We start from the raw sequence: 48,734 nt of genomic DNA, 5'->3' as shown, positions 1-48,734 counted from the left end.
CCCTTGCAGTTATGAATGCAGGTGGAGTGGAGATGACGGAGGCAGTTAAAAATGCCTCTAAAGTAGTTGAAAATAAAAAAACTTTAGCTAAGATTGACAAATGTATAAGCCTGCTTGAAGCTGATGAAAAGCCGGAGAATGCATTTAAGGAAACGGGTCTGCTTAATTCTCTTCATTCTAAAATGTTTGGAGTGGCCAGGATGAGTGGTTCGGGAGATACTATACTTTTTAAGTTGGTTAACAGATTTGATGAGGATATAAATTCAAGGCTCAGTTCTCTGTCTTCAGTAATAGAGACTATCCTTGTAGTAGTTTTGTCGATTATAGTAGGGGCTGTGCTTATATCTGTAATGATGCCTTTGATGAGTGTAATTGCGTCAATAGGCTAAGGAGCAAAATATGAAAAAATTTGTAGATGTAAAGGCGAGAAGAGCTGAGAGGCAGGGAATATTAAAGTCACTTCTTTTCGTAGGAATAATATCAGCAGTTTTGATTGTAGGTGTGTTTTACATAAGCAACATGGGAAGTGAGCAGGGTATTAAACTTACCAGAGAGGCGGCGGTCAGAACAGCGGTTGAATGTTATGCGATAGAGGGAATTTATCCGCCTAATGTACAGTATATGGAAGATAATTACAACCTCAGCTATGATAAGACTAAATATTATATTCATTACGATATATTTGCATCTAATATTATGCCTACAATAGAGGTATATGAGAAGAGGTAACATGGAAAATACAAATAGAGAAAAGGGGCTTGTACATACTGTCTGCGTGTTGGCTGTTATTTGTATGTTCGGTATTTCGGCGATGATGCTTGGCAGTGTGGGGGCTTCTGTTTACAAAAATATAGCAGAAAGAAACTTAGACAGTTTCGAACTTAGGACTTCTCTTTCTTATGTGAAGACTAAGATTAATCAGTATGATGAAGTGGGAAAGATTGCCATTGAAGAAAAAAATGGCATAAAGACACTTATTCTTAGTGAGGATATTGAGGGAGAAATTTTTGACACTGCAGTTTATTTTTATAAGGGTAAGCTTTACGAGATTACAGGTGCAAAGGGCATGGAGTTTAAGCCGGAAGACGGGTTTGCCATATTGAGTGTAGATTCGTTTGAAATTACAGAAAGTAATGGTCTTGTTAAGCTGGCAACAACTGATGATGATGGAAGCAGTGAAACTCTGTATGTGAAGCTTAGGAGCAATTAGATAAAGAGCTGTTAGGAGGGAAAATGAACACATTTAAGACGGACAATACAAGGGAAACGGGAATGAGTTCAGGAGTCATGCTTCCTGTTGTGGAACTTGTTATTGCTATTGGCTTATTTACTATCATCAGTATATTTATAATTCGATTTTTTACCTCAGCCAATACAATGAGCAGACAGGCAGATGATTTGAGCAAAGGACTTATAAAGGCTGAATCAGCAATAGAACTGTCAAAGACTCTTTCTCCAAGAGAAGTTGCTGCGGAACTTGGCGGAAGCTATGATGAAAAGAAAGATGCAGTAGAGGTATATTATGATAAGGAATGGAAGGCAGACAGCTTAAACAGCAACAGTAAGTATGCGGTTTATGTGAAATTTACGGATGAACCCGAAGTAAATGGAGTGCTGAGGCAGATAGGAGCGACGGTTCTTGCAGCTGATGTAAAGGGTGAATATATTCCTATTGCTAAGCTAAATGGTACAAAATATATTAAAGGTGGCAAATGATGAGAAACGGTATAAAGAATAGGATGAATACAGGCGGCGCATTAGTAATACTGGTAATACTTGTAGTTGCTATGTCATTATTTGCGGTTCTTGCCATTCAGTCATCTCTTAATGAAAAGAAACTTTCGCTTAAGACAAAAGAAGGTATAGAAAATTATTATATGTTGGATGCTGAAGCTGAGAGAGTTTATGCGAAAATAGATGGTATCGTAGTTAAGAGTGAGGATATTGCAGAGAAGCTTAATGAGTATAAAGAATTTAAGGATGCAACAGCAGACGGTGATGTTAAAGTAGAGATAAGCGACATAGAGTATGAAGGTGAGTTTCCTACGCTTGTTAAATACAGTGTGGTAAAAGGTGAGAAAAGCCTGAATGTAGAAGTAGGAATTATCGGAAGAAAAACAGCTATCAATAGATGGAGCACGAAAACCAAATCTGATAATTTAGAATATGAGCTTGAAATTACTGATTAAATTTTAATATGGGAGGACTCAAAATGGAGTTAATGAATATCCTTGAGCAGGCAGTGAGAGAGGATGCATCAGATATTTTTCTTGTTGTAGGACAGCCAGTTTCTTTTAAATCGGATGGTACGATAAAGAGAATGGATGAAAATAAGCTGATGCCTGTTGATACAGAGCAGATAATTACCAGTATTTATGACAAGGCAGGAAGAAGCTTGAGCCATTTTATGACAACGGGAGATGATGACTTTTCTCTTTCAATTGCAAATTTAGGACGATTCAGATGCAATGTTTTCAGGCAGAGAGGAACTTTTGGTGCAGTAATTCGAGTTGTTCATTTTGATCTTCCGGGTTATAAGGAGATGAGAATTCCTGAAAGCATAATGAAACTTTCAGAGCTTAATAAAGGTCTTGTGTTAGTAACAGGAGCGGCAGGTTCAGGAAAGAGTACAACGATTTCTTATATCATAGACAGGATTAATGAAACGAGAAACTGCCATATACTGACACTTGAAGATCCTATTGAATTTCTCCACAGGCATAAAAAGAGCATAGTAAGCCAGCGTGAAGTTAAGATAGACAGTGAAAGTTATTCTTCAGCTTTAAGGGCTGCAATGCGTCAGTCTCCGGATGTAATTCTTGTTGGTGAAATGAGAGATTATGAAACTATAGATATAGCTATGACAGCAGCTGAAACAGGACATCTTGTGCTTTCAACACTTCATACTATAGGTGCTGCTAATACAATAGACAGGGTAATTGATGTATTCCCTGCATCTCAGCAGCAGCAGATAAGAGTACAGCTTTCAATGGTGTTGCAGGCGGTAGTATCCCAACAGCTCATCCCGGGAGTAAATAATGAATTACTTCCTGCTTTTGAAATAATGAAGGTAAACAGTGCGATAAAGACTATGATAAGGGATAATAAAATACATCAGGTTGATTCGGTTATTTATGCTTCAGGTAAGGAAGATATGAGAACCATGGATTCCAGTATTCTTGAACTGTACACTCAGGGTCTTATTGACAGTCAGACTGCACTGAATTTTGCGACTAATCAAGAACTTATGAGCAGACAGGTAAACAGGTAATTATGGAAATAAACCTTGATGCTATAGTCACCTTAAAAAAAAATCACCCCTGCGGCTCTTATGAATGGAAGGTGATGAGAACCGGGATGGACATAAGGCTCAGTTGTCTTGGATGTGGAAGACAGGTGATGCTTCCTAGAAAACAGGTCGAAAAAAATATTAAGAAAATACGATAGGTTGAAAAAATGATTTTGGTACTTGCAAAATCATTTTTTTTATATTATAATATTTATTTGTGATGTAAAATAAATATCCTTGCCCTTTATATGCTACTCGTCCTAGCAAAAGAGAGGGCCGGAAAAGACCAGAAGGAGGAGCAGAGCAACTATGAACAAATATGAATTAGCGTTAGTTGTTAATGCAAAAATCGAAGACGAGGCTAGAAACAAAGTAGTAGAAGATGTTAAAGGCCTTGTGACACGTTTTGGCGGCAATATCACCGATGTAGAAGAGTGGGGAAAGAAGAAGCTTGCTTACGAGATTCAGAAAATGAATGAAGCTTACTACTATTTCATCCATTTTGAGTCTGAGTCATCAGCACCAGGTGAGATAGAAAGCCGTATCCGTATTATGGAGAACGTTCTTAGATTTTTATGCGTTAGACAGTAAGCATAATCTTAAGAAGGAGGTTTTCCTTTATGAACAAAGTAATTTTGATGGGTCGCCTTACCAGAGACCCTGAAATGAGATACTCTCAGGACATGGCCATTGCAAGATTTTCGCTGGCAGTAGACAGAAGGTTTAAGAAGCAGGGAGATACAGTTACAGCTGATTTCTTTAATTGCACAGCCTTTGGGAAACAGGGAGAATTCGTAGAAAAATATCTGAAGCAAGGTACAAAAGTATTAGTTACAGGCCGTATTCAGAATGATAATTATACAAATAAAGATGGTCAGAAAGTATATAGTGTGCAAGTGATTGTTGAAGAGATAGAGTTTGCTGAAAGCAAGAATACTTCAACAGGAGGTACAGGCTATGCACAGGATATGCCTGGCGGTGAAAGAATAGAGCCGACAGCTCCGGGAGATGATTTTATGAATATTAATCCTAAATTTGATAAGGATCTGCCGTTTGGAGATTAATAGTTTTATTTGATGAATTATAGGAGGTAATAAGCATGCCATTCAATAAGGATAATAAGGGTGCTAGAGAAGATAGAAGTGATTTTCCACGCAGAAGGCCAATGCACAGAAGAAAGAAAGTATGTGCTTTGACTCCGGAAGAGTTGGATAATCTTGATTACAAGGATGCAGCAAAGCTTAAGAAGTTTATTTCTGAAAGAGGAAAGATTCTTCCTAGAAGAATTACAGGAACAAGTGCTAAGCATCAGAGAATTTTGACAACAGCTATCAAGCGTGCCCGTCATTTAGCACTCATACCATATGTTTGTGAATAAAAATTATTAAAAAGAGGCCCTGCCAAATGAGTAGTCAGTTGGCAGGGTTTTATTTTTTTGAAGTATGTATATTTAAAATAAAAAATCCAAGGCTTGACACCTTGAAAAAAAAATGATATTATTAAAGATGCACTATTAGGATTATTATGGGTACTAATAATATTATATCATAAAAAAACTAAAAGTGCAAGTATTTGTAAAATGATTAAAAAATATCAAGGGGTGAAAACGTCAATGAAAAAAAACAGAATTCGTCCGATTAAAGCAGGAAACGGGATAAGAATGAGTTATGCCAGACAGGAAGAAGTTCTTGAAATGCCTAATCTCATTGAGGTTCAGAAAAATTCATATAAATGGCTTCTTACTGACGGGTTAAGAGAAGTATTTGACGATATCTCTACGATTGTTGATTACAGCGGGCGCTATGGGTTAAGATTCGGGAAATTTACCCTTGAGCCGAAGGAGAATCGCACAATCGAGGTGTGCAAAGAAAGAGATGGTACCTATTCAGATTCTCTTAAGGTAGAGGTAGAATTGGTTGATCTTAAGGAAAATAAGCTTATTGACAGAAAAGATAATGTTTTTTTGGGTGAGCTTCCAAGGATGACGGAAACCGGAAGTTTTGTCATAAACGGTGCAGAACGAGTAATTGTAAGTCAGTTAGTCCGTTCGCCGGGCATTTATTATGGAATTTCTCATGATAAAACAGGCAAAGAGCTTTGTACTGCACAGGTGATACCTAACCGTGGTGCATGGCTTGAATATGAAACTGATTCAAATAATATTTTTTATGTTAAGGTAGATAGAAACAGAAAGGTTCCTATAACAGTGCTTATAAGGGCATTGGGAGTGAGCCTTAATAAAGATATTGAAGATATGTTTGGAGATGAGCCAAAGCTTCAGGCAAGTCTCGCCAAAGATGTATCTACAAATTCTGATGAGGGAGTTCTTGAACTGTATAAGAAACTTCGTCCGGGTGAGCCTTTAGTAATCGAAAATGCGTATAGTTACATTAATAATATGCTTTTTGATTCTAAAAGATATGACCTTGCAAAAGTAGGACGCTATAAGTTCAATAAAAAGCTTGCTTTCCGTAACCGTATAGTTAAGAAGGTATTGGCTGAAGATGTGATTGACAGGCTGACAGGTGAAGTTGTTGGAGAAAAGGGTACTGTTATAACAGTGGAACTTGCAGATAAGCTTCAGAATATAGCCGCTCCTTATGTATGGATTCAGGGAGAAGACAGAAATGTAAAAGTAATGTCTAATCTTATGGTTGATATGAGTACATATCTTCCTGAATTAAATAAAGAAGAACTGGGAATTACAGAACTTGTATATTACCCAACACTTATGGGGCTTATGGAGCTTGCTAACGGTGATTATGCGAGTGATGAATTTAAGCTTGAGATAAAAAAACATATTAATGATCTTATTCCAAAACATGTAACCAGAGAAGATATATTTGCTTCTATAAACTATGTGTTTAATTTAGATCACGGTATAGGACATGAGGATGATATTGACCATCTTGGAAACAGGCGTATACGAGCAGTAGGTGAGTTGCTTCAGAATCAGTATCGTATAGGGCTTTCAAGAATGGAAAGGACTGTAAAAGATAAGTTAAGTTCTCTAATTAATAGTGATACTATAGATACAGTGACTCCTGGGGAATTTATTAATTGTAAGCCTGTAACAGCTGCAATTAAGGAATTTTTTGGAAGTTCACAGCTTTCACAGTTTATGGATCAGCACAATCCTTTGGGTGAACTTACTCACAAGAGAAGGCTTTCAGCCCTCGGTCCGGGAGGACTTTCAAGAGACAGAGCAGGATTTGAGGTTCGAGATGTACATTATTCTCACTATGGAAGAATGTGTCCTGTTGAGACTCCTGAAGGACCGAACATCGGTCTTATCAACTCTCTTGCGAGTTACGCAAGGATAAATGAATATGGTTTTATCGAAGCACCTTATAGAAAACTTGATAAGACTGATCCGGCAAATCCACGAGTAACTGATGAGGTGGTTTATCTTACTGCTGATGAGGAAGATCCGTTTATAGTTGCACAGGCAAATGAACCGCTTGATGAAAACGGATATTTTATAAATAATTCAGTATCAGGTCGTTTTAGGGATGAAACATCTACCTATGATAAGAAGAATGTAGAGCTTATGGATGTATCTCCTAAAATGGTATTTTCAGCAGCTACAGCTATGATTCCTTTCCTTCAGAACGATGATGCGAACCGTGCACTCATGGGTTCTAACATGCAGCGTCAGGCAGTTCCTCTTCTTTTTACGGATTCAGCAGTGGTTGGAACCGGAATGGAAGGCAAGGTTGCAGTTGACTCAGGTGTATGTGTACTTGCAGAGAAGGCAGGTGTAGTTGAAAGTGCCGGCGGTGACAGGATTACTATAAGAAATGATGAAGATAACAGATTAGTGGAGTATCCTTTGCTTAAGTTTGCAAGAAGCAATCAGGGTACCTGTATAAATCAGCGTCCTATAGTTAATAAAGGTGACCATGTAGAGGCTAAGCAGGTAATTGCTGACGGTCCTTCTACTAAGGGCGGTGAGATAGGTCTTGGAAAGAGTCCTCTTATTGGGTTTATGACTTGGGAAGGTTATAACTATGAGGATGCAGTTCTTCTTTCAGAGCGTCTTGTAAGAGATGATGTGTATACATCTATTCATATTGAAGAATATGAATGTGAAGCTAGAGATACAAAGCTCGGTGATGAAGAAATTACAAGAGATGTGCCGGGAGTAGGCGAGGAAGTTCTTAAAGATCTTGATGATGCTGGAATAATAAGAATAGGTGCAGAAGTTCGTGCAGGAGATATTCTTGTAGGTAAGGTTACTCCAAAGGGAGAAACGGAACTTACAGCAGAAGATCAGTTACTCCGTGCAATTTTTGGAGAAAAGGCGAGAGAAGTCAGGGATACTTCCCTTCGTGTACCTCATGGAGAGTATGGAATAATTGTTGATGCTAAGAAATTTTCCAGAGCGAACCATGATGAACTGGCTCATGGAGTTAAGGAGAGTGTAAGGGTATATATTGCTCAGAAGAGAAAGATTCAGGTTGGAGATAAGATGGCCGGACGCCATGGTAATAAGGGTGTAGTTTCCAGAGTCCTGCCTGTTGAAGATATGCCTTTCCTTCCAAATGGAAGGCCTCTTGATATAGTTCTTAATCCTCTTGGCGTGCCTTCCCGTATGAACATCGGTCAGGTGCTTGAAATTCATTTAAGTCTTGCAGCTACAGTGCTTGGTGTTAAGGTTTCAACTCCTATATTTGACGGTGCAAATGAGGAAGATATTGCAGATACTCTTGAACTTGCAAATGACTATGTGAATATGCCGCTGGATGAGTTTGATAAGAAATATAGAGAAGACTTAGGTGATGAGGTTATGGACTATCTGCTTACACATCTTGACTCTAGAAATGACTGGCAGGGAGTGAAGATAGGTAGGGATGGTAAGGTTTGGCTGAAAGATGGTAGAACAGGACAGTATTTTGACTCTCCTGTTACAGTGGGATTTATGAATTATCTGAAACTTCACCATCTTGTAGATGATAAAATTCATGCCCGTTCAACAGGACCTTACTCACTTGTAACACAGCAGCCACTTGGTGGTAAGGCACAGTTTGGTGGACAGCGTTTTGGTGAGATGGAAGTTTGGGCTTTGGAGGCTTATGGCGCTGCTTATACTCTTCAGGAGATTCTTACTATTAAATCTGACGATGTTGTAGGGCGTGTTAAGACCTATGAGGCTATTATTAAGGGTGAGAACATAAGTGAACCGGGAATACCTGAGTCATTCAAGGTACTTCTTAAGGAACTTCAGTCACTTGCACTTGATGTTACGGTACTTGATGAAGATGGCAATGAGATTAAAATGATGGAAAATCCTGACTATAATAATGATGACTTTGCTGTATTGAATGATGTAAATGAAAGCTTTACTTTTACTGACAGTGAAGTAAAAGATGGATTTATAGAAGATATGCCGGATGGAATTGAAAAAAATGATGAAGATGATGAGTCTGATTATTATGACAGTGAAGATTTAGAGTTAGACTATGATGACAATAGTGATAACGAAGATTTTTAATTTCTTATGAAGGGAGCGGCGAAAATGTCAGATATGAGCATAGAAAATGTTCAGCCAATTACTTATGATGCGATAAAGATAGGGCTGGCTTCACCTGAAAAAATTAAAGAGTGGTCGCATGGAGAGGTAAAAAAACCTGAGACAATTAATTATAGATCGCTCAAGCCTGAAAAGGATGGTCTTTACTGTGAAAAGATTTTCGGACCAAGCAAGGACTGGGAGTGTAATTGCGGAAAGTATAAGAAGATAAGGTATAAAGGTGTAATCTGCGACAAATGTGGAGTTGAAGTTACAAAGGCAACTGTAAGGCGTGAAAGAATGGGGCATATTGAACTTGCGGCACCGGTTTCTCATATTTGGTATTTTAAAGGAATACCAAGTCGCATGGGTACTATTTTATCAATACCTCCAAGAAGCCTTGAGAAAGTACTTTACTTTGCTTCATATATAGTAACAGAGAAGGGAAGCAGTGATCTTGATAAAAAGACAATTCTTTCTGAAAAGGAATATTTAGAGGCTAAAGAAAAGTATGGAAATACTTTTAAGGCTGAAATGGGAGCTGAAGCAATTTATAAGCTTCTTGCAGATATTGACCTTGATGAAGAATCAAAACGCCTTAAAGAAGAATTGAAAAAAGCAGGCAATTCAAAGAGCCAAAAAATGATAAAGGCTGCTAAAGAATTAGCAGTAATAGAAGCTTTTAGGGAGTCAGGAAACCGCCCTGAGTGGATGATACTTAAGGCAATTCCGGTACTTCCTCCGGATCTTCGTCCTATGGTTCAGCTGGACGGAGGAAGATTTGCAACTTCTGATATGAACGATCTTTACAGAAGAATAATAAATAGAAATAGCCGTCTTAAAAAATTGCTTGAAATTAATGCACCTATTACTATTGTTAGAAATGAAAAGCGTATGCTTCAGGAGGCGGTTGATGCTCTTATAGATAACGGACGCCGTGGTAAGCCTGTTACAGGTCCCGGAAATAGGGCTCTTAAATCGCTTTCGGATATGCTTAAGGGTAAGCAGGGGCGTTTTCGTCAGAACTTACTTGGTAAGCGTGTAGACTATTCAGGCCGTTCAGTTATCGTAGTAGGGCCGGATCTTAAGATATATCAATGTGGTGTGCCAAAAGAAATGGCTATAGAGCTTTTCAAGCCATTTGTTATGAAAGAGCTTGAGGCAAGAGGCATAGCACATAATATTAAAGCTGCAAAGAAAATGGTTGAGAGGGTAGAAACACAGGTTTGGGATGTACTTGAAGATGTAATTAAGGATCATCCTGTTATGCTTAACCGTGCTCCTACACTCCACAGGCTTGGTATTCAGGCTTTTGAACCTGTACTTGTAGAGGGTAAGGCAATTAAGCTTCATCCGCTTGTGTGTACAGCTTTCAATGCTGACTTTGATGGAGACCAGATGGCTATACATCTTCCTCTTTCTGTTGAAGCTCAGGCAGAGTGCCGTTTCCTTCTACTTTCACCTAATAACCTTTTAAAGCCGTCTGATGGAGGTGTGGTTGCTGTTCCATCACAGGATATGGTTTTAGGTATTTACTATCTTACTCTTGAAAAACCGGGAGATAAGGGTGAAGGGATGTTCTTTAAGAACATGAATGAAGCCCTGCTTGCTTATGAGAATGGATATATTACATTACAGGCTAAGATAAAGGTAAGATGCGAAGGAGTTAATTCCAAGGGAGAAAAAGAGCAGAGAACGATTGAATCTACACTTGGAAGATTTATATTTAACGAGGTAATAGATCAGAACTTAGGTTTTGTAGATAGAAGCCTTGATGAGAATTTCTTAAAACTCGAGGTTGACTTCCTTGTAAAGAAGAAGGAGCTTAAGCAGATACTTGAGAAGTGCATGGCTAATATTGGAGCAACAAAAACAGCTGAAGTTATGGATGCTGTAAAGAGCCTTGGATATAAGTATTCAACCATAGCTGCGATGACAGTTTCAGTCTCAGATATGACAGTACCTCCTGAAAAGCCTCTTATACTCAAGGATGCACAGAGTAAGGTTGAAGAAATCACAAAGAGGTTTAGAAGAGGTCAGATTACTGAGTATGGAAGATATAAGGAAGTTATTGATGTTTGGAAAAAAGCAGATGATGAGATAGCTGCAAAGCTGATGAATGGTCTTGATAAATATAATAACATTTATATGATGGCACATTCCGGAGCCCGTGGTTCTGATAAGCAGATTAAACAGCTTGCAGGTATGCGTGGTCTTATGGCGGATACAAAGGGACATACTATCGAACTTCCGATTAAGTCAAACTTCCGTGAGGGTCTTGATGTTCTTGAGTATTTCGTTTCTGCACATGGAGCGAGAAAGGGATTGTCAGATACTGCTCTTCGTACAGCCGATTCAGGATACCTTACAAGAAGGCTGGTAGATGTTTCTCAGGATCTTATTATAAGAGAGACAGATTGTCAGGCAGGAAAGAATGAAATTCCGGGAATTTGGGTTTCGGCCTTTATGGATGGAAAAGAAGAGATAGAAAGTCTTGAAGAGAGAATTAGTGGCAGATATTCTTGTGAAACTATATATGATGACAACGGTGAAATTATAGTTAAGGCAAATCATATTATTACACCAAAAAGAGCTGCAAGAATAATGAAGACAAAGGCTGTAATGGAAGCCGGTTTAAGTGCTAAGATTAAAATCCGTACAGTACTTACCTGCCGCAGTCATGTGGGTATCTGCTCTAAGTGCTATGGTGCTAATATGGCTACCGGAGAACCTGTACAGGTTGGTGAAGCAGTAGGAATCATAGCAGCACAGTCCATCGGTGAGCCGGGTACACAGCTTACAATGAGAACCTTCCATACCGGTGGTGTTGCGGGTGGAGATATTACACAGGGTCTTCCTCGTGTAGAGGAACTTTTTGAGGCTCGTAAGCCAAAGGGTCTTGCTATTATTTCCGAAATTGCCGGTAAAGTCAGCATTCAGGATGCTAAGAGCAGGCGTGAGGTAGTGGTTACTGCTTCTGATGGTGAAGAGAAGAAATATCCTATCAACTATGGTTCCAGAATCAAAGTGGCTGAAGGTGATGAGATTGAAGCCGGTGATGAAATTACAGAAGGTAGTATCAATCCGCATGATCTTCTTAGCATCAAGGGAGTAAGGGCAGTACAGGATTATATGATCCGAGAAGTACAGCGAGTATATCGTTTACAGGGTGTTCAGATTAATGATAAGCATATTGAGATGATAGTTCGTCAGATGCTTAAAAAGATTAAGATAACAGAGAGTGGAGATTCAGACTACTTAACAGGCGAATATGCTGATATAATTGAGTTTGAGGAACTTAATGAACAGCTTGAGCATGAAGGCTTTGAGAAAGTGGAAGGCGAGCGGATTATGCTTGGTATCACCAAGGCATCACTTGCTACCAATTCTTTCCTTTCAGCAGCATCTTTCCAGGAAACAACTAAGGTTCTGACTGATGCAGCTATTAGGGGCAAGGTGGATAAGCTGATTGGACTTAAGGAAAATGTTATCTTAGGTAAGCTTATTCCTGCAGGTACAGGTATGAAGTTCTATCGTTCTGTTAAGTTAGATAGTGATCATGAAGAGGATGATGAAATAGTAGTAGAAGATAGCATTAATCCTGATACGGCAGAACAGAATTATGCCGATAGTTATAATGATGGAGAACTTGAGACAGTAGACGATGGACAGGAAGAATAAATAAAGTTAAAATAATGACGGGAGCAGTAGAGTCTGCTCCTGTTTTTATATTAAAAAGGAAAGTATTTTAAATTCCCGTTTAACAGAAATTTATACAGAAATTTCTTATATAGATATCTCTTGCATTTTTAATAAATAAAGTATATAATATAAATGAGATTGAAAATCATTTACAATAATAGAATAAATTTTATAAAATGAGGCGGAGGTGTCGGTATGAGTGAAGCATTGATAAAAAGAAGAGTGATTCGTGGGTTAGTTCTTACAGCTTTAGCCATAGTTTTTAATATGCTGGCAGGCTCAATTTTTATATGACAGGCTGTAATATGTATTTGTTAGAAAAATCAAGATGTTATTAGTATTCAACAAAAGAGTGCTAATAACATCTTGACAATTGAACATAAAGCTCTCATAAGAAGCAGATAGTTGTACACATTTTTTATAAAAAAATTAATTCACTTTGATTTTAAGGTTTGCAATCTTTTTAGTACTTAAAATTTTACCATCTATAGATATCTTAATCTTAAACTTACCATTTTTTTGTTTATTAACTTTTATAGTAAATTTTTTATGAGTAAGCTTGTTAAGTGTTTGAATATTTTTAGCATTTAATCTTACATTAAAATGTTTGCCTTTGATGATAAATGAAACAGATTTTCTAGCAACAAGTTTAGATAAAGCTTCCGATGTAATGGAAACATTTATATTTGTTTTATTTTGTTTAAGTTCTATTTTTCTTGTAGCAATTTTATCTAAAACACTCACAGATTTAAGGGTTATCAAATTATTTTTAGAAGGTAAAGTAAATATTTTTTTAGCTGTATTGTCTTTTTTGTTTTTAGAAATTTCGGTATCTGTTGGTGTCTTATCAGTAAGCTTAGAGTTTTCATCATTTTCTTTCAACTTTTTTGATGTAGATGGTTCGGTGATATTTTCCTCTTTTTTATCTGCAGCTTTATCGGTTTTATTTTCAGAAGATGGAACAGGTGCTATGGGATTATAGTGATTGCTATAATCATAGTGACTGCTATAACCATAGTAGTAGCCAGAACTGTTATTTGAATTTTTGTTATCTTCCGATTTGTTTTTAAACACCAATTTACTTATAGCATCATTCACTTTGGATATAAGCTCTTTCATGCTATATTCATCCACATCAGAATTGTCATCAATAACAGTTTTTAAAGAAGTAGTTGCGTCAGATAGGATTTTCAAGCTTTCAGTAGTATACTTATCTTTTTTTTCTATCTCTTTAGTAGCTTTTTCAAAAATAGTTTTGGCCTCATCTGTTTTAGCTCTCTCTTTAAGGCCATTTATAGCGGTGGATATTTCAGCTGCATACTTGTCAAGTTCTGCTCTTTCTTCATTGTCAGCTTTCCCCTTTTTAGCCTTAGTTACAGCATCTTTTAGTCTTTGATGAGAACTTGTTGTATAAGTATCTTCTTTTGCAACTAAAGGTTCAGCTTTTTTTAGCTGTTCATCAAGGGCAGAACTTCCAATATGATTATTTTTCACAATATCGGCTATGCTATAAGTAGTGTATTTGATTGTAAAATATGTATTATTATTAGCTCCCCAGCCATTCTGTTTATCTTCATAAAGCAGGGCTATATCTCCGGCCTTTTTGTTATTACCTTCTTTTTTTAGTTCAGTTAAACAAGAGTACATAAAACAGGTGTTTATTTCTACTGCATTGTAAGGTTCAAGCCAAACTATAGTATTGTTTGTATCATCATTTAAGAGGCCTAATAATATTTTGCCATTTACCCGATCTTTTCCGGAATCTCCAGATGGGCTGGTAGAACCTTGTCCATCTTTTCCGGTAGGACAGCTTAATAAGAAAGCGGGCTTACCGTTTATTGGTTCAGAATAAATCATTGCAGACATTTGAGTAGCAGTATTTATTTTAATGTCAGTTTTAACTTCTTGTTTCCAAATGTAAGTATCACCTGAAAGTTCAGCATCTATATATCTAAGAAATACATCATTTTGATGGCGGTAGAAAAACCTTAAATTACCATTAGGCAGTTCTACCAAAGCACTTTCTGAACTTTTAGTAGTTGTAGTTGCACTATTGCTTCTTTTCCAAGTGCTTCCACCATCAGTAGAGTAGATAAAGCATGTTTTCTCTTCAACCCCAACTCCAGGTGAGATACTGGTATGGCTATAGCAAGGGAAAACTATAGTACCATTTTTTGTACAGAGTCCTCTTCCTGGTCCTACGAGACATACTCTTTCATCATCTTTTTTTAGAGGAAGTAACATAGGATCAGAGAAAGTTTTGCCACCATCTTCTGAACTTATAAGATAGAGATAACCAGTCCTCTGTAATTTAAAAGGTGAGTCTTTAAAAAATAAGTTTGTATTTACAGAGTCATCACCAACCTTAGTAAGATTAAATTTTTTGTCTACAGTGTAGTTCGACATAGGAGTATTGTCATCTTTTTTATAAATTTTTGAATCCTCAAAATTTAGATAGTAATCATAACTAGAGTAGTTGTTATTGCTAAGCAAAAGATGTCCGTTATCATCAAATCCTGTTTCTTTTGTAGGATGAGTATTATCTTTACCGTTTAAAGCAATGCCGTATGGAAGCAAATCGCAAAGCATCCATACCTTGTTTCCATCATAAACCAAAGAAGGGTCTATAAAAGTTGTAGAATCACTACCGTTATATGTATTTCCGTTATCTCCCATATAGTTTACAAGAGAATAGTTCCAGTTTATACCGTTATCATCCGAATAACTTACCATTGTATCAAGACCACCACCATCGTAAGTAGTATTCCATCTCACATCGGCAGCTGCAACTATCCTCCCTTTATGTTCACCCTCATCAATTGTAATCATAGCAGGTATGCGATAACTGTTACTATCGGCTAGACCCTTTGTAAATGGCTGCTCTTGTGTGATTCCGTCTACAGGTTTTGTAGAGTAATGGCTGCCGGCTGCATAAACAGACATTACGCTTGAGAAAGTTAAGGCTAATGCAAGGAAAAAAATGAGGGGGGGGGTAGTGAAAATAGATTTTTTCATTATCAGTCTCCTTTCAGATCTAATTATTAATATGTACTATTGTTATAATAGCAAAAATTTGATAATATCTGCAATATAAATGAAGAAAATGGAAAGAAAAACCGGTATTTTTATCGGTTGTTTATATATATTTATATAATTATTATAATAAAAATATGCAATATAGATAAAAGAATGAAAGTATTTTCAGATATCTGTTAATTGTCAAGATTTTATTAGCACTCAATAAAAAAGAGTGCTAATAAAATCTTGACAATTAGCATTTTCAGTATTATTATAATAGCCGTATGGTAGATGTGTATCATACGGCTTTATTATTGAATAAGGAGGAATAAAATGGGAAATATGGAAAAAGGTTCATTATCAATTACTTCGGAAAATATATTTCCGATTATAAAGAAATGGCTCTATTCAGACCATGATATATTTTTAAGAGAGCTTGTTTCAAATGCCTGCGATGCGATAACAAAACTCAAGAAATTAGACGGAATAGGTGAGTGGAAGGCTCCTGCTGACAATAAATTCAGAGTAGATGTGATTACTGACAGCGAGGCTAAGACTATTACCATTATTGATAACGGTATAGGTATGACAGCTGATGAAGTTAAGACATATATCAACCAGATAGCTTTTTCAGGAGCACAGAGCTTCCTTGAACAGTACAAGGATAAGGCAAGTGAAGAGCAGATTATAGGTCATTTTGGACTTGGATTTTATTCAGCCTTCATGGTAGCAAGAAGAGTTACCATAGATACCCTTTCCTACAAGGAGGGAGAAAAAGCTGTACACTGGGTTTCTGATGAGGGTATTGACTTTACTATGGAAGATGGTGACAGGACAGAACGCGGAACTAAGATTACCCTTTACTTAAATGATGATTGCTATGAATTTGCGAATGAATACAGAGTTAAGGAAATTTTAGAGAAATACTGCTCATTTATGCCGGTTGAAATCTACTATACCAATGCAAATGCGGTTAAGACCGAGAAAACAGAGGTAGTAGAGGACAAAGATGGTGAGAAGAAGGAAGAAGAACCAAAGCCTGTAAATGAAATCCACCCACTTTGGACAAAGCATCCGAATGAGGTTAAAGAAGAGGATTATAAAGAATTCTATAGGAAGGTGTTCAGAGATTATAAAGAGCCTCTTTTCTGGATTCACCTCAATATGGACTATCCGTTTAATCTTAAGGGCATCCTCTACTTCCCTAAGATTAACAATGAATACGAGGCAGCTGAGGGAACTATCAAGCTTTACAACAATCAGGTATTTATTGCAGACAATATTAAGGAAGTTATTCCTGAGTTTCTGCTCTTGTTAAAGGGGGTAATTGATTGTCCTGATTTACCACTTAATGTATCCAGAAGTGCTTTGCAGAATGATGGATTTGTGAAAAAAATATCAGACTATATAACAAAGAAGGTAGCTGAAAAGCTTTCGGGACTTTGCAAGACTGATAGAGAAAACTATGAGAAATACTGGGATGATATCAGCCCATTTATTAAATACGGTTGCTTAAAGGATGATAAGTTCGAAGAGAAAATGAAGGAATTCATCCTATTTAAGGACTTAAATGACAAGTATGTAACCTTCGATGACTATGTAAAGACTATAGAGCCTGAAAAGGAAGAGACAGTAGAAGAAAAGACCGAAGAAGAAAATAAAGAGGATGCTGAGATAGAGCCTGATAAGCCTAAGAAGATAATTTACTATGTAACAGATGTGAGGGAGCAGAGCCAGTACATCAATATGTTCAAAGAAAACGGACTTAATGCTGTTGTGCTTTCTCATAGAATAGATCAGCCTTTTATGAATGCACTTGAGATGAAAAATGATGATCTTAAGTTTGAACGCATTGATTCAAAGGTAAATGCAATGGCTAAGAATGAGATTCCTGAGGAAGAACTTAAAACCATGACAGATAGTCTTTCAGAACTTTTTAAGAAGGCTCTTGACAAAGAAAAACTTGAGGTTAAGGTAGAAAGCCTTAAAAATGAAAATGTTTCTTCTATGATTACTGTGTCTGAGGAAATGCGCAGAATGCAGGAAATGATGAAACAGTACGGTATGGGGGCTATGGGAGACAATCCTTTCGGTGCAGGTGAGGTGCTTGTGCTTAACAGTAATAATACTCTTGTAAAATACTTACTTGAGCATAAGGAAGAAGCTGATAATGAAAAGGTTAAACTGTTCTGTGAGCAGCTTTATGACCTTGCAGTAATAGCAAATAGACCGTTATCACCGGAAGCTATGACTAAGTTTATAACAAGGAGCAATGAAGTACTTAAACTTCTTGCATAATAAGTATGTGGGGCAGGGAATATTTTCCCTGTCTCTTCTTTTTGATATAAAATCAGGATATTAAACGATAATATTAAAATTTAAAAATAAAATAGTATATAAAAAGTAAAATAAATTTAATTCCTTGTTTATAGACAAAAATACCAAAAAATGGTAGGATATGTGCATATATTTAATAGATATAGGAGAAGATTATGAGAAAATTAAAAACAGCACTGTCTTTAACATTATGTGCAGGACTTTTTTTCGGTTCTGTTACGGGGACTATGGCACAGGTGAAGAATGATCCTTTGCTTGATACAAAAAATGCTAACTATCAGTATCAGTTTGATGCTGTCAATGTAATGAAAGCTTGGAACCTTTTGAAGGAAAAAGGATATACTAAGACTAAGATTGGTGTAATGGATACAGGTGTGGATGCATTGCATGAAGATCTTAAGCAGAACTTAAAAGAATATGTTCGGGTAAATCAGGGGATGATTAAGAAAGCGGTGGCAGATCCGGATGAGCACGGAACTCATGTTTCGGGAATTATGGCTGCTACCTACGGAAACGGCAAGGGTGGCAGTGGAATTGCGACAGGTCCTGATAATGACATGGCAGAGCTTTATGTGGCAGGTGTTCAGGATGATAATGGTACTATAAATGATTTGGACATGATTAGGGCAATGGAATATTTTAAGGAAAAGGGAGTTAAGGTGGTAAATATCAGCCTTGGTGGATATAATTATGATGATAATATTCACAAGGCTATTAAGGCTGCCTATGATGCGGGAATTACCCTTGTAGTGGCATCAGGTAATGATGATACGGACAAAGACAGTTCTCCTGCAGTTTTTAAGGAAGTTATTTCTGTAAACTCGTCAGATTCGGAAAATCAGACTTCGTATTTTTCAAATTATGGATTTGCTTCAGATATATCAGCACCCGGTTCTTCTGTACCAAGTACAGTACCTGGAGACAGGTATGTAGCATTCTCCGGAACTTCAATGGCTTCACCTGTAGTTGCAGGAATAGCATCTCTTGTGCTTTCTGCAAATAAGGATCTTACACCAAGACAGGTTTACAATATAATATGCGGTACAGCCGGAAAGTCTGTACTTAAGGGAAAATATTTTGATGAAAAACAGTATGGTTATGGTATTGCAGATGCATACGAGGCAGTGAAAGCTGCATATGCAATGAAGGAGAGTCCTTCAGACAATGTTGATCGTATATTTGTGAAAAGTAAAACTTTAACTGTACCAAAGGGATATGAATTGGCTATAGAAACATTGCTTTTACCATGTACAAGTACGGCTAAGATAGAATGGTCAAGTAGTGATGAAAAGGTTGCTACAGTTAATGAAGACGGATATGTAAAGGGACTAAGTGTAGGACATACTACAATAACTGTTAAGGCCGGAAGCAGAGAGGAAACAATATCTGTTAATGTTGAGGAAGAAGTGTTACCTGATAAGCTTGAGATATTAAAGGCGAAGAAGGTTATCTCTGTAGGTGAAATGGATGAGTTATTTGTTAAGGTAACTCCTGATGAGGCCTTAGTTAAGGAATATTATGCAACCAGCAGTAATACTGAAGTTGCAGCGGCTTATTCAAACTATGGTGTAAAAGGTATAAAGCCCGGCAAGGCAACCATTACACTTAAAACAGTTAATGGAATAGAAGAGAAATATGAGGTTACAGTAAAGCCGGCTGTAGCAGATGTTCAATTTGTAAATAAGACTGATAAAGTTAAGGTTGGCAAGGAGTTTAAGTTTAGAGCAAAGGCTGTAGGTAAGTCAGGCTATCAGGATGTAGCAGTTAAGGGAGTAGAATGGAGTGTTACAGATACAAGACTTGCTAAGATAGATAAGACAACCGGTGAATTCACTGCTAAGAAGGCAGGAGAAGTTTTTGTAAAGGTTACATCAAAAGGACTTAAAGAAGATGGAAAGAATAAAATTTCAAAGGTTATAAAAGTTAAGTTAGTTGGAAAAACAGCTAAAAAAGAAGACAAGACAATTCCTTATAGTAAGAAGGGTTCAAAAGTTAAAGCACAGCATATTGAAAATAGTGAAAATATGCTTAAGTCAAAAGCAAATGATCTTATTGACAACCTCTACACAGCCCTTGAGGTGAACCGTACTAAATATACACAAGAAGTATTGGATGCAGCTTTTAAGCTTAAGAAAGAGGCTAGGGAATTTGTCGCTAATGCTAAATTTGATACGGAATTTTATAAAGAAGGCATTGATCCGGATACACAGATGCCGGGGCTTGTGCCGACCGGTAAACTTGAAGATTATCAGATGTGCTTTAAAGCCATTGAAAGTTATGATATACTGAAGACAGGATATAAATTTAATTTCAAAAACCTTAAAAAAGAAGTATATAAGGCAGTAAATGAAGGTTATAAAATAATAGATAGAGCTAACTATAATGAGTATTATGGTCAGATTGTGGAGGCAGGATACTCAAAAGCTTTATCAGACATAAAAAATGCTGATGACATTTTAGAGTTAGCGAAAGCAGATGCAGCTTCCTTTAAGCTTCATCAAGGAAGAGATATGGAACTGAGAGGCCTTAGAGCAATAACGGATTACAATACAGTATTTACCAATAATGATATAAAAGTAATCAAGAGAATACTTAAAAGACAGCTTGATTCATATGTTAATGGACAGCTTAAATTATCAGGATATAAAGACGGCATAAAGGGGCTTAAGAAAGAATTAAAAGCTTATAAGAAAGACATAGATAAAACTCTTTATGTGGGTGAGATGTTTGATAAGACAGATGCAGCCATAAAGGAAATGGTTGATAAAACACTTGTAGAATATGAAAAAATTTCTACAGGTGATATGAAGAGGGCTATGGCAGTGCTTGATAAAACTTTATCAAAGTATGATGTTAATAAATATTCTACAGAAGGATGGGAAAAAATTAAGGCTGCAATGAATGATGCCTATGATACAGTGAGCAGTTCTTGGTACAAGGGAGAAGTTTATAAGCTTGAGGACAGACTTAAGAAAAACCTTGATAAAGTAAAGAATAGTAAGGAAGAAAAGGAAGAAAAGGCAAAAAAGAAAGCCGAGAAGAAAAACAAGGCAGCTAATAAACCTGCTAAGGAAAAAAAGAAGTTACAGCATTAATTAAATTTGATTAATATAGAGAAATATCCCGGCATATTGTAAAGGCAGGTCTTGCCTTTGCAATATGCTTATGGTGGTTTATGGGAAAGATTGGAGGCTATCGTGGACAAAGAGATTATAAGCTTTGATTCTTCAGATGGAAAGCATAAGATAGCAGCTTACATATATTCAGACAAGAATGTGAAAAGTAAGGCGGTGATTCAGCTTTCGCATGGTATGTGTGAGTATGTGGAACGCTATGAATGGGTGGCAGATTTTTTGACAGCCAGAGGATATATATTTGCAGGAAATGACCATTTAGGACATGGCAACAGCTCAGAACCATCAGAATATGGTGTTTTTGATGAAGAACATATAGAAATTGATTTAAAGAAAATGAATGATATTTTGACGGAAAGGTATCCGCTGCTTCCTATAATTTTATATGGACATAGTATGGGAAGCTTTTTTGCAAGATGGTATGCGGAACGCTATCCGGATACTATAGATGGACTTATTATAAGCGGTACGGCAGGACCGTCAATAAAAAATAATTTTGGCAGAGCCTTAGCCGGTTTTCTTGCAAGAACACATAAGACAGGTTATGTTTCTAAGCTTTTGGTAAAATTAAATTTTGCGGATTATCTTAAAAAAATTCCTGATGCAAAATCAAATAATGACTGGCTCACACACGACAGGGCTATTGTAGAAAAATATAATAAAGACCCAAAGTGTAATTTTAAATTTTCTGCTAAGGGTTATCATTCTATGCTTACTGCCCTCACTGTTGTAAGCAGAAAGGAGTGGGCGGAAAGTTTGCCAAAAGATATGAGAATTTTACAGATTGCAGGTGAACAAGATCCTGTGGGTGATTATGGCAGGGGTGTAAAAAAGGTTACCGAAATGTTAAAAAATGCAGGAATAGCTGATGTTGAGGAATATATAGATAAAAACGGCAGACATGAACTACATAATGAAACTAATAAAGAAGAGATAATGAGAAAAGTTATATGCTGGCTTGACGATAGGTTTAATTAGCAGATTTAGGGAGAATATATGGCAGAATTTATTATAAAAGCAGGAGATGTTATTGCTACAGCGGGAAGGTCCATCAATAAAATGTGGATAATAAAAAGCGGACGGGTAAGGGTAGAAGGAGCCGGTGGAAGCTATGAACTGGGCCCCGGAGATGTAGTTGGAATCTGTGAAGTTTTTTTAGAGGTACATTTTTTGACATATGTAGCAATAGAAGATACAGAAACATACATGTATCCTATAGTAGGCGCTGAAGCTATAGGCTCAATACTTAAATCAAATGTGGAAATTGCAAGGATGTTTATCCGTTCCTGCATAAGACAGATTACAAAGCTCATATATGCATACAGAACTGAGCAGGTAAGATGTAATGCCATTTATGACAGCCTTAAAGCCTGCTATAATATCTATCTTAATTTGGCAGAGTATGTAGGTGTTGAATTAAAAAGAAATCAAGGTATTGAAGAGCTGGAAGCCTATACTAATAATGAAGAACCGGATTACTGGCTGTCCGGGTATTATGAAGGACTTAACAGGCTTTATGCGGGTGAAAATTATAAACTTCTGATAGCTGAGCCGGATGTTTCTGTGGGAATGCTTAGGAAAGGCTGTCTGGATGCAAGAAAATCTGTATTGCTTATGGGAGACAGATATCAGTTTATAAAAAAATGCCTTAACTATTATTTTTTGGAAGAAGAAGGAGGATTGTTTAGCAAACTTTTAGCTGTATTTGAGAGATTCCAAGCCGATGCCAATATTAAGAATAATTTTTTAAATAAAATGAATATTATAGTCTATGAGGCGGCTAAGTTCCCAATGAATTCTTCGGGAAGTTTAGGAGCAAGAATAAAGCAGTGTGCAGAAGAGCTAAAAAGGCTTAGGAATAATACTTCAATACAGGAAGATGAGGTACAGGAAAACTCGGAACCGGATTTTATGGAAGAGTTATATGAGTCCTTAGATACTATCCTTGATTTTGCGGAAATAGTAGGAGCTGAACGAAGACTTTTTAGAATCAACATAGGCAAGCTTAATTCATTATCGGATAAAAATGCAATAGATGATGAGACAATGGCTCTAAAAAGAGATATTACAGCTGAATTTTATCAGATTTATTCAGAAGTATTTTTTAAGAGTTTGGAAAAAGAAATTCCTCCGGCAGTAAGAATGTTCCTTTATTTTGGTTATATAGATGAGAATTTGGCGGGGAAGAAACATACAAAAACATTATATAATCTCTCAGAAGAGTTAAAGACAAATGATCCGTCTGTTTCCGGAGTTTATACTTTTTATGACTGGCTTTTGGCTATTTACAGAGGCGAAAAGAAACCTTGCCGTAATGAATTTGATGTAGATTTTTCGGATTATGTAAGGGAATTAAAAAATGCCAAAAAGATTACACCTCAAGAGGCAGAAACATTATTGGAAGATGGAGAGGCAAAGGTAAACTATGAACTGGATAATATTTTTAAAACAGCAAATAAGATTACATTTGGAAGAGTATCTACTTTCTGCCCTGTATTCATTGAGGGGAATATATTAAAAGAAGTTAAAGACTGTATTGTGAAGGTAGGAAATATAAGGAGAAATTTAGACGTAGTTAAAAGTGTGGATTATTCTGCATTTTATAGGGAAACCCTTGCCTTATCCGATGGAGATGTTATGGCCAGGGAGCATATACATATAGAGAAGATTCCGGATTTCATCCTTTTGCCAAATGCCGGAGTAAGAGGTATAATGTGGCAGGAGATAGAAGGAAAGGTAAGGATTACTCCAGGCAGAATGTTTATTTCTGTGTTACATATGGAAGATTTACAGAATACAATCATAAGAATGACAGGGGAATTCCGTTGGGAACTTTGTAAGAGGGTACAGGGAGCAAGATGGAATGATGTAACAGATCCGTCACTTACAAGTCTTTACTGTGATTATGTACAGTTTTATCGTAAAAACAGTAACCTAAGTCCTGAAATGAAGGAAAAAGTAAAGCTTAGTTTACAGCGTTGCCGTAATAGTTTTAAAGAAATGTTTGTACAGGATTATATTACTTATATATTATATGAAGGAAATGGTTCGCCAAGACTAAATAAGGTTGCAAGACAGATTCTGTTTGAATTCTGTCCTCCTGATGCGGAAGGAATTGAAAGATTGTCTAAAAATCCGACCTACATGGAGCTGATTAAGCAGAAACAGTTTAAACTGGAACAAAAATTACAGAGATATGAGGGGCTTGAAAGAAAATGCCTTAAAGAAACAGGAAGTATACCGGAAAGCTTAAAGAAAGAAATAAACTTTATTAAAGGAATAGTATAAAAGAACTGCCATCCTCAGCAAGGGGATGGCAGTTTCATATATTGATAAATTTATAACAATTTAGTTGTCCATTTAGAAAGATCCCAGATATCGGTGGCAAGACCTTCGTAGAATTCAGGCTCGTGGCAGACCATAATTATACTACCCTTGTAGGCTATGAGGGCTCTTTTAAGTTCATCCTTAGCATCCACATCTAAATGGTTCGTAGGCTCGTCAAGTACGAGGATGTTGCTTTTTCTGTTAATCAGTTTGCAAAGCCTTACCTTAGCCTGTTCTCCACCGCTTAGAACCTTAACCATACTTTCTATATGCTTGGTGGTAAGGCCACATTTGCTAAGAGCACTTCTGACTTCGTACTGGCTAAATCCCGGGAATTCCTCCCAAATCTCATTGATACAGGTGTTGTTGCCATTTCCACTCATTTCCTGTTCAAAATAGCCAAGTTCTTGAGAATCGCCTAATCTTACTTCGCCTGAAAGAGCAGGTATAAGCCCCATTATGCTCTTTAACAGAGTAGTTTTACCTATACCGTTGGCTCCCTCTATGACTATTTTCTGTCCTCTTTCCATATACAGATCCATAGGTTTACTAAGAGGACTGTCATAGCCGATTACAAGTTCCTTGGCTTCTAAGATAACCTTGCCGCTTATTCCCGCTTCAAGGAAGTTAAATACCGGCTTAGGTTTTTCTCCGGCAAGCTCTATTATATCCATTTTATCAAGCTTTTTCTGTCTTGACATAGCCATATTTCTGGTAGAAACCCTAGCCTTATTTCTTGCAACAAAATCTTTAAGGTCTGCAATTTCCTTCTGCTGTTTGTTGTAGGCAGCTTCCTGTTGTGCTTTTTGCATTTCGTAGACTTCAAGGAAGTTGTTATAATCACCTACATAACGCTTAAGTTCCTGATTATTCATGTGATAAATAATATTTATTACACTATTTAAAAATGGAATATCATGGCTTATAAGAATGAAGGCATTTTCATATTCCTGTAAATACCTTGTAAGCCATGTTATATGCTCTCTATCTAGGTAGTTGGTAGGCTCGTCAAGTAATAGAATATCAGGCTTTTCCAGAAGAAGCTTAGCAAGCAGAACCTTTGTCCTTTGTCCGCCTGAAAGCTCGGTTACATCATTATCCAGTCCGATATCACTAAGCCCAAGGGCAGCAGCAACTTCTTCTACCTTGGAGTCTATCATATAGAAGTCATGCATAGTCAAAAGGTCTTGTATAGTTCCTGTCTCTTCCATAAGCTTTGCAAGTGTATCCTCATCCGCTTCCCCCATTTCCATATAGGCCTCATTAAGCCTTTTTTCAAGGTCGAAAAGATAGTCGAAGGCGGATTTTAATACACTTCTCATTGTCATTCCCTTGGTAAGGACGGCATGCTGATCCATATATCCGACATGGCAGTTCTTTGCCCATTCAATTTTGCCCTCATCCGGCATCTGTTTGCCGGTAATTATGTTCATAAAGGTGGATTTTCCTTCTCCGTTTGCACCGATGAGTCCTATATGTTCTCCGGCTAAGAGGCGGAAAGATACATCATTAAATATGGCTCTGTCTCCAAAACCATGTGTTAAGTGTTCTACATTTAATATACTCATAATATGACCTTTCAGATTTTGATTCTTTTATATACCGATACAAGTGTCAAATACTTTTGATACCCACATCATATAATATCTGAACAATGGGAGATTTTCAAGGGTGAAAGTGAGAGTAGGACATTGTATAATCCGTTTACCCTATTTGCAAGCTGTAAACTATGTGGTATAATAATGATTGATAATCATAAACAGTTAGGAGAAGGAAACATGAATGATCAGTATTTAGAAGAAGGTATCAAATGTAAGGATACACCAAAAAACAAAGGTATAAGAGTGGGACTCATAGTGCTTGTAGTGTTTACATTTTTTCTGGTTTTAATTAATCCGGCACTTATAATTTCACCTATTGTGGCAATAGCTTTGGCTGTATTCATATTTTCAAGACTTAAAACGGAGTATGAGTATATTTATGCAGACGGACAGATTGATTTTGACAGAATAAGCGGCAATGCTAAGAGAAAGACTATAATGAGGGTTGACATAGAAAATGCAGAAGTTATTGCACCTACCAATTCAGATTCCATAAAAGCATATAATAATAACAATAGAATTAAGGTTAAAGACTTTAGCTCGTATAATGCAGAAGTAAGTACTTATGCTATGATAGTCAGTAAAAATGGAGAACTCTACAAAATAATTTTCGAGCCCTCCGAAAGAATGGTAAAAAGTATGAAGTACAAACAACCGAGAAAGGTTAAGGAGTACTGATTTTCTTGCAGAAAGTTATAAAAGCATCAAGTGCCTTATTGGCATTATAATCTCTGAGATAGGTAAATCCTATCTCTCTTTTTTGTATTGGGATGGAAAGAGGGATGGTGGTAAGAGTACCGTCATTTATTTCATTTTTTACAAAATCAGTTATTACGCAGGCTATGCCAATCCCTATTTTTGCAAATTCAATAAGAAGATCCATGCTGCTGACTTCTAATACATGATCATTGAACATCTGACCGGTAGAAAGTACATTGCCCCTCATATATTCATCAATATAGCGTCTTGAAACATTGTGTTGGTCAAGAAGCATAATATTGGCATATTCAAAGGGATTTTTTCCCGCTTCCGGATGTCGTTTTTTTAGATTTTTAAGGTAGGCAGGAGTGGCAACAAAACCATCTTCGACTAAGCCTATAGGTGAGAAGACAAAATTTTCCAAACGACCGCTTTCACCCACAAGTCCGATGTCTACCTTGTGATTTTGAAGCAGATGCAGTGTTTGATAGGTGGACTGGCAGCTTATTGATATTTTTATATGCGGATGAAGTTTAATAAATTTTTCAAGATAAGGCATGAGCACATATTTACAAAGGGTAGTGGAAACCCCAATTTTGAGGCTGCCCGTACCAAGCTTTTTATTTTTCTTTATAGTTTCTTCTGCCTGTTTAAGGTGTTTGAATGCAGCATTAGTTTGTTCATAGAGCATTTTGCCTGAATCTGTAAGAGTAACTCCTCTGGAACTTCTTATAAAGAGCTTTGTATCTAAATTCTGCTCAAGCCTTGTTACTGCCTTGCTTATGGCAGGCTGGCTTATATAAAGCTCCTTTGCAGCATGAGAAATATTGCCAGCCTCAGCTACGGTGTTAAAAATATGATATAGTGACAAGTTTTGGTCCATGCTATTTTCCATAAAAATCCTTTCTGTGAAATATGTTCCGGGATATCTGTAACTTTATAACCAGATTTCATAGCAATTATGTTTAATATGTATTTTTATTATACAATATGTCTTGATATAATACAAGGACACTTAGGATTAGAAAGGGGCATATTATGGGAATGACAATGACTCAGAAGATTCTCGCTTTTCATGCAGGACTGGAAAAAGTTTCTGCCGGGGAGCTTATAGAAGTAGGGCTTGACATGGTACTTGGAAATGATGTTACAGCACCCGTAGCCATTAAAGAATTATCCAAATTCAAAGATGCAAAGGTGTTTGATAAGGATAAGATAGCTCTTGTACCGGACCATTTTACGCCTAACAAGGATATAAAATCGGCAGAGAACTGTAGATGTATGCGTGACTATGCCATATCTAATAATATAACAAATTATTTTGAAGTAGGATCGATGGGGATAGAGCATGCCTTGCTTCCTGAAAAAGGCATAGTTACTGCGGGAGACTGCATAATAGGTGCAGATTCACATACCTGTACCTACGGAGCACTTGGAGCATTTTCTACAGGTGTAGGAAGTACGGATATGGCAGCAGGGATGGTTACAGGCAAGGCATGGTTTAAAGTACCGTCAGCTATTAAATTTGTTTTAACCGGCAAAATGAAAAAGTGGGTAAGCGGTAAGGATGTGATTCTCCATATAATAGGTAAAATAGGTGTAGACGGTGCACTTTATAAATCTATGGAATTCACGGGAGAAGGTGTTAAAAATTTAACAATGGATGACAGATTTACTATAGCAAACATGGCTATAGAAGCCGGAGCTAAAAATGGAATTTTTCCGGTTGATGAGCTTACTCTAAACTATATTAAAGAACATTCTACAAAACCTTATAAGGTGTATGAGGCGGATGAGGATGCTGTGTATGATGAAGTGATAGAAATAAATCTCTCAGAACTTGAGCCTACAGTAGCCTTTCCACATCTTCCTGAAAATACAAGAACTATTGCTGAAACAGGAGATATTAAAATAGATCAGGTAGTTATAGGCTCTTGCACCAATGGCAGAATATCCGATATAAGAGTTGCAGCAAAGATAATGAAGGGAAGGAAGATAGCTCCGGGCATAAGAGCAATAGTTATACCTGCTACTCAGGAAATATATCTTACCTCTCTTAAAGAAGGGCTTATTACAACTTTTGTACAGGCAGGATGCATAGTGAGCACCCCTACCTGCGGACCTTGTCTTGGCGGACATATGGGTGTACTTGCAGCGGGAGAAAGGGCTGTGTCTACCACTAATAGAAATTTCGTAGGCCGTATGGGACATACTGAGAGTGAGGTTTACCTTGCAAGTCCTGCCGTGGCGGCGGCAAGTGCGATTACAGGTAAAATAAGTTCTCCTGAAGAACTTGGATTATAGGAGGGTATTATGGAAGCAAGAGGATTTGTTCATAAGTATGGAAATGATGTGGATACTGATGTAATTATTCCTGCAAGATACCTTAATACTTCCGATCCAAAGGAGCTTGCAGAAAAATGTATGATAGATATAGATGCAGACTTTGTAAATAAGGTAAAGCCCGGGGATATAATGGTGGCAGGAGATAACTTTGGTTGTGGTTCTTCAAGGGAGCATGCACCAATAGCTATTAAGGCCTCAGGAATAGCCTGTGTAGTTGCCAAGACTTTTGCAAGGATATTCTACAGAAATGCTATCAATATAGGGCTTCCTATAATAGAATGTGTGGAGGCGGCAGAAGCTATAGAAAATGGCGATGAAGTAGAGATAGATTTTGACACCGGAATTATAAAAGATCTTACAACAGGAGCAAGCTTTACCGGGCAGGCTTTTCCGGAGTTTATAAAGAAGATAATAAAGCAGGGTGGACTTATTAACTATATTAATGAGAAGAAATAAGTAAAGGGACATTTGTCAGTTTGGCAGATGTCTTTTTTTGTGGAGATTTAGGATTGAAAAGAGTATATTTGCCAAATTATAAAATAAAATTAATTAGTTTATAATTAAAAAGCATGATATAATATAAAGTATTTGATAAGTATCTATTATAAATTATTTTACAATAGGAGAGAATATGAAATTAATCAGACCAACTTTTTACCGTAATGTGCTTGTTATGATATTAGCTATTAGTTTATTTTGCAATGGTTTCATACGAATAGCATTGGCAGCAGAGATTACTATCAATTTGAAATATACAGTAACAAATGCAGAAGCATATTATGTTGTAACAAAAGGAGAGACACCGGAAACTCTACAAGTGATTGCAGAAGGGAAAGTTGTGTCAGGCGACACTAGCCATGTAACTTTTGATGATTCGGATAAAATTCGTATAATTTATTTTGTAAAACCTGCAGAAGGTTATCTGCTTACAGGTGCCGGAACTACAGGAAAAGGTAATATTTCAGATATACATGAGTTAAAAGATCCGTCTAAATTTAAACGTACAGAAGCACATGTACCACAAGAGCTTATTACTCGTTTGGAGAATGAGGGATATAAGCTTGCATGGGGCTACACAAGACATTCCGGTAACACACGTCACCTTAATGACAGTGTAGACGGATATCAGCCGAAGGTGGGAACATCAATTACCCATAATGCTGATAATATTGAAGTTGGGCAGACTTTGACTATGAACATTGTTGTGAAACCTGAAAGGCCATTTCGTGATCAAAGCGATAGGCGTAAATATGAAACAGCTATTGCAGAAGGTAATACTACAGTAACTATTGATGGTAATAAGGTTATACCTGTAACCGATTTGGCGAAGATAAACAATAATGAGTACAGGGGAACTCTTAGTTATGTAATAACGGAAGATGATGTTAAGGTAAATGAGCATACGGCTGTTGTAAATTCTAAGGTGGATTATACTTTGGATTTATCTGTTAATACAGGAGATTATCAAGGGGCTACAACAAAGACAACAACTACAGTAGATGCTGCACCTTCTACAGTAAATTTTTCGCTTGTAAGTAGTCCGGAACGAAAACTTGAATATGACTTTGGATATGACGGAGCACCGACAATTGATAGTGCATCACATGATAGTGGTTCTGAAGTAAATGTTAATGCCGAAAATTATACTCGTGATGGATATGAATTTGTGGGCTGGTCTTATAATGATAGTTTAGGAAATGAAGTGGTGCTTAAGCCTTCTGATAAATTTAATATGCCGGATAGGGTGACAGGGACTAGGCTTAAAGCAGTGTGGAAGACAGAACTGAAAGTATATAACAACAATGGTGAGGCAGTTTCAACAAGTTCAGCCATAGTAGGAAAGCCTTTATCTTTAATAAGACCTATAAGGAATGGATACATATTTAAAGGCTGGAGAGGTTCTGACGGCAAGGTTTATGGTACGGATTTTAATATGCCGGATAAACCGTTTCAGCTGGTTGCGATGTGGGAAGAGATAAGAAAAGATACCGTAAAGCAGGAAAAACCGGAAGTTACACCTGATAAGAAAGAGTTAGAAGAGAAATCTGATAAGAAAGAGTTAGAAGAGAAATCTAAAGATTTATTGCTGTCAGACTCGTTATATGGCAGGGAGCTGTTATTGTCAGACTCATCAGATAAAGAAGAAGTACAGCAAGAAGAAAAACTGTCAGAGTTATCAGATAAGGCAGAAGCAAAGCAGGAAGAACTATCAGAGTCATCAGACAAAGATGAAGCAAAGCAAGAAGAAAAACTGTCAAAGTCATCAGATAAAGCAGAAGCAAAGCAAGAAGAAAAACTGTCAAAGTCATCAGATAAAGCAGAAGCAAAACAAGAAGAAAAACTGTCAAAGTTATTGAACAAAGAAAAAAATTCAGTAAAAAAGGAAGTTAAATCATCAAAAATAAAAAAATCAGAAGAATCAGTAAAGCAAAGGGAGGATGTAAAGAAAGAAAAGACATCGGTGTCATCAGAAAAGCCGGAAGTTAAAACAAAAAAAGAAAATGTCTTGAAAGAATCGGAAAAACTTAAATATGATGTGCACGGAGAAAAAGTGACAGCATCTTCAGAAAAGCCGATAGATATACCACAAACACTAAAGAGGAACAGGACAGGCGATGCGTTTATGGATGTATTAAATGATAATTCTGCGGCCGGATTAGGCAGATATTCTTTGGTGTTACCAAATGCATCCTTGGCAGCGGGTCAAGGTGATATACTTGCACATAAATATCTTGCCGGTGGAAAAACCTTACCTCAGACAGGTGAAAAAGATGCGGCGTTGTTTTATATTCTAGGCTTGCTGGAAGTTGGGTTAGCTCTTATGATGTATGCGGTCTATAGGAGCCTAGAAAAAAATTTATAAAATACTGACACTTAGGGTTGCAATTTATAAAGTGTCCTTTTCTTATTGAAAGAACTTCCCCATTTATCTTAAATAGTGTATACTAATTATAGTTTGTTTGATATCTAATTTAAATTTCTATTAAATCGTTGGTATATGAAGGGAGATTTCAAAATGAGCTATCAGGAAATTGCTAAAGATATGATTGACAAATTACCGGCTGATAAGATGATTTATGTCATAAATATTTTGGAAAATATAGGGGAAATGTGTGGGATTAAACTTTATCCGAATTATGAGTCAAATAAAGAAACTGTAGAAGCTATTAAAGAAGTAGATAAGCGGGCAATTTGACAAAAATCCCAATCCTATGCTATAATTTATCAGTTACCGGCATCTCATTTTCGGAGATGCCTTTTTTTCAAGTTTATACAAATAAAAGCTTGTTAATAAAAGAGGTTTAGAACACGAAAGGTGGAAATTTAATTGAAATTTAACGAAATGGAACTCGATGAGCGTATATTAAAGGCAGTAAAGGAGCTTGGCTATGAAGAGGCTACTCCTATCCAGACTGAGGCTATCCCTGTAGCTGTTACAGGTAAGGATATCTTAGGACAGGCACAGACCGGAACAGGTAAGACAGCAGCTTTTTCTATACCTATCTTAAATAATATTGATTCAGGCAATAAACATTTACAGGCGGTAGTGCTTTGTCCTACCAGAGAACTTGCCCTTCAGGTTTGCGGAGAGATAAGAAAGCTTTCAAGATATATGCATGGCATCAAGCTTGTGCCTGTATATGGCGGACAGGATATAGTTAAGCAGATAAAGTCCTTAAAGCAGGGAGCACAGATTATTGTAGGTACTCCGGGGCGTGTGATGGATCATATGCGCAGAAAGACTGTAAAGTTTGATCAGGTTAAGATTATGGTGCTTGATGAGGCTGATGAAATGCTTGACATGGGCTTTAGAGATGATATTGAAACTATACTTGCAGAAGTGCCTGAGGAAAGACAGACCATGCTTTTCTCAGCTACCATGCCAAAGCCAATCCTCGATATCACCAGAAAATATCAGAAAAAGGCACAGAACATTAAAATAGCCAAAAAAGAACTTACAGTAGAAAATATTGAACAGTATTATTTTGAAGTAAGAAGAAACTATAAAGATGAGATACTTTCAAGAATCCTTGATATGTACAATCCGGAGCTTAGCATAGTATTCTGCAATACCAAGAAAAAGGTGGAAGAGGTTGCAAATGAGCTTCAGGGCAGGGGTTACTTTGCAGAAGGACTGCATGGCGACCTTAAGCAGCAGCAGAGAGACAGGGTAATGGGCAATTTCCGTAACGGTAAGACTGAAATCCTTGTAGCTACCGATGTTGCGGCAAGAGGTATTGATGTAAAGGGAGTTGACCTTGTTATCAACTACGATTTGCCACAGGATGACGAGTACTATGTACATAGAATAGGAAGAACCGGAAGAGCAGGCAAGGCAGGACTTGCACTTTCGTTTGTAAGCGGTAAAGAAGTTTATAAACTTAAGGAAATTCAGCGTTATTGCCATACAAAAATCAGGCTTAAACCTGTGCCTTCCCTTGATGATGTTACCAATACAAGGGTAGACAGTCTCTTTGAAGAATTGTCTGAGATAATTGAAAATGAAGATTTAACCAAGATGACAGAGCTTATTGAGCAGAAGGTAAATGAAGAGGACTTTACCTCTCTTGATGTGGCGGCAGCCTTCTTAAAGCTTTATCTTTCTTCTAAGGAAAGCAGCAGTGAAGATAATTCTGAACTTGACGGTGAATTTACAGGCAGTACGGAAAGTGGTATGGTAAGGTTGTTTATCAATATTGGTAAAAAAGACAGAGTTAAGCCGGGGGATATTTTAGGTGCAATAGCAGGAGAATCAGGCATATCAGGTAAGCTTGTCGGAGAAATCCAGATGTATGATAAATATACCTTTGTAGAAGTTCCTGCTGAGAATGGTAAAGAAGTGCTTTTTGCTATGAAAAATGCTAAAATAAAGGGAAAGAAGATTAACATAGAGCCTGCAAATGCGAGGTAGTAAGATGAAGACGGAATATGTGGATTTAAGGGATGGTAAAGATATAGATGAAGGTCTTTATAAGGCTGCACAAATTATTAAAAATGGCGGACTTGTAGCCTTTCCTACAGAAACAGTGTATGGACTTGGAGCAAACGGACTGGATGAAAATGCAGTCCCTAAGATTTATGAAGCCAAGGGCAGACCTTCCGACAATCCCCTTATTTTACATATAAGTGAATTTGATGAGATAAAAAATATTGTAAAAGAAATTCCGAATACAGCCTTTGTGTTGGCAGATGAATTTTGGCCGGGACCCTTAACTATGGTGTTTAAGAAAAGTAACATAGTTCCATATAGAACTACAGGTGGGCTTGAAAGTGTGGCAGTAAGGATGCCATCAAATAAAATAGCAAGAGAACTTATTAAGATGGCAGGAGTACCTGTTGCAGCTCCCAGTGCCAATTCATCCGGCAGACCGAGTCCTACCAAGGCTTCTCATGTAATGGAAGACTTAGCCGGCAAAATTGATATGGTCATAGATGGAGGGGCGGTAGACATAGGTATTGAATCTACTATAGTGGATATGACGGGAGAAGTCCCGATTATACTAAGACCCGGATTTATTACAGAAGAGATGCTTTCAGAGGCTATAGGCAGGGTGGAAGTAGATGAGGCAGTAAAAAGTCTTGTACAAGGGTTAGATTTTAAGCCTAAAGCTCCGGGGATGAAGTACAGGCATTATGCACCATCCGGAAAAATGGTCATATATAAGGGAGACAGTAAAAAAGTAATAGAATTAATTAATGAAGAGATAAAAAAATTGATAGGAAAGAAGACTGCTGTACTTGCAACTGATGAGACAAAGGACTTGTATGAGGCGGATATTGTAGTTTCAGTTGGCAGCAGGCAGAACGCAGAAAACATTGCACACAATTTGTTTGATGTATTGAGAAAATTTGATGAAATGGGGGCAGAGATAATTTTCTCGGAAAGTTTTGACGAAAATAAACTTGGTTTTGCAATAATGAACCGCTTGCATAAATCGGCAGGTTATAATATTATCAATGTGTAGTTTGTAAACTTAGGGGGGATAATTATGTTTGATAAAATTATCTTTGTATGTACTGACAATAATGCAAGAAGTCCGATGGCAGAAACTATATATAAAAGTCTTGCAGAAGATGGGGGTATTCCATCTATTTCAAGGGGAATGGTGGTACTTTTTTCAGAGCCTGTGAGTGAAAAGGCGGAAACTGTACTTGAAAACCATGGACTGACACCTGCGGTAGAGGCTTCTGAAGAACTTACTGCAAACGATATAACTGAAAATTCACTCTTACTTACAATGACTGAGAAACAAAAGAGTCAGGTGATAGAGAGGTTTGGCTTTCAAGAACAGGTATTTACCATTAAGGAGTTCAATGGTGAAGAAGGTGAAGTCAAAGACCCTTATGGCGGTACTCTGGTGGATTATGAGGAGTGCTTTAACGAACTTTTAAGACTGATAAAGAAAACAATATATAAACTTGATGAAATGGGAAAATAATTATGGAAAATAAGATGATAGCTATTGGAAGTGACCATGGCGGTTTTGCATTGAAGCAGGAAATTGTTAAGTATTTGACAGAGAATAACATAGGATTTAAAGATTTTGGATGCTATGATGAAACCTCCTGCGATTACACAGAGTATGGAAAGGCAGTAGCAGAGGCGGTAGCAGAAGGAAGTTATGAAAAAGGCATACTGATTTGCGGTACAGGTATAGGTATATCTATTGCTGCCAATAAAGTAAAGGGCATCAGATGTGCCCTTTGCAGCGACTGTTTTTCAGCAGAAGCTACCAGAGAGCATAACGATGCCAATATCCTCGCACTGGGAGGCAGGGTTGTAGGAGTCGGACTTGCGTTAAAGATAGTTGATATTTTCTTAAATACACCATTTTCAAATGAAGAGAGGCATATAAGAAGAATCAGCCGGATTGAGAGTTAAGATATTTTTCTAACTCTTTTATAGGTTCTTGAAGTTTGGAATAATCATTATTATAAATATAATCAAGCAGGGTATGAAAGCTATTTAAGGCTTTTATTTCCTGCTCTTTTGTTATATAATTTTTCTCAATGGCTTCAGCAAACTCATCTAAGTCGAGAATTTTAATGCTATTATCAGGGAAAACGATTAAATCTATGAGTAAATCGGTGAAGTTAATATCGTTTCCGTTGAAAGCCAGTTCAGATATATCGTTGTACCAGTAAAGTAAGTCTCCGTTTCCATCAAAAAGCTTGCTGGTTTTAATACCGAGTTTAGGATAATAAGCAGAAAAACCTCCTGAAATATCAGGTCTCAGACGGATAGCTTTCCAACCGGATACAATTAATTCGTCAGATACATAATAAATAGTATCGTGATTCAGGGTTATGATTTCATCAGGGATATATCGTCTTCTGGTAACAGTATAAGGTTTATAAAGTTCAGGGTTAAAATTAATCATTTTTTTACCTCGTAATATGTGTAAAAATATTTTATCTTATGGTATCATTTTATTTAGTATAAGTAAACCATATTTATAGGAGAAAAACATGTATATTCCAAAATTTTTAGAGAAAGATGATTTGATAGGAGTGACAGCTCCCTCAGCCGGCTATACAGAGCAGGTAGACCTTACAAAGCTTGAGAGTGCCAAGTTTAATCTTTCCGAAAAAGGTTATAAGCTTATTGAGACTGATAATGTCAGAAAATGTGAAAAGGGCAGGAGTTCCACGGGAAAAATCCGTGCAGAAGAGTTTTTGTCACTTATGGATGATGAAGCTGTCAAATATATAGTTTCTGTAAGTGGTGGAGATTTTCTTATGGAAATGCTTGAACACCTCGATTATGAAAAAATCAAGGCTAATCCGAAGTGGATACAGGGGTATTCTGATAATACAGGTTTAATTTATCCTATTACAACTATTTGTGACATGGCAACAGTTTATTCAGGGAACATAGGTGACTATGGCATGTCACTTTGGCATGATGGAGTTAAGAACAACCTGAAGCTGTTAGAGGGGAGGGGAATTATCCAACATGAGTTTGATTTGTTTGAAAATGAGTATGTTAAAAAAATAACAGGATATGAGGGGTATAACCTTACTGATAAAGTTGAGTATGAATATATCTCAACAAATAAGGCAGAAAATTTTAGTGGAAGGCTTTTGGGTGGTTGCCTTGATGTGCTTATTATGCTTTGTGGGACAAAATATGATAAGACTGTAGAGTTTGTGAGGAAGTATAAAGAAGACGGTATAATTTGGTATTTGGAAAGCTTTGACCTTTCTTCTGCAAGGCTTCAATGTGCTCTTTGGCAGTTAAAAGAAGCGGGCTGGTTTGAGGGAGCAAAGGGATTTTTATTCGGAAGACCTTGTTTCTTCAGGGAAGAATATGAGACAGACTTTAACGAGGCGGTTAAGACTGCGTTAGATGGTTTGGGGCTGCCTGTAATTACAGGTTGTGATATAGGGCACAGACCGCCCAGGATGACTATGATAAACGGGCTTATGGCAGAGGTAAAATTTGATGGCAGACATTTTGAAATGAGGTATACAGAATTAGATGGAAAATAGTAGCAGAGGCTTTCTTGTTAGATTATTCGGGCATATATCTACTGTGTGTAAGCATAGAGCCTTAGTGAGGAAGCATTGTTTTAGGCTGGGATTATATTGGCAGGGTATAACACATGATTTATCCAAATTTTCAATGACTGAGTTTTGGACAGGAGTTAAATATTATCAGGGAGATAAAAGTCCTAACTTTGCCGAGAGAAAGGCTAATAACGGATATAGCTATGCGTGGCTTCATCATAAAGGAAGAAATAAGCATCATTTGGAATATTGGATTGACTATGATTTAAGTGATGGTGCTACTATGATGGGACTTGAAATGCCGCCAAGATTTTTAGCAGAAATGTTTTGTGACAGGGTAGCTGCAAGTAAGACATATAGAGGTAAAGCTTATAAGAATTCAGACCCATATGAATATTTGATGCTTGTAAAAGACCATTATATAATTCACCCTAATACACTTTCGGAACTTGAAAAGATAATGGTTATACTTAAAGATGAGGGTGAAGAGGCAGCTTTTGACTATGTAAGAAAAGAAGTATTAAAAAAGTAATAAGGATTAAATCAGTGTTAAAGGAGTATGAGATGAGTAGGAAGTACAGCTCTGTAAAAGATTTTTTGAGTAAAAAAGAGATAGAAATTTCGTTTAAACGCTATGGTATTGATGTATTAGGGTCTATGGCAATGGGACTTTTCGCCTCACTTCTAGTGGGAACCATACTGAATACCATAGGTTTAAAACTTGGCATTCCGTTTTTATCGGAGGTAATATGGCCTATTGCTAAGGAAATGACGGGGCCGGCAATAGCGGTAGCAATAGCAATGGCTCTTAAAGCCCCTAATCTTGTAATATTTTCTTCGCTTGTAGTAGGCTATGCAGGAAATAAGCTAGGAGGACCGGCAGGAGCTTGGCTTGCAGCTTGGCTCAGTGTGGAGCTTGGTAAGATAGTATCAAAGGAAACGAAGGTTGACATCATTGTTACTCCGGCAGTTACTATTATTTCAGGAGTTGGAATAGGTAGTTTTTTAGGTCCTATAATAAATAATCTGATGAGCGGATTAGGTGAAACAATTATGGCTGCAACAACCTTAGAGCCTTTTTGGATGGGGATTATTGTTTCTGTAATAGTAGGAATTGTACTTACCCTGCCTATAAGCTCGGCGGCTCTTTGTATGATGCTTTCGCTTGCAGGACTTGCAGGAGGAGCGGCAACAGCAGGCTGCAGTGCCCAAATGATAGGTTTTGCAGTAATAAGTTTTAAGGAAAATGGATGGAGCGGTTTACTGGCTCAGGGTCTTGGGACTTCAATGTTACAGATTCCTAATATTTTAAAAAACTGGAAAATATGGATACCCCCAACTTTGGCATCTGCTATAACAGGTCCTGTTTCTACCATGGTATTTAAGATGGAAAATATTCCACTTGGCTCCGGAATGGGTACCAGCGGCTTGGTAGGGCAGATTGGCACTATTACTGCAATGGAAGAAGCAGGTGCAGATTTGGCGGGGACATATTTAGGAATAGCCATAGTACATTTTTTGCTTCCCGGAATACTAAGTTTTATGTTTTATGTAGTATTGAAAAAGATGGGATGGATTAAAGAGGGCGACTTGAAGTTAGATTTATAGAAAAAGAAAATAAAATAAAATATTCATTTGATAAAACAATAGCAATAAAATTGACAAATTACAGTTTGAAGAAATGGCTGAATTGTCTGCTTGACATAAGTATGATTATGTAGTACCATTTTAAAACAAAGATATTCTCTTATTCAGAGTGGCGGAGAGTGAAGGCTCTATGAAGCTACGGCAACCCCTGAAAATGGAAGGTGCCAACCTGAGCGAAGTTTTGATTCGAGCAATAAGAGGATTTGATTATGTTTGTCAAGTCCAAAAAGCTTAATAAAAATAAGAGAGGTTATCGTCAGATAGCCTCTTTTTTATAGAGAATTATCGTGGATAAAGTAAATATAACAGAAAAGGAGAAAATAATGGATAAGTTTATTTTTACTTCAGAATCAGTTACAGAAGGACATCCGGATAAAATCTGTGATGCAATTTCAGATGCGATACTCGATGCCTGCCTTAAAGAAGACCCTATGAGCCGTGTTGCCTGTGAGACGGCTACCTGTACAGGTTTTGTACTTATTACAGGTGAGATTACCACTAAGGCTAAGGTGGATTATGCCAGAATAGCAAGAGATACAATCAAAGAAATCGGTTATGATGATTCAAGAAAGGGTTTTGATGGAGAAACCTGTGCCGTGCTTGTGGCAATTGACGGTCAGTCGCCTGATATTGCAATGGGTGTAGACAAGGCACTTGAAGTTCGTGAAAATGAAATGACTGAATCGGAACTTTCTGCAATAGGAGCAGGAGATCAGGGAATGATGTTCGGCTATGCTTCAAATGAGGGAGATGAGCATATGCCTTATGCAATTTCGTTAGCACATAAACTTACAAGAAGACTTACAGAGGTTAGAAAGAATGGTACACTCCCATATCTCAGACCGGATGGTAAAAGTCAGGTATCTGTTGAGTACGATAAGGATGATAAGCCGGTAAGACTCGAGGCAATAGTTATATCAACTCAGCATGATGAAGAAGTAAGTCAGGATACTATAAGAAGAGATATAAGAACTGAAGTTATTGATAAGATAGTAGATGCGGCGATGGTAGATGAGAATACCAAGATATATATTAATCCGACAGGTCGTTTTGTAATTGGTGGACCTCATGGAGATGCAGGACTTACAGGAAGAAAGATAATAGTAGATACCTATGGTGGAGCAGCTAAGCATGGCGGTGGTGCATTCTCAGGAAAGGATGCTACAAAGGTAGACAGAAGTGGAGCCTATGTAGCAAGATATGTAGCTAAAAACATAGTAGAAGCAGGGCTTGCAGACAAGATTGAAATCCAGCTCTCTTATGCTATCGGAGTGGCTGAGCCAACCTCTATACTTGTAGATACCTTTGGAACAGGAACTGTAAGTGAGGATAAGCTTGTGGCAGCTATAAGAGAGGTATTTGACCTCCGCCCTGCCGGTATAATAAAGATGTTAGACCTTAGAAGACCTATTTATAAGCAGACAGCGGCTTATGGACATTTTGGAAGAACAGATATAGAGCTTCCTTGGGAAAAAACTGACAAAGTGGAAGAACTTAAAAAGATTTTGATGTAATTAGAGCCTAAAAAGACCTCATGATATTTTGAAAATCATCATGAGGTCTTTGGTTAATTATCAAGGAAACGCATTCTTTCCTTTTCTTTTTCTTTTTTCTGCGGAGCGGCAGGCTTAGGCTTTTCGTAAGCATTGTCAAGCTTGTTTATCATTTTTGTCTTACATTCTGCACAGAATCTACCTGTCCGAATCATTTTACCACAGTTATCACATTTTATTCCTATGCCTGAATCCTGTGAAAATGCCAGTCTTTCTTCTCTTATCCATTTTTTAATCTGAGGAATGGATACTTTACAGTTTTTAGCGACATCATTAATCTTTGCATTAGGATTTTCACGAATATAGTTTTTGGTAATTATAAATTTATTTTCTAATTTTTTCATGCAATTAGGACAGAGTCTTAATCCCGATGCATAATTAAATAAGTTACCACATGCCTTACAGTTTGTTACTTCCATACAGCCATCTTTCCTTTCTGAAAGTTGAAAAGTCTTACAGAATTAATTATATCATTTAAAAGTCTATTAGCCAATACCCTAAAATATTGATGTTTTAATTTGCTTTGACTGAGGCCAAGCATAAAACATAGACCTTCTCGGTACCGCTATCTTTAAGAACTTTAGAGCAGGCATCTGCGGTACTGCCGGTGGTATAAATATCATCAATTAGAAGAATATTTTTAAGATGTATATTATAATATTTAGAATTTTGGTTTATCGCAAAAGCATTATTGAGATTTTTTCTTCTGGAAACAGGATCGAGGTCTTTTTGAGCTTCGGTATTTTTAATTCTGATAAGGTAATCTGAAGCATTGGGCAGGTTAAGTCTCTTTGACAGGATGTCGGAAATAAGATTAGCTTGATTATATCCTCTTGTTATAAGACGATTTTGATGTATAGGGACAGGAACTAAAACACTGATATTCAGTTTTGAGATAAGAGATTCAAAATGTTCATACAACTTATCGGCATAATATTCAGCAAACTCTCGTCTGCCTTTATATTTGAAACGAGCAAGAGAAGTTCTTGAAATATCATTGTATGGCCAAAGAGAGAAAGCTTTGTCAAAGTTGAAGTCATATTTAGCGCAGGTTTCACAAAATTCTAAAGTTGTAGAAGTAATTTGTCGTCCGCATTTGTAACAAAGAGGTTCATGCAGAGGCATTAATATATCTCTGCATGAATCACATACAAGCCCTCCTTTCGGTAGGACAATATCGTCACAGACCGGACACCGTTTGGGGTAGAGCAATTCAGTCAGTATTTTTAACATATTTACCTCCACAAAGCTTCCGGATAAATTCCTTTTTGTATTAATTTGTGGAGAGAATTTTCAACAAGTTTTTTATCTTCTTTAAATGTAACACCGAACCAGTTTGCAGAAGTCTTGACTATTTCCACATCTATCAGGTTTTCGCTCAATAATTCGTTGATGGCAACCGGTATAAGGAATTCCGATTTTGTAGGGTTATTATTATTTAGATTATCTAAAAAGTCAACAAATTTCTTTTCGAGCATTGGGAAGATGGCAGGAGTGAATCCCATCATATTCATTGAGACGGTATCCGATGGAGAAAGAAGCCGTTTGTTTCCACATGAATCAGAACCGATTATCCCATCGTTTTCCTGTTGAATAGAAAAAGTTTCTTCTATAGAAAGGAGCTTACCGTCATCCTTATATTTACATACTCCTCGAGTGACACTTCCGTTATTACTCAAAGTATTTTCTAAAGGGTATCCCACAATGCAGAACTTCGGTTTTTTCAAATTGAGTATAGAATTAGACAGAAAAACCTGAGATTTTACATAAGAATCTTTGCCGTAAAAGTCGTCAGCATTGATTACTAAAAAAGGTTCATCTATGTATTCTTTAACGGAAAGAATGGCTTGGGCTGTACCCCATGGTTTGGTGCGTCCGTCCGGGATGCGGTAACCTGCAGGAAGGTTGTCTAAAGATTGAAAGACTATATGTATAGGAATATCAATAGAATTTATGAGCCTATTCCCTATAATCTTCATAAAGTCATCCTGTATATCTTCCCGTATAATAATTACAATCTTATCAAAGCCTGCCCTTATAGCATCAAAAATAGAATAATCCATTATAATTTCGCTGTTTGGACCTACAGATTCAAGCTGCTTAATACCGCCATAACGACTTCCGAGACCGGCAGCCATTATGACCAAAGAAGTAGTATTCATAAGACTATTACCTCCGAATATATTTATGATTATTTAACATTAATTTTATCACAATAAGCTTGTATAGTCAAAAGAGAAAATCATCTACAGATGTAGAATAAAATAATGCTAAAAATTCTACAGCAGTAGACAACATAACAATAAATGTTACAAATATTACAATTTTCTTAAGTAATGGTCAAATTTCAACTAAAAGCCGTCATTATTGGGTTAGATAGAATTTATTCTTAATGTGACAATCTTTAAATTATTACAAAAGTAATTAAAAATTAATGAAAAATTACTGCCATATAGTTGACAATAAGTCTGTATTGTGCTATGATTTCAATCGTGAAGTTAATAAATTTGTAATAATTGTTTTTAATGATATAAAAGCAGCAGCTTTTAGGGAGGTTACTTGATGCGTCGTAAAGATTTCTTTCTTAGATGTGGGGTGGGAGCAGCAGTTGTTGCAGTGTCGGCAGCTATGCTTTCAGGCAATGAGGGAGTACAGGCAGGAAGTAATGCTAAGGTTAGTGGACTTGCAGGTATTTCACTTTTTGTAGACAATGCATATGTACAGGGAGAGAACAGGGTTGTTAAGGCAGAGCTTGATTCCGTTGTTCCGGTTGATGAGATACTCAGTTCTTTCAATGGCAATATGGTAACTGCATTTGCGTTAGACACAGTAAGTGGAGTAGCTGAAGACGAAAACAGTATAGAGATTACTGAAGATAAGACTGCAGCCGGAGAAAGTACAGATGCTTCAGATGAAGATGGAAGCGAGGGCGATAAGACAGCGGACGAGATGGAGTCTACTGAAGAAGAAGTAAAATCTAAATATGAGAACATCGGAATATCTATTGCTGACCCATATGTTAACATTAGAAAGAAGCCGGGCGAAGATAATGAAATTATCGGTAAGCTTTATAAAGGTAGTAAATGTGATATTATAAAAGATAAAGGTGACTGGGTAAAAATTGAGTCTGGTAATGCTAAGGGTTATATTAAGGCAGAGTATTTGGCAAGAGGTTTTGATGCTGAAAAGCTTATAGATGAATATGGTACAAAGGTGGCTGTAGTTAATACCGAGACACTTAATGTAAGATTTGAAGACAGTACAGATTCCAGAATTGCTACTCAGATTCCTATGGGCGAGAAACTTCTTGTATTACAGAAAAAAGGTGACTGGTATGAGGTTTCTGTAAATGATGATGGGGAAGAAAAGTTGACCGGATGGGTTGCAGCTGAATTTGTAAATGTTAAGATTCAGTGGAAGCATGCTATAACAATTAAAGAAGAAAAGGCTGAAGAAGAAAGAAAGGCAGCAGCTGAAGCGGCTTTGGCAGCTCAGCAGCAGGCTCTTGCAGCAGAGCAGGCAAGACAGCAGACCTCATATACAAATAATAGAACTAACAATACAGTTCAGACAGTAGAAAAACAGAAGGCACCGGAAAAAGTTTATACAAGTGAAGGTGGAACTGCTAAAGGACAGAATATTGCTAATTTTGCTCTTAACTTTGTAGGAAACCCATATGTATGGGGAGGAACAAGTTTAACAAGAGGTACTGACTGTTCAGGTTTTGTAATGTCTGTATATGCTAACTTCGGTATTGGTCTTAACAGAACATCCAGAGCTCAGGTATCAAACGGCTATGCAGTAGGAATGAATGAACTTCAGCCGGGTGATTTGGTATTTTATGCAGCAAACGGAAGAAGGATATCACATGTTGCGCTGTATATAGGTGGAGGTAAGGTTGTACACGCAAGTACTCCTCGTACAGGAATTATAGTATCATCCGTATATCATCAGTCACCATATTGTGCAAGAAGAATTGTTAAATAAAATAATTGGATGTATAGCGGACGCCGGAATTGGCGTTCGCTTTTTTGTGCGAACTGAAAATTGGAGAATAACTCAATGAAAAAAATAGGTATTTAAATAGAAGTCGCACATATTTATAATTTTTGCTAAACGAAGTAAATTTTCTGAATTTTCTGAATTAAATAAAATTGATAAAAAACTTGACAAATAATTATTTGTGCAAAATATATAAGATAAAATAGGGATATTAATGGAAATAAAGAGTAAGAATTTGTTTAGAAAAGAAATCCACATAATTTATCCACATAATTTTATCAAATTTATGGCTGACAAAAGGTTATACACAGAGTTATCCACATTATCCACAATTTTATGAAGCGACCGGTCTATGTCAAGAATGAAAATTTGTTTTGTCTGTATTGATAAAAATGTTAAAATATACTAAAATGTTAAAATCAGACTTGATATAAAAAATAAAATACAATTTATAAAATATTACAAAATATTCAGACAATAAAAGAAAGAATTATAAATGTATTTGATTTTTTATCGGATCTATTGTATAATGAAATCAGCACTAAACCCATATCTGTTATGGGTATAATCTAGAGCTGCTACAAAGAACAGCAGCGGAAAAGAGGTATTGTATGAAATATGTTATTAGTGGCAGGGGAACAAATGTTACTGATGGACTTAGGAATGCTGTTGAAGAGAAACTTGGTAAGTTAGAGCATTATTTCACGCCGGATACTGAAGTGCATGTAACTCTCAAGGTTGAAAAAGACAGGCAGAAAATAGAAGTTACCGTTCCGGTCAAGGGTCATATAATAAGGGCTGAACAGGTTAGCGATGATATGTATGTTTCTATTGATCTGGTTGAGGATATTATTGAGAGGCAGTTAAGAAGATATAAGACAAAAATAGTTGATTCGAAGCAGAGTGCAAGTAATTTTACATCTGAGTTTATGCAGGAAGATGAATATGATGATGAGGAAGTAAAGGTTATAAGGACTAAGAGATTTGCTGTAAAGCCTATGGATCCTGAAGAGGCTTGTGTGCAGATGGAACTCTTAAACCATAGCTTCTATGTTTTTAGAAATGCAGAAACTGACGAAGTAAATGTAGTATATAAGAGAAAACATGGTGATTATGGTCTTATAGAGCCTGAATTCTAAGATAGAAGAGTCGTAAGTGCCAAAATTCAGATAATGTACTTATGATTATGTATTGTAACAGACTGTCTGATTTTGGCACTTTATATAATATAATGTGAACAAAATGTAAAAAAATGCCCTTTGGGGCATTTTTTTATTGAAACATATTCAAACTAATGTTAAAATGAATAGTATGAGTTAATATATCAAGAACTATGCTGATATATCTTATCCTGATTTTAGGAAAAATGATGAGTAAAAGAGGAAGATTATGAGTTTTATTGAAAAGATTTTTGGTAGCCATAGTGAGAGAGAAGTTAAAAAGCTTAAATTTGCAGTTGATAAAATAGAAGAGTTAGGACCTGCGATGGAAGCATTAAGTGATGAGGAGCTGAAGGCTAAGACAGCTGAATTCAAAGAGAGGCTCGGTAAGGGAGAGACTCTTGACGATCTGCTCATAGAAGCTTATGCAGTAGTGCGTGAGGCTGCTTGGAGAACACTTCAGCAAAAACCGTACAGAGTTCAGGTTATGGGTGGTATTATCTTACACCAGGGAAGAATAGCAGAGATGCGTACAGGTGAAGGTAAGACTCTCGTTTCTACAATGCCTGTTTATCTTAATGCCCTTGAGGGAAAGGGTGTACATGTGGTTACTGTCAATGATTATCTTGCAAAGCGAGATAGTGAGTGGATGGGACGGGTACATACTTTCTTAGGACTTACTGTGGGTTGTATCTTAAATGATATGGAACCTGAAGAGAGAAGGGAAGCATATAACTGCGATGTTACATATGCAACCAATAATGAACTTGGTTTTGACTATCTTAGGGACAACATGGTTATTTACAAAAATCAGCTTGTTCAGAGAGACCTTCACTATGCGGTAATCGATGAGGTTGACTCTGTACTTATTGATGAAGCCAGAACTCCTCTTATTATTTCAGGGCAGAGCGGTAAGTCTACTAAACTTTATGAGCTTTGCGATATACTTGCAAGACAGCTTAAAAAGGGAGAGGCAAATAAGGAGCTTAGTAAGATAGATGCCATCATGGGTGAGGATGTAGTTGAAACAGGTGATTTCATCGTAAACGAAAAAGATAAGAATGTAAGTCTGACCCTTGACGGAGTTGCCAAAGTAGAGAAGTTCTTTAATATTGAAAACCTTGCTGATGCGGAGAATCTTGAAATACAGCATAATATTATACTTGCTCTTCGTGCACATAACCTTATGTTCAGGGATCAGGATTATATAGTAAAAGATGAGGAAGTACTTATTGTAGATGAGTTTACAGGTCGTGTAATGCCGGGAAGAAGGTATTCCGATGGTCTTCATCAGGCTATTGAGGCTAAGGAAAAGGTTAAGGTTAATAGAGAGAGCCGTACTCTTGCGACTATTACTTTCCAGAATTTCTTTAATAAATATAATAAGAAGTCAGGTATGACAGGTACAGCTCTTACTGAGGAGAAAGAGTTTAGAGATATTTACGGAATGGATGTTATTACCATACCTACTAATCGACCTGTACAAAGAATTGACCATGAAGATGCTGTGTATAAGACAAGAAAAGAAAAGTTAAATGCAATAGTAGAGAATATAGCTGAAGCTTATGAGAAGAAACAGCCTGTGCTTGTAGGTACTATTTCTATTGAGAAGTCCGAAGAAATTTCTGAAATGCTCAAGAAGAAACATATACCTCATAAGGTACTTAATGCTAAGTTCCATGAGCTTGAGGCGGAAATAGTTGCCGATGCGGGACAGCCGGGCACTGTAACAATTGCAACCAACATGGCAGGTCGTGGTACGGATATTAAGCTTGGTGAAGGTGTACTCGATCTTGGAGGTCTTAGAATCATAGGAACTGAAAGGCATGAGTCAAGGCGTATAGATAATCAGCTTCGTGGACGAGCAGGAAGACAGGGAGATGTGGGTGAATCAAGATTCTATCTTTCCCTTGAAGATGACCTTATGAGGCTTTTCGGTTCAGAGAAGCTTAAGACAATGTTTGACTCTATGGGACTGCCTGAGGGAGAAGAACTTAACCATAAGATGCTTACAGGAGCCATTGAGAGGGCTCAGAAGAAGATAGAGAGCAACAACTTCAGTATCCGTAAGAACCTTTTAGACTATGATAAGGTTAATAATGAGCAGAGAGAAATCATCTATGCAGAAAGAAGAAGGGTGCTTGACGGCGACAGTATGAGGGAAGTTATTTACAAGATGATAACTGAAACCGTTGAAAATAAAATCAATATGTGCATAGGAGATGATTCTGTAGCTGAAGATTGGGATATTGATGAGTTAAATCGTCTTCTGCTTCCTATCTTCCCATTTGAAGAGGTTAAGCTTACAGAAGAAGAAAAGAAGCATATGAGGAAAAATGAGCTTGTTCAGAAACTTAAAGAGCAGGCGGTTAAGCTCTATGAAGAAAAAGAGGCTGAGTTCCCTGAGGCTGAGCAGATAAGAGAGATTGAGCGAGTTATTCTTCTCAAGGTAATTGATACCAAGTGGATGTCTCATATAGATGATATGGATCAGTTACGCCAGGGTATAGGTCTTGCAGCTCTTGGACAGAAAGATCCTCTTGTAGAATACAAGTTTGCAGGTTATGATATGTTTGAGGACATGACTACGGCTATAAGTGAAGATACTGTAAGAGCTCTTATGCATATTAGGATGGAAGAGAAGGTAGAAAGAGAAGAGGTTGTTAAGGTAACAGGTACTAATAAGGATGAATCTGTAGGTAAAGCACCGGTAAAGAGGGTAGAAAAAAAGATAGGCTCTAATGATCCTTGTCCTTGTGGAAGCGGCAGAAAGTATAAACATTGCTGTGGAAGAACCAACTAATTCTTTTTATGATAAAATTTAGATAAGATAATATCTTATGAATGGAGTTGAGATATAATGAAAAAAATCGAAGACTATATTAGAACAATACCT

39 protein-coding genes and 1 riboswitch are annotated in these 48,734 nt (G+C 37.0%); of the genes, 32 read left to right on the top strand and 7 right to left on the bottom strand.

Annotated features, from left to right (window positions below; all coding sequences use genetic code 11):
- The 12 genes from ACTTKP_RS02865 to rpoC all read left to right on the top strand — a co-directional run.
- A partial coding sequence (locus ACTTKP_RS02865; RefSeq protein ID WP_442552396.1) for a type II secretion system F family protein occupies positions 1–389 on the top strand: 389 nt, incomplete at its 5' end.
- A gap of 10 nt (positions 390–399) precedes the next feature.
- On the top strand, positions 400–729 hold the full coding sequence (locus ACTTKP_RS02860; protein ID WP_442552395.1) for a hypothetical protein: 330 nt from the start codon (positions 400–402) through the stop codon (positions 727–729).
- A 1-nt stretch (position 730) separates the two neighbouring features.
- Positions 731–1,210, top strand: a complete 480-nt coding sequence (locus ACTTKP_RS02855; protein WP_442552394.1) for a DUF4860 domain-containing protein — start codon at positions 731–733, stop codon at positions 1,208–1,210.
- A 23-nt stretch (positions 1,211–1,233) separates the two neighbouring features.
- Positions 1,234–1,716, top strand: coding sequence for a hypothetical protein (locus tag ACTTKP_RS02850; RefSeq protein ID WP_442552393.1), 483 nt, complete (start codon positions 1,234–1,236; stop codon positions 1,714–1,716).
- Positions 1,716–2,189, top strand: coding sequence for a pilus assembly PilX N-terminal domain-containing protein (locus ACTTKP_RS02845; RefSeq protein ID WP_442552392.1), 474 nt, complete (start codon positions 1,716–1,718; stop codon positions 2,187–2,189). The genes ACTTKP_RS02850 and ACTTKP_RS02845 overlap by 1 nt, the downstream gene beginning before the upstream one ends.
- A 23-nt stretch (positions 2,190–2,212) precedes the next feature.
- Positions 2,213–3,271, top strand: a complete 1,059-nt coding sequence (locus ACTTKP_RS02840) for a type IV pilus twitching motility protein PilT (RefSeq protein ID WP_442552391.1) — start codon at positions 2,213–2,215, stop codon at positions 3,269–3,271.
- Positions 3,272–3,273: 2 nt separating this feature from the next.
- Positions 3,274–3,447 (top strand): DUF951 domain-containing protein, encoded by a 174-nt coding sequence (locus ACTTKP_RS02835; RefSeq protein WP_442552390.1) that lies wholly within the window; start codon positions 3,274–3,276, stop codon positions 3,445–3,447.
- 151 nt (positions 3,448–3,598) lie between these two features.
- Positions 3,599–3,880: a 30S ribosomal protein S6 gene (rpsF, locus tag ACTTKP_RS02830; RefSeq protein WP_442552389.1), complete on the top strand. Its 282-nt coding sequence runs from the start codon at positions 3,599–3,601 to the stop codon at positions 3,878–3,880.
- A gap of 29 nt (positions 3,881–3,909) precedes the next feature.
- Positions 3,910–4,353 (top strand): single-stranded DNA-binding protein, encoded by a 444-nt coding sequence (locus ACTTKP_RS02825; RefSeq protein ID WP_442552388.1) that lies wholly within the window; start codon positions 3,910–3,912, stop codon positions 4,351–4,353.
- A 35-nt stretch (positions 4,354–4,388) separates the two neighbouring features.
- On the top strand, positions 4,389–4,667 hold the full coding sequence (gene rpsR, locus ACTTKP_RS02820) for a 30S ribosomal protein S18 (protein ID WP_442552387.1): 279 nt from the start codon (positions 4,389–4,391) through the stop codon (positions 4,665–4,667).
- Positions 4,668–4,901: 234 nt separating this feature from the next.
- Positions 4,902–8,783: a DNA-directed RNA polymerase subunit beta gene (gene rpoB / locus ACTTKP_RS02815; RefSeq protein WP_442552386.1), complete on the top strand. Its 3,882-nt coding sequence runs from the start codon at positions 4,902–4,904 to the stop codon at positions 8,781–8,783.
- A 24-nt stretch (positions 8,784–8,807) separates the two neighbouring features.
- On the top strand, positions 8,808–12,482 hold the full coding sequence (rpoC, locus tag ACTTKP_RS02810) for a DNA-directed RNA polymerase subunit beta' (protein ID WP_442552385.1): 3,675 nt from the start codon (positions 8,808–8,810) through the stop codon (positions 12,480–12,482).
- Positions 12,483–12,932: 450 nt separating this feature from the next.
- Here the strand turns inward: rpoC and ACTTKP_RS02805 are convergent, their stop codons facing one another.
- Positions 12,933–15,518, bottom strand: a complete 2,586-nt coding sequence (locus ACTTKP_RS02805) for an exo-alpha-sialidase (protein ID WP_442552384.1) — start codon at positions 15,516–15,518, stop codon at positions 12,933–12,935.
- A gap of 336 nt (positions 15,519–15,854) precedes the next feature.
- On the opposite strand from ACTTKP_RS02805, the gene htpG reads away from it, so the two are divergent.
- The 4 genes from htpG (at position 15,855) to ACTTKP_RS02785 (ending at position 24,280) form a co-directional block, all read left to right on the top strand.
- Entirely contained in the window at positions 15,855–17,819 is a 1,965-nt protein-coding gene (htpG, locus tag ACTTKP_RS02800; RefSeq protein WP_442552383.1) for a molecular chaperone HtpG, read from the top strand.
- A gap of 194 nt (positions 17,820–18,013) precedes the next feature.
- Complete coding sequence (locus tag ACTTKP_RS02795) at positions 18,014–20,953, top strand: S8 family serine peptidase (RefSeq protein WP_442552382.1); 2,940 nt, start codon at positions 18,014–18,016, stop codon at positions 20,951–20,953.
- Between the two features lie 102 nt (positions 20,954–21,055).
- Positions 21,056–21,970 carry an alpha/beta fold hydrolase gene (locus ACTTKP_RS02790; protein ID WP_442552381.1) on the top strand — a complete coding sequence of 305 codons (915 nt, stop codon included), beginning with the start codon at positions 21,056–21,058 and terminating at the stop codon, positions 21,968–21,970.
- A gap of 18 nt (positions 21,971–21,988) precedes the next feature.
- Entirely contained in the window at positions 21,989–24,280 is a 2,292-nt protein-coding gene (locus ACTTKP_RS02785; RefSeq protein WP_442552380.1) for a cyclic nucleotide-binding domain-containing protein, read from the top strand.
- 50 nt (positions 24,281–24,330) lie between these two features.
- On the opposite strand, the gene ACTTKP_RS02780 is transcribed toward ACTTKP_RS02785, so the two are convergent.
- Positions 24,331–25,887: an ABC-F family ATP-binding cassette domain-containing protein gene (locus ACTTKP_RS02780; protein ID WP_442552379.1), complete on the bottom strand. Its 1,557-nt coding sequence runs from the start codon at positions 25,885–25,887 to the stop codon at positions 24,331–24,333.
- Positions 25,888–26,097: 210 nt separating this feature from the next.
- Here ACTTKP_RS02780 and ACTTKP_RS02775 point away from each other — a divergent pair, with 210 nt between their 5' ends.
- Complete coding sequence (locus ACTTKP_RS02775) at positions 26,098–26,598, top strand: DUF6106 family protein (protein ID WP_442552378.1); 501 nt, start codon at positions 26,098–26,100, stop codon at positions 26,596–26,598.
- On the opposite strand, the gene ACTTKP_RS02770 is transcribed toward ACTTKP_RS02775, so the two are convergent.
- Positions 26,585–27,514 carry a LysR family transcriptional regulator gene (locus ACTTKP_RS02770; RefSeq protein ID WP_442552377.1) on the bottom strand — a complete coding sequence of 310 codons (930 nt, stop codon included), beginning with the start codon at positions 27,512–27,514 and terminating at the stop codon, positions 26,585–26,587. The two genes, ACTTKP_RS02775 and ACTTKP_RS02770, sit on opposite strands and share 14 nt — an antisense overlap.
- 143 nt (positions 27,515–27,657) lie before the next feature.
- On the opposite strand from ACTTKP_RS02770, the gene leuC reads away from it, so the two are divergent.
- The 8 genes from leuC to rpiB all read left to right on the top strand — a co-directional run bounded on the left by leuC (position 27,658) and on the right by rpiB (position 35,848).
- Positions 27,658–28,923, top strand: coding sequence for a 3-isopropylmalate dehydratase large subunit (gene leuC, locus ACTTKP_RS02765; RefSeq protein WP_442552376.1), 1,266 nt, complete (start codon positions 27,658–27,660; stop codon positions 28,921–28,923).
- Positions 28,924–28,932: 9 nt separating this feature from the next.
- Complete coding sequence (gene leuD / locus ACTTKP_RS02760) at positions 28,933–29,421, top strand: 3-isopropylmalate dehydratase small subunit (RefSeq protein WP_442552375.1); 489 nt, start codon at positions 28,933–28,935, stop codon at positions 29,419–29,421.
- Positions 29,422–29,596: 175 nt separating this feature from the next.
- A complete protein-coding gene (locus ACTTKP_RS02755; RefSeq protein ID WP_442552374.1) occupies positions 29,597–31,828 on the top strand; it encodes an InlB B-repeat-containing protein in 2,232 nt (743 codons plus the stop codon).
- 153 nt (positions 31,829–31,981) lie between these two features.
- A complete protein-coding gene (locus tag ACTTKP_RS02750; RefSeq protein ID WP_442552373.1) occupies positions 31,982–32,161 on the top strand; it encodes a hypothetical protein in 180 nt (59 codons plus the stop codon).
- Between the two features lie 147 nt (positions 32,162–32,308).
- Positions 32,309–33,877, top strand: coding sequence for a DEAD/DEAH box helicase (locus ACTTKP_RS02745; RefSeq protein ID WP_442552398.1), 1,569 nt, complete (start codon positions 32,309–32,311; stop codon positions 33,875–33,877).
- A gap of 4 nt (positions 33,878–33,881) precedes the next feature.
- On the top strand, positions 33,882–34,931 hold the full coding sequence (locus ACTTKP_RS02740; protein ID WP_442552372.1) for an L-threonylcarbamoyladenylate synthase: 1,050 nt from the start codon (positions 33,882–33,884) through the stop codon (positions 34,929–34,931).
- A 24-nt stretch (positions 34,932–34,955) separates the two neighbouring features.
- Positions 34,956–35,405: an arsenate reductase/protein-tyrosine-phosphatase family protein gene (locus ACTTKP_RS02735; RefSeq protein WP_442552371.1), complete on the top strand. Its 450-nt coding sequence runs from the start codon at positions 34,956–34,958 to the stop codon at positions 35,403–35,405.
- A gap of 14 nt (positions 35,406–35,419) precedes the next feature.
- On the top strand, positions 35,420–35,848 hold the full coding sequence (gene rpiB, locus ACTTKP_RS02730; RefSeq protein WP_442552397.1) for a ribose 5-phosphate isomerase B: 429 nt from the start codon (positions 35,420–35,422) through the stop codon (positions 35,846–35,848).
- Here the strand turns inward: rpiB and ACTTKP_RS02725 are convergent.
- On the bottom strand, positions 35,829–36,347 hold the full coding sequence (locus ACTTKP_RS02725; protein WP_442552370.1) for a DUF402 domain-containing protein: 519 nt from the start codon (positions 36,345–36,347) through the stop codon (positions 35,829–35,831). The genes rpiB and ACTTKP_RS02725 overlap by 20 nt on opposite strands.
- A gap of 88 nt (positions 36,348–36,435) precedes the next feature.
- Here ACTTKP_RS02725 and ACTTKP_RS02720 point away from each other — a divergent pair, with 88 nt between their 5' ends.
- The 4 genes from ACTTKP_RS02720 to metK all read left to right on the top strand — a co-directional run bounded on the left by ACTTKP_RS02720 (position 36,436) and on the right by metK (position 40,637).
- Positions 36,436–37,458 carry a S66 family peptidase gene (locus ACTTKP_RS02720; protein WP_442552369.1) on the top strand — a complete coding sequence of 341 codons (1,023 nt, stop codon included), beginning with the start codon at positions 36,436–36,438 and terminating at the stop codon, positions 37,456–37,458.
- The gene (locus ACTTKP_RS02715; protein WP_442552368.1) at positions 37,448–38,008 is read left to right on the top strand and encodes a DUF5662 family protein; all 561 of its coding nucleotides are present in this window, start codon (positions 37,448–37,450) and stop codon (positions 38,006–38,008) included. Before ACTTKP_RS02720 ends, ACTTKP_RS02715 begins: the two co-directional genes overlap by 11 nt.
- Before the next feature lie 32 nt (positions 38,009–38,040).
- On the top strand, positions 38,041–39,084 hold the full coding sequence (locus tag ACTTKP_RS02710; RefSeq protein ID WP_442552367.1) for a PTS transporter subunit IIC: 1,044 nt from the start codon (positions 38,041–38,043) through the stop codon (positions 39,082–39,084).
- Positions 39,085–39,220: 136 nt separating this feature from the next.
- A riboswitch (SAM riboswitch) is annotated at positions 39,221–39,323 on the top strand.
- A 123-nt stretch (positions 39,324–39,446) separates the two neighbouring features.
- Positions 39,447–40,637, top strand: a complete 1,191-nt coding sequence (metK, locus tag ACTTKP_RS02705; protein ID WP_442552366.1) for a methionine adenosyltransferase — start codon at positions 39,447–39,449, stop codon at positions 40,635–40,637.
- A gap of 53 nt (positions 40,638–40,690) precedes the next feature.
- Here metK and ACTTKP_RS02700 read toward each other — a convergent pair whose 3' ends face one another.
- From ACTTKP_RS02700 to ACTTKP_RS02690, 3 genes are all read right to left on the bottom strand, one after another.
- The gene (locus ACTTKP_RS02700; RefSeq protein ID WP_442552365.1) at positions 40,691–41,095 is read right to left on the bottom strand and encodes a flagellar protein; all 405 of its coding nucleotides are present in this window, start codon (positions 41,093–41,095) and stop codon (positions 40,691–40,693) included.
- 94 nt (positions 41,096–41,189) lie between these two features.
- Positions 41,190–41,909: a ComF family protein gene (locus tag ACTTKP_RS02695; RefSeq protein ID WP_442552364.1), complete on the bottom strand. Its 720-nt coding sequence runs from the start codon at positions 41,907–41,909 to the stop codon at positions 41,190–41,192.
- A 2-nt stretch (positions 41,910–41,911) separates the two neighbouring features.
- A complete protein-coding gene (locus tag ACTTKP_RS02690; RefSeq protein WP_442552363.1) occupies positions 41,912–42,838 on the bottom strand; it encodes a nucleotidyltransferase family protein in 927 nt (308 codons plus the stop codon).
- A gap of 400 nt (positions 42,839–43,238) precedes the next feature.
- On the opposite strand from ACTTKP_RS02690, the gene ACTTKP_RS02685 reads away from it, so the two are divergent.
- The 3 genes from ACTTKP_RS02685 to secA all read left to right on the top strand — a co-directional run bounded on the left by ACTTKP_RS02685 (position 43,239) and on the right by secA (position 48,641).
- On the top strand, positions 43,239–44,663 hold the full coding sequence (locus ACTTKP_RS02685) for a C40 family peptidase (RefSeq protein ID WP_442552362.1): 1,425 nt from the start codon (positions 43,239–43,241) through the stop codon (positions 44,661–44,663).
- Between the two features lie 626 nt (positions 44,664–45,289).
- Entirely contained in the window at positions 45,290–45,817 is a 528-nt protein-coding gene (gene hpf, locus ACTTKP_RS02680; protein ID WP_442552361.1) for a ribosome hibernation-promoting factor, HPF/YfiA family, read from the top strand.
- Positions 45,818–46,067: 250 nt separating this feature from the next.
- Positions 46,068–48,641: a preprotein translocase subunit SecA gene (secA, locus tag ACTTKP_RS02675; RefSeq protein WP_442552360.1), complete on the top strand. Its 2,574-nt coding sequence runs from the start codon at positions 46,068–46,070 to the stop codon at positions 48,639–48,641.
- Positions 48,642–48,734 lie beyond the last annotated feature (93 nt).

The organism is Catonella sp., from assembly GCF_052169795.1.
Taxonomy (GTDB): domain Bacteria; phylum Bacillota; class Clostridia; order Lachnospirales; family Lachnospiraceae; genus Catonella.
The sequence above is the reverse complement of the archived record's forward strand: the minus strand, read 5'-3'. Positions and strand labels throughout refer to the sequence as shown.

Bases quoted from the DNA above. Each gene is read 5' to 3' on its own strand.
- ACTTKP_RS02845 (WP_442552392.1), top strand. From the start codon at position 1,716: ATGAGAAACGGTATAAAGAATAGGATGAATACAGGCGGCGCATTAGTA.
- rpoC (WP_442552385.1), top strand. From the start codon at position 8,808: ATGTCAGATATGAGCATAGAAAATGTTCAGCCAATTACTTATGATGCG.
- ACTTKP_RS02710 (WP_442552367.1), top strand. From the start codon at position 38,041: ATGAGTAGGAAGTACAGCTCTGTAAAAGATTTTTTGAGTAAAAAAGAG.
- ACTTKP_RS02785 (WP_442552380.1), top strand. From the start codon at position 21,989: ATGGCAGAATTTATTATAAAAGCAGGAGATGTTATTGCTACAGCGGGA.
- metK (WP_442552366.1), top strand. From the start codon at position 39,447: ATGGATAAGTTTATTTTTACTTCAGAATCAGTTACAGAAGGACATCCG.
- ACTTKP_RS02740 (WP_442552372.1), top strand. From the start codon at position 33,882: ATGAAGACGGAATATGTGGATTTAAGGGATGGTAAAGATATAGATGAA.
- ACTTKP_RS02835 (WP_442552390.1), top strand. From the start codon at position 3,274: ATGGAAATAAACCTTGATGCTATAGTCACCTTAAAAAAAAATCACCCC.
- ACTTKP_RS02750 (WP_442552373.1), top strand. From the start codon at position 31,982: ATGAGCTATCAGGAAATTGCTAAAGATATGATTGACAAATTACCGGCT.
- rpiB (WP_442552397.1), top strand. From the start codon at position 35,420: ATGATAGCTATTGGAAGTGACCATGGCGGTTTTGCATTGAAGCAGGAA.
- ACTTKP_RS02840 (WP_442552391.1), top strand. From the start codon at position 2,213: ATGGAGTTAATGAATATCCTTGAGCAGGCAGTGAGAGAGGATGCATCA.
- ACTTKP_RS02755 (WP_442552374.1), top strand. From the start codon at position 29,597: ATGAAATTAATCAGACCAACTTTTTACCGTAATGTGCTTGTTATGATA.
- leuD (WP_442552375.1), top strand. From the start codon at position 28,933: ATGGAAGCAAGAGGATTTGTTCATAAGTATGGAAATGATGTGGATACT.
- ACTTKP_RS02795 (WP_442552382.1), top strand. From the start codon at position 18,014: ATGAGAAAATTAAAAACAGCACTGTCTTTAACATTATGTGCAGGACTT.
- rpsR (WP_442552387.1), top strand. From the start codon at position 4,389: ATGCCATTCAATAAGGATAATAAGGGTGCTAGAGAAGATAGAAGTGAT.
- ACTTKP_RS02735 (WP_442552371.1), top strand. From the start codon at position 34,956: ATGTTTGATAAAATTATCTTTGTATGTACTGACAATAATGCAAGAAGT.
- ACTTKP_RS02860 (WP_442552395.1), top strand. From the start codon at position 400: ATGAAAAAATTTGTAGATGTAAAGGCGAGAAGAGCTGAGAGGCAGGGA.
- ACTTKP_RS02690 (WP_442552363.1), bottom strand. From the start codon at position 42,838: ATGAATACTACTTCTTTGGTCATAATGGCTGCCGGTCTCGGAAGTCGT.
- ACTTKP_RS02720 (WP_442552369.1), top strand. From the start codon at position 36,436: ATGTATATTCCAAAATTTTTAGAGAAAGATGATTTGATAGGAGTGACA.
- leuC (WP_442552376.1), top strand. From the start codon at position 27,658: ATGGGAATGACAATGACTCAGAAGATTCTCGCTTTTCATGCAGGACTG.
- ACTTKP_RS02805 (WP_442552384.1), bottom strand. From the start codon at position 15,518: ATGAAAAAATCTATTTTCACTACCCCCCCCCTCATTTTTTTCCTTGCA.
- htpG (WP_442552383.1), top strand. From the start codon at position 15,855: ATGGGAAATATGGAAAAAGGTTCATTATCAATTACTTCGGAAAATATA.
- ACTTKP_RS02855 (WP_442552394.1), top strand. From the start codon at position 731: ATGGAAAATACAAATAGAGAAAAGGGGCTTGTACATACTGTCTGCGTG.
- rpsF (WP_442552389.1), top strand. From the start codon at position 3,599: ATGAACAAATATGAATTAGCGTTAGTTGTTAATGCAAAAATCGAAGAC.
- secA (WP_442552360.1), top strand. From the start codon at position 46,068: ATGAGTTTTATTGAAAAGATTTTTGGTAGCCATAGTGAGAGAGAAGTT.
- hpf (WP_442552361.1), top strand. From the start codon at position 45,290: ATGAAATATGTTATTAGTGGCAGGGGAACAAATGTTACTGATGGACTT.
- ACTTKP_RS02850 (WP_442552393.1), top strand. From the start codon at position 1,234: ATGAACACATTTAAGACGGACAATACAAGGGAAACGGGAATGAGTTCA.
- ACTTKP_RS02780 (WP_442552379.1), bottom strand. From the start codon at position 25,887: ATGAGTATATTAAATGTAGAACACTTAACACATGGTTTTGGAGACAGA.
- ACTTKP_RS02695 (WP_442552364.1), bottom strand. From the start codon at position 41,909: ATGTTAAAAATACTGACTGAATTGCTCTACCCCAAACGGTGTCCGGTC.
- ACTTKP_RS02745 (WP_442552398.1), top strand. From the start codon at position 32,309: ATGGAACTCGATGAGCGTATATTAAAGGCAGTAAAGGAGCTTGGCTAT.
- ACTTKP_RS02725 (WP_442552370.1), bottom strand. From the start codon at position 36,347: ATGATTAATTTTAACCCTGAACTTTATAAACCTTATACTGTTACCAGA.
- ACTTKP_RS02825 (WP_442552388.1), top strand. From the start codon at position 3,910: ATGAACAAAGTAATTTTGATGGGTCGCCTTACCAGAGACCCTGAAATG.
- rpoB (WP_442552386.1), top strand. From the start codon at position 4,902: ATGAAAAAAAACAGAATTCGTCCGATTAAAGCAGGAAACGGGATAAGA.
- ACTTKP_RS02775 (WP_442552378.1), top strand. From the start codon at position 26,098: ATGAATGATCAGTATTTAGAAGAAGGTATCAAATGTAAGGATACACCA.
- ACTTKP_RS02770 (WP_442552377.1), bottom strand. From the start codon at position 27,514: ATGGAAAATAGCATGGACCAAAACTTGTCACTATATCATATTTTTAAC.
- ACTTKP_RS02715 (WP_442552368.1), top strand. From the start codon at position 37,448: ATGGAAAATAGTAGCAGAGGCTTTCTTGTTAGATTATTCGGGCATATA.
- ACTTKP_RS02700 (WP_442552365.1), bottom strand. From the start codon at position 41,095: ATGGAAGTAACAAACTGTAAGGCATGTGGTAACTTATTTAATTATGCA.
- ACTTKP_RS02685 (WP_442552362.1), top strand. From the start codon at position 43,239: ATGCGTCGTAAAGATTTCTTTCTTAGATGTGGGGTGGGAGCAGCAGTT.